The sequence below is a fragment of the Marinobacter sp. DY40_1A1 genome, from assembly GCF_016597815.1.
In the GTDB taxonomy this organism is placed as follows: domain Bacteria; phylum Pseudomonadota; class Gammaproteobacteria; order Pseudomonadales; family Oleiphilaceae; genus Marinobacter; species Marinobacter xiaoshiensis.
On the sequence record NZ_VCHA01000006.1, the window covers coordinates 1 to 57,671 of the forward strand.

Below are 57,671 nucleotides of genomic sequence, written 5' to 3' on the forward strand. Positions count from 1 at the left end.
ACTTCTTCAACACGGCGGCTTTACGTTCTTCGGAATAACGTGGCATGAATGCTCCCATGCCGCCCCAACTGATTAAATTCAGGCGAAATTGCCAACTGGACAACAAGGCTGACAGAGGGGGGTATGCTAGGGCTATGGGTTCACGGCGATTTTCAATCCTAAGATGGGGTATTGGGAGAGCTAAAAGTATTTTGTAATTGATGTTGAACTGGCTTCAGTAAATGGCGTTTACCGCGCACTTTGCGGTGAGAGCTACAACTCTCCAAGGTCCCCTTTCTGTGCCCAAAAGGCAGTTTCTGGAGTCAGGGCAGGGGTCATAATTTTAGTGGTAAGAAAAGGTGGCTTGAAATCTTAGGCACACCACGGGCACCATTTGGGCACAGCCAAATAAAAAGGCCCCACGCTTTCACGTAAGGCCTTGAAAAATATGGCGCGCCCGACAGGATTTGAACCTGTGACCCCTGCCTTCGGAGGGCGATAGTCTAACTCGTTTTAATATCTTCTGCTATCATATAAATACCATAAAAACAGCGAGTTGCATCGTTTTTCGATATGGTGTTGTCTTTGGTTATCTCCCTCTATACACTCATTTTGTGGTTACGGTTGTGGTTATAATTTCTGATCCAGAGGAAGACTCTATTGATTACGACCGATCGGCAAGTTGCTTCTCTAAAGCCTAAGGATTCTGTGTTTTGGGAGTCGGTGCGATCTCCTCATGGAGGAGGACTGGCGTTACGCGTCTCTGTGAAAGCCAGCAAAACCTGGTTCTATCGGTACCGATTTCAGGGCAAGCAAGATGCTTTCGCTTTGGGTCGCTATCCAACTATGACCCTCCAGCAAGCCAGGGATGCCCATGGAGAGGCGCGGGCACACTTATCTGATGGGTTAAATCCTAAGCGAGTATTCCGCCAAGCCAAGCTCGCTGCGGAGCAGACTTGGACAGGTCAAGAGTTGTTCGATGCCTGGATAAAGATATACAGCTCTACCCCATCTTCTCGCACTAAACGAGTTCCCTCAGAAACTGTTGTTATACAGACCATTTGGCGCTGGCAGAAGTATCTTCAGCACCGAGTTGCATCCCTTTTAGTAAACTCCATCTCAAGACAAATGATAACGTCTCTTGTTTCTGATGTTGCGGAGCGACATAGCCGGGAGCAAGCACGAAAGTGCCTTACCATATTCAATGGGATGTTCAATTTGGCCGAGGTGAGAGGGCAGGTTGATCACAACCCAGCTTTTGGCCTTGAACCATCGAAACTGGGTGCTTCTAAAGGCCAAGCTGGTGAACGTTATCTATCATTAGACGAGATCAAACTGTTGTGGTGGGCGATCGAAGAAAACGATTTGTCTGCTTCTGTTGGCGCAGCTTTGAGGGCTCTCTTGTTGACCGGAATGCGCCGAGGAGAGCTTTGTCAAACGCGCTGGAACGATGTCGACCTACAGCGACGCCTTTGGACTTTGCCGGCCAATACGACAAAAAGTCGCCGCGCTCATGTGCTACATATCTCTGATGCGCTCTTGGACATTCTCGAGTCCTTGCCGCGGGAGTCGGAGTTCGTTTTCCAGAGTGCCCGATTGGAGGATCAACCTATCCTTCCAGCTTCCCTGACGACGGCGGTTGCTCGCCTACAAGGTGTCAAAACAGCAACGCTTGATGAAAGCGCGCCATTGGCTGGCATGAAACGATTCTCTGTGCATGATCTTCGACGAACGGTTGCTACTGGCCTCGGAGAGCACTGCGGCACTCCTCCTCACATCATCAGGCGAATTCTCAATCATCTGAGTGAGGACCGGCTTGAAGACACATACCAGCGTGCTCAGCTCATAGAAGAGCAGAAAAAAGCTCTAAATTCCTGGGGCGTTTTGGTTCACGAGAAAATCCACCAGGCATAAGCTCTCGCCACATTCTGCGAGTGTGTACACAGGCAAATTCCGACGTTTTCCTCTGGTAGCATTGAGTAGATCTCGAGATATATCGAGAGACTCAAAGGGTTGGGGAGGATGACGAGGAGTGTCTTGCCGGACGCGCGTCAACCTCCCCAAGATTTAGCCGGCTTAGCCGACCTTGGCTGTGGATCTAAGAAGTGTTGCCACACTTTTTGAATCATAGCCAGTCGCCACTTTATTGTGCGGATAGAAAAAACACAATGGTGGTGGTTGCTCAGCTCGCCGGTCTTTTCAGGAGAATTGGAATGCGTGACGAGTTGTTTGAAAACCGATATCTCACCGAGCGCCAAGCTGCTTACTATCTTGGGTTTAGCCCCATCACGATACGACAAAGCCGCTGGACAGGAACGCTTGCCGGGTTACCTGCACCTACGTACGTCAGCTTCGGACGGAGTGTTCGGTATACGTTAAAAGCACTTGAGGCCTGGGTTGCGAGAGCACAAGAGGGGGGTATGTGATGCCTAACGCTAATGTACTCAAGCTTGAGCGGGAAGGCAGGGATAATTCACGCTTCTTGGTAGATCCCCAGCCAGACCTAGAATACCCGATTGAGGCGTTGGGGCCGATTTTGGGCGAGGCGGCGATAGCCATTTCCGGTGCAATCCAGGCACCAAAGGGAATCGCTGCACAGTCTGTCCTGGCTGCTGCTACCCTTGTTGCGCAGCCTCATATTGACGTAGGCCGTGGAGATACCCTTCGAAGCCCCGTTTCGCTTTATTTTTTAACGGTTGCCGACTCAGGCGACCGGAAGTCTTCTGTAGATAAAATCGCATTGGCGCCAATCACTCATTGGCAAACGCAGCGACAGGCGGAAATAGAAGCGAACGCTCCAAAGCACAGAGCTGCCATGGAGGCCTGGCAAACTACTTACGAGGCTTGTCGAAACCAGTTCAAAAAAAATCAAAATCACGGGAAGGATGCATTGAGCAGCTTGCAAAAGCAGCTTGAGGAGCTTGAGGCACTCCGTCCTTCAGAGCCCAAAATCCCCCACGTTTTGATACAGGAGCCGAATTCGGAAGGGATATACGGGCATTTGCGAGATGGGCTGCCAACCCTTGGTCTTTTTTCAGATGAGGGAGTTGGATTCTTTGGTGGTCACGGAATGAGTGACGATAGTAGAGGGCGAACCATCGCAATGATGTCGGCTCTCTGGGGCGGGGATTCAATAACGCGCTCCAGAGCGAATACTACAGACTCTGGCCAGCTAATTGGCCGGAGGCTATCTGCGCATCTGATGGTGCAGCCCGTAGTGGCTAAGCGAATCCTGTCAGATGAGCTGTTTCAGGGACAAGGGTTTCTCGCCCGGTTTCTTATCTGCCACGAAAAAACTATGGCTGGAACGCGATTTCTTGGCCCAGACTCATTGAGCGCCAATATATTTGAAGTACCAGCTTATGACACGTATTCGACCCGTCTATCACATCTACTAAAAACTCCACTTCCGGTGTGTCGGCGAACCGGCGCACTAGAGCCTAGGGTCATGCAAATTAAAAGGAACGCCCTTGCGGAATGGGTGGAAGGTTACAACCAGATTGAAGCAGAAAATTTGGAGGGCGGTGAGTTTGCACGAATGAGAGCTAGTGCAAGTAAGGCCGCTGAAATCGCTGCGCGTATTGCGGCAGTGCTGGCTTTTATCGAGCAGGCCGAAACAATTGAACGTAGTCATGTTCAGAGGGCGTTTGTGCTTATTAAGTATTACCTCTCCTCAACCGCTTTCAGAGAGGAAGAAGCCTTTTACGAGGAGAGGGATCACCTCGCTCGAGAGTTATTGGAATGGATTGTTACCCAGTCCGGAGGGGTTCTTCACTCAAATGATTTTAAGAGGATCTCCCGTCGGCTTTTCAACCGAAAGGCAGCCGATATTCGAAAAACACTCAGACACCTCGAAACATTGGGACATGTAGATGTTACGGAACACGGCCGTAAAGGTGCCCCCGTCGAATGGACAGTCATTAGGTAATCGGAAATCTTTGTCGCCAGCTAGCGATGTTGAATGGCGGAAATGGCGGATAAAGCGGAAATAAGTAAACGTAATATAAATCATAAGGATAGATTCCTGGCCGTTGGCGGAATTCGTGCGGAAACTGGCGGAGATTATTTTCCGCCAGTTTCCGCCACGCTCCGCACCCCGTCCGCCACCTGTACCCATTGAAATTACTGGAATCCGCCATTTCCGCCACTTCTGCGGGGTGGCTTTATCAAATTATGGTTTAGGGAGCAGAGGCTAAAGAGTTGTTAAGCGTACTCACTACACTTCACCGGTCGGGATCCCAAGCCAGAGGCTGAGTTATGACAGCGGTAATTCTCCGAACTAAAAAGCTAAAGAAAACAAACGTCGCCCTTAGTAGCGCTCACGTTACACGGGTTATTGAGACACCCAACGCCGATCCTCGGAAAACACACCTTAACGTGGCGTTGATTGGCGAGGGACGCTCTCCTGACGAATTGGTCAAAAGCCGTGTTGGCGAAGTGATCGAGGCGCGGAAAAATGCCGGGGTAAAAAGCATCCGAAAGGATGCTGTTTGGGCCGTTGAGTTCGTGCTGACGGTTCGAGATGAATACTGGGCCGGTAAATCGCCTGCTCATATTAATAGCTGGGCCCAGCACTCTCTGGGTTTTCTATTAAGCCGGTATGGGGCTGAAGATATTGTGAGCGCCACTCTGCACCTGGATGAAACGAGCCCTCATATTCATGCCTATCACGTCCCGGTGGTTCGTGATGCACATAGCACAGCGACGCTTTCTGCAAAGGCATTTTACGGTAGCGCCCAAAAACTATCTTTGCTGCAAGATGATTATGCGGCACACATGTCATGTTTCGATGAGGTGCTTATCCGGGGGTTAAAAAAGTCGAGGGCCCGACATAAAAAAGTCAGAGAGTGGTACTCGTTGCTGGAGGGAGAGGTCAAACGCGAGACAATAAAATTGCCCCCTCTACGAGTTAACCAACCGCCGTTTTTGTTCACGGTTGGTGATCGTAAAGAATGGGCGGAAGCCGAGTCGAAAAGAATACGATCTGAGTTGGAAGTTTCGGCGCGAAGGATCATGGAAGCTAGAGCCAAAGCCCTTTATGTCGCCCGCCAATATCAACTCAAATACAAAACCGAGTATTGTCGCACTGACGCCTACCGTCATATTGGTATGGCTCCTGAGGAGTTACTGGATTGGGTGAAAAGCTATAGCCAGCACCGGAGTCAACTTAGCCAACTCTCACGTGACAGCTCGAATTTTGAGCAGCTTTACCTTGAGGCATTGGCGGAATTGAGTGCTGCTGAGGAGCTGATTGGCAATTACAGTGTTTTGTTCAATGAGCTATGTGGCGGCCTCGGTGTTTCAGTGTCTGAGCTCGCCAGCCACGCGAGTGAGATATGCGCAGCAGTGAAAGCTAAAAGAGCATGGATTGAGCTTAGCGATGATTTATCAGAACATCAGGCAGCTTACCCTGAAAATGTTTGATGTATTTCTAATGTTGAGTCCGGCTAAACATAGGATTGTCAGCGCAGGGGGGGCAAGTCTAAAACCATGTATGCAAAGCTCCCTGGAAGATTGATTTAACGGGGCAGGCAATTCAGTGCCAGTTGGTTGCTACAGCGTCATTAGCAGAGCGAAATTGACGAAACTGCAAGGTGAGAACCATCATTGCATCAAATCTGGTTTTCTATGTGGTAGTAAAGACGCAACTTGCTCAGCCTCTTCAGCAAACACAAAGTCGCCGGGGGGGTGGTGGTAATGACATCATAAGTTGGCCGCTTCGGTCGCAAAGCGGACATTCAGGTGGGATGATCGACTCCAATATTAGGCACAATCTGACTGTACGGGATTCATTCTGACTTCTTGGCAAGACGCTCCGCGAACCATTGATAGTGTTTTGAGTTTTCAACCGGTACATTTCTTAGTGCCGTCCTCAGAACACGTAGCTCATTTTCCCGGTCTTTCCGCTTTGAATACAGAATAGAGAGCCTACGGTATGTAAAGGGGGTATCTACTCCCTGTTCCAGAAGTTTTTCATATTCCAGAAGGCCTTCCTCGATTTTCCTTTCTTTTTCAAGGGCTTGGCCACGCATATTGCCATCTGCCGCTTCCCGATAATTGGCTTGTTTGAATTCCCATTCCAACGTGCTGATGTTCTGTTCAACTTCCGAAAGCTGATCGATTTTGATCCAAGGGTTTTCTTTGACTAGGTCCTTTAGCTCATCCAACCTTTCTTTGGCCAAATCTAAGCGTGAAATCTTGGTATCAGCATTTTTTGAGTCATTGGCGATTTGGAGAGATTCGTTGATGATCTCAACTAGCCGTTGAGCAGACGATGCGGCTATCTGTTGGGTTACATCGAGTTGAGGTTCTTGGGCTGAGTGCGGCCTGCTACCTTTTTGAGAGCTGCCAGGTCTCGATTTGAAGGACCATATCAGGACGAACAACAGAGCCACGACGATGATCAGAACAACTAAACCTTCCACTCACTACTCCATATTGCTAAACGCCAGACCATTGACGCAGTGGTTAGTGTGGGATCATAATATAGTTGGTAACTTAATAATAAAGTCGGTAACTTCGTAATAAAGTTGGTAACTACCGAGCGTTGTGGCAAAGTCGGGTCATTCTTCTCAGGAATCTAGTGTCTCGTTTGGTTAATTCGCTCACTTATTATCAATTAGACTCAGCTTTGCTTTCGCCACCGATGTCATAATGGACTCGGCACTTTTATGCCACCGGAACGGCTTTGCCAGTTTTTCGTTGTGAACCTTGATGAACTTTTTAATCGCAGACTTTAATTCGCCGACACTGGTGAAAATGCCTCGATAAAGTGCCCGTCGCTCCAGTTGGCTAAACCAACCCTCCACCGCATTGAGCCAGGACGCGCTCGTGGGCGTGAAGTGCAGCTTGAATCGAGGGTGCTTGGCCAACCAAGCTTTGGCCTCTGGCGTCTTGTGAGTCGAGCTGTTATCCAGAATCAAATGTAGATCCATACCCTTCGGAGTTTCTCGATCAATCTGTCGCAAGAAATCCAAAAACTCCTTGGCCCGGTGGCGCTGAGTGACTCGACCAATCACCTGGCCCGTCAGTGTATTAAACGCAGCGTACAGACTGGTTGTGCCATGACGCTTGCAATCGTGTGTGCGACGCTCCACTTGTCCTGGACGAAGCTGCAATTTTGGCTGAGTTCGGTCAAGAGCCTGAATTTGGGTCTTTTCGTCAACAGACAGAACCAGTGCATTGTCCGGGGGATTCATATAGAGCCCGACAACATCACAAACCTTCTCGGCGAAGTGAGGGTCGTTGCTGATCTTGAACGTTTTGATCCGGTGCGGTTTCAAATCGGCTGCTTTCCAGATTTGATGCACTTGCCACCGCGTCACCCCGGCATGCTCGGCCATAAGGCTGATGCTCCAGTGTGTGGCTTCTTTCGGAACCTTATGGACCGTGTCATCTAAAATCTTCTTGACGGTTTTACCGGCCAGCTTTCGCGGCTGACCGGGTCGCGGCGCATCATAAAGCCCCTCAAGACCTCGCTCACTGTAGCGTTTGCGCCACTTGAAGACGGTTTGAGTGCTAACCTGAAGAGAGTCTGAGATCCCTTTTGGTGTCTCACCTTCGTTCAGTAACAAAAGAATCTTGGCGCGTTGCGCCAGATGCTGGCTCAGGGTATTGGTTCGGCACCAACTTTCGAGTTCCAACTGATCGTTTACAGTTAGATTAAACGGCGCTGCGGGTTTGGCCACGATGGGAGCCTTTTATTGCTGATGTATAGCTCTTATTATACCCAACATGAATAAGCGAATTAAACAGACGAAACACTAGGCGAGGGAATCTCAGTCTTCAAGCAGTCACTGATCGGATGTCGCGCACCAACCTGATCAACGTTTCGGTGTTGGGATTATCCAGCAGGTGCGTTCGGATGGAGGTTCCATTCAGCCTCCACAAACGGGTGGGTTTGGTGAACCATTCTGCAGCCATTTTTTCATGGCCAGCAGGTGTTAGGAGCACCAGAGCTTTATGCAGCCCAAGAAACAGACCGATCCGCTCGACGACTGGCGCGGGTAATTCGAAGTTCTGATTGTTAGGAGCTTGTATCTCACATGACCAGTGATGCAGGGTCGTTGTCGTGATATCCAACAGTGTTGCTAGCTCGGCGTCAGAAAGATGCCAGCTTTTAGCCTGATCGAGAATCCATCTGAGGCCAGCACTACCGTGGCTATTGGTGATGTTAGGAAGTTGATTCATTGGCATTAGCTCTCCGGAAAGCCTGAGATCAGGCCGGCGCACTGTAGACAACTTAACTTTAACACTTGAACAAGCCCTGCTACATACTCGTGCAGGCCTGATAGGGTAGTTGCGGCGATGGCGTGATGGTGATTAATTGTTGTGAAATTCGCGGGGCCAATGCGAGTAGACGAGATCTCTGAGCAGGTCACTCAGAGGGTTGTCCACGATACAAGCGAGTATGAGGGGCTGGGAGAAGCCCTCATCGGTAAGCGGTATAGCAATCAGTCCGTGAGCCATAGACGCGACGCTGGCAGGAAGGATCGCGATGCCAATATCGGATACCTCTAGAACACGGCTTATGGATATTCCTGCCTTGTTTGCTAATGTCTCCAGTTGTCGCCTCAGAAAGGTTCTTTGGGTAGCCGGCTGAAGCAAAACCGCTCCCCATCAAGCTCCCTAAAACCGATTTTTCCTGCAATCTATGACCCCGGTTCAGAATCACAAAAAGCGGCTCATTTCCTAACCTGGAAACTAATAAGCCAGACAGGGCGCCTTCATCCAGATCTGCGCGGGGAACCCCAGCATCTAGCTTGCCAGCTTTCAGCGATGCGATATGAAAGAGGGCGTTCCCTTTGTGTAACTCCAGATTGGGCATTGGGCGATTTGCGAGTAAATCAGCCAAGACTGAAGTAAGTGTTTTGGAGAAGATGGCGCTTGCCGAATAACCGACCCGCAATGTGCCTCCTCTGGCAGGCCACCGAAGTAACGCAGGGCTTCATCGTGAAGCTGGATAAAAGTCTGGGTATCCAGAGGGCGAAAGGCCAGACCCACGTACATCAACCGCGAGTACGACAGCACGAATACTACAAAATGCAGCGCGCGCTCGTCGCCACCGATCAGCACACTGCGCAACTCACCGGGGTCCACCTGGCACTGAACACCGGGCACGTCGTCCAGAATGGGCTCGTAGTAGCATATCTGAGCCGAGGCCACTTCCTCCTTGAGCATTCGCTCATAGCGGCGAATGGACCGATCTGAAGCTAGCAATTCACCCACCTTCGATTGCAGCTTGCGGGCACTCCTGACGGCGCTGGGCTTGGAAAACTTCTTGAGCAAATGCACCAAGTAATCACGGTGGTCGTCGAGGCGCTTTGTGCGCGAGGGATTCTCAATCTGTTCCGAAATCGCGTTCTCATCCATTCGCAGATACTTGCGAACGGTATTGCGGGACAGCACCAGTTCCTGACTGATGGCGCGAATCTACGATCCTTTACCGTTATCGTGCAGTGCTTTGATCTTGTGTATCACAACCCACTCCTTCACTGACATGCCCCCGGCCATCGATAAAAGCGGGGGACAGTAGCTGGTTCTGTGGTTTGACGGTCACTCGGAGGTGGGTCACTTTAATTGGCCACTAACAGTCCATAGCCACTTTATGATTCAAGTGCTGTGGTCTTAGTCAGTTGGAGCAGGCACGCTTTTTGGATTAGGCCCTCCCTGCTGTCGGTATTGAGCTTCCTGAAAATACTGTTGATATGCGTTTTTACCGTACTGATACCAATGAATAGGAACTCGGCAATCTCCTGATTCCTACGGCCTTCAACTATATGAAACAACACGTCAAGCTCTCGTTTCGAAAGTTGATCAAAAGGGGGTGGCAGTGGTTGCTCGCGAAAGGGGGAGGGTGAGGATGCTTCGCTCTTGAGTTCGAAAAGAAGCTTTCGTATTGGGCCTGCATTTTTAAGTAGTTGTGTTGTGCCCTGTTGTTGGAAGGCTTTTTCTGAAAGGCCGAGCTGGAAAAGCTCGAAGAGGTTTTGTCTTTCATGAAAAAATAAGCGATGTAAATTACTTTCTGCTGCAAGTTCTACTGCTTTGTCCAGGCTGTGAAGCGCTATTTCCTCAAGATCCTTACTCCACTGCAGTCGGCTTTGTAGCAGGTAAGCGTCGATCAGCAGCTGCTGGTGGTTTTGCTTATCTAGTGCGGAAATCAAAAGTTCACAACTACTATGGGCATCTTGCCAGTTGCGGCGATGATACTCTACCCAGCAGTAGGCAAGCCGCTCTTCCGGCATAGTGTCTATACCATAGAGTCTTAACACCCGATCCCACTCGCTCAGCCAAACATTGATGGCAGTCTCATCGTCACGCTCTACTGCCAAGCGGACTCGATAAGCGCCGCATAGCCGGTAAACTCCCCAGAGCTTATTTTTAGTAGCGACTGCCTGGGCTTCCGCCCATGCTTTATCGGCCTGCTCAGGTTTGGCTTGAGCCCAATAGAGTCGGGCCTGATGGTGAAGGACCCAAGGCAAGATAGCCGCTGGACGGAATGCCATGGCGATCAATGCGGCGCGATCGAGTAAGCGTTCGGCGCTGTCTAGTCGGTTTATTTCCAGGCGGGCCAAACCCAAACCCAAGAAATAGAAAAGATCGTAGAAATTACGTGCCACGGCCTCCAAATCGCCACTGGGCCTTAATCCGACAAAACGAGCCTCTGCCTGTCGGACCTGACCTTGAGCAATCTCGATCTGGCCGAGCAGGAAATCCAAATAGTTGGGTAATCCTCTAACGCCGAATAACCTTAGTTCATGGAGTGATTGCTCGGCGTTTCTTTTCGCTGTAGATAGCTCGCCAAGCCCGAAGTGGGAACTGGCTCGAAAGAATTTTAATATTGACAGGGCAGCGTTATTGTTTTTTCCGCTTAGCAGCTCAGCGTCACAAATGGATATACAATGGCGCAGGTTGCCCCCGAGATCCGCCTGTCTGGCTCGCAAATAGGCAACTGTTTGACTAAGGCGCTGCTGAGGATTGCTGTTAAGGGGGTGCGGTTTAAGCAAGCGCTTCAGTCGGCTGAGGTTGCTTTTTATACGATTGAGATCGTTGCTAATAATAATTGCCGAGGCTTCGATGATCGCCAGAGTGTGGTGGTCATCTGTTAGCTCCTGAGGGATAGTCTCGATCAGATTAACGACGTCGTTTACTTCGCCCTCACGAACCAAATCGAAAGTGTGCTTCTCGATAAAGCGGAGCAGAGCTTTGAAATCATGACAGCGTCCATACTGCTGAAGTCCCTCAGCATAACGGCCCTTTTGTAGAAACCACTCCACTGCCAGTCGGTGGAGTTCTTGGGTACGGGCTAAATCTGTCTGTTTTAACTGCTTGTATAGGTAGCACTGAAACATAGGGTGATAGCGGTGCCAGCCAATCTCATGGCCATGCGGCTGGACAAACAAGTTGTGTTGCAGTAGCCGTGCTATAGGGTCACGCTTCGATTGGGGATTCAAATGCTTTACAAGGCCTACATTGAATGCGTCGACAACGCTGGTGTCATATAATAGATCGCGCAATGATTCGTTCAGCTGTTCGAGGATCTCCTGTTGGAAATAGGTGCTTATATATTGCTCGGCAAGCGCAGCAACATGTGAGTGGTCGAGCTCAAGCTCATCGCTTTGTCTGAGCTTTTGGTAGGCGCTACCCCAGAGTTGAATACCGGTAATCCAACCTTCGTTGCAAGAGTTGAGATGGCGAACTGCGGCTGGTGTGGTCTCAAATCCTGATAAATTGCAGAGCTTGGCGGTGTCGTCAGCATTAAAGGCTAAATCCGTGAGTTCGAATTCAACCAGCTGATTTTCAGTGCGTAACCGGCTGAGTGCAATGTTGGGGCGGGCGCGAGAGGCAAGTGCCAAGTGCAGATTATCAGGTGCTTCATCCAGAAGGCGTTGAATTCGTTGTTTAACACGAGGAGCTTTAATCTGATCGACGTTATCCAGCACGAGTGTAATAGGGTGCATGAAGTGTTGTATCTGGTTAAGCAACTCCGCCCAGACTCGCTCGGACACCGCAGGCAGCGATTCTTGTGCCTCTTTTAGAAGTTGCTCCCCTACGACCCCGGCTTTTTTGAAGGCGGCAACCAAATAGGTCAGGAAAAGGTTGCTGTCGTTGTCCCGGCTATCCAACGTATACCAGGCGGTATGCAGGTCGGCGCGATGGGCCCATTGGGTTAGCAGCACCGTTTTTCCGTAACCACCAGGGCAGCAGATCATTATTAGTCGATGATGTTTTGCCGTGCTCAAGCGTGCGAGAAGACTGTCACGAACCACCCAGGTCGAAACCTCAGTGGGAATTTTGACTTTATTGATAATAACTGGCACAGGCATAAACATGTCACTCGAGAGTAATTTGTTATCAGGTAAACATTTTTATTCTTAATTAATAAGATGAAAACTCTGTCATCAGTTAACAAGGGTTAGATGGCTCAGTCAATATGCCTTGGTGATTGTCGCAGTTCCGGCAGTGCGCTCTGAATGCTGCGCCCCTCGTAAGGCCTGCCGGCGTCCAGTTGTGCGGTAGCAACTCATCAATGGCATTTTTTTCTGCATCGGCTGTCTCGTCAGCACGTCTTTAAGATAAGCGTACGGATAGTGATCATTGAGCTTTGCAGACTGGATTAAAACTATCACTGCAGCGGCACGTTGAGACTGTAGCAAAACCCCAAACCAGACCGGTTTCGGTAACATTGGGCAAACAGACAAGGAGCAGTCGGAATGCCCTGCTTCAAGTACTACAACTACGACCAGGATGCTATGGTCGTCAATTATCAGGAACAGCTTCAGCCCGGCACCTTTGAACACAAGTTAGATCTGTCGGTGTTTCACCCCAAGTATTGCAACGACGACACAGGCAGCACGGCCTACGATCCTGCCATTCTCCTGAAGATCTTTGTGTTTGCTTACTCCAAGGACATCACCTCCAACCGCGAGATCCAGTGGTGCTGAGAGATCAACAGCACCAGCGCTCGATCTTTCAGGCTCAGTGCCTGTTCTTTGGCGTCTAGGGACGTCATCAACTCCGTCGCTAAGGAACGGAGTTGATCGGCAGAGAGCTGGTTAAGATCGGGATGTTTTTACATACCGAGCAGCATGCCAAGCCACGACCACCAAGACGATGCGCTATTCTGATGATGTTCTGGGTAACCGGCTTATGGTTATAAAACCGAGATCACTCCGGCCTCACCGAGGCGCTGCCATGGAAGTCCTTGAACCAGTGCAGCCAACTGTTCGTCCGTTAACGTCACTTACTTACCACGCCAGGCTTCGCCCCAGTGGAATTTGCCGTGATTCAATCGTCTGGCACAGAGCCAGATGCCCAGGCCATTGTGGATCAGCACTTTCATCTGGTTGCCCCGCTTGTTGGCGAATAGGTACGCACAATGGGGTTTGGTTGAGTCAAGCACCTGAACCACACACGCCAACGCCGTATCTGGCCCGGCCCGCATATCCAGCGGTTTGGTGGCCAGCTAGATCTAGTCAATGCGGATCATGACAACAGCTTACGCAGAAAAGCCGCGCACTGTTGGCCTTGATCGGCGGGCCACTCCACCACAACCGAGCCGCCGGCTCGTGGGGTCTCGATGCGGATGGTGCGATCGGTATCGGCAGGATTGGTGGTATGCCCGCCCATTGCTGGCAAACGAACCGGTACAAAGGCTGGAGGCAGTCCTCCATCTGCTTGTTTCGTCTCCCTGATCCAACGCCGAAGTTGGTTGGCGTTGAGGTCATTATCCAGGGCAATACGTAAAACAGACGCACCCGGACTATGATACTCGGCCACCAGCCGAGCTTTAAATTCCGGAGCGTGCCGACAACGTTTTCGGTAAGGGCGGGGTACGCTTACGTGGTTCATAGATAGTGTCCACTAAAGAATAAGTGGACACTATCTTGAAGGCTTCAGCATCAGGCTCAAGAGGGGTTTGGCGGACGGTTACCGTAAGAGGGCCTAACATAGCGCTTGACGCGCGCACGCAGCTCGCGCTTTCCACCCCGGTTCATATTAATTCCACCCACCTGGTTACGCAAAACCAACCCGCAGGTTGACGCCTCGGTGTGCCTGTCATTGTTATAAGTAGATGTAGGTTAAGCGACGGTGTAGGGCGACTACGGGAAAATAAAATCGCCGAGAAAACCCACATGAGTTCGGAGCCGCAGAGGCAGGAGCTGATTTAGCATCATCGAAGCGCGTTGACCCTAAAGCTAAAGTAACAGAATCAAGAGAGAGTTTTATGGTTGAGTTTCTGAATTACCATACCGAAGGTCCAATAGCGGTGATTAGTCTAAACCACCCGCCAGTTAACTCCTTGGGGCACGGGCTGCGTGTAGCAATTCTGCAGGCTTACCAGAATGCGATTTCTGACTCGGACGTCCGGGCGATCGTCCTGAATTCGTCTGGTCGTATCTTCAGTGGCGGTGCGGATATAAGCGAGTTAGGCAGTGATCTGGCGTGGAGTGAGCCTGCTTTGCCGCATCTTTGCAGAATGCTGGAGGAGTCGCCAAAGCCGGTCATCGCGGCGATCAACGGCATGGCTCTTGGTGGTGGTTTTGAGTTGGCACTGGCCTGCGATTATCGTATCGCCGAAGCCGGCGCTCAACTGGGGCTCCCTGAAGTCCAGCTCGGTCTCATTCCTGGCGCCGGCGGTACCCAACGTTTGCCGCGCTTGGCCAATCCCAAAATGGCGGTAGAGATGATTACTTCCGGCAAACCGGTTTCCGCAGAGCTGACTGTACTCTCTGGGCTGATCGACGAAATCGCCGACGGTGATCTCGCCGATGCCGCGATTCAATTCGCCAATAAGCTACTCATTAATGGGGCACCGGTACGTTCTTGCGTTGACATCCCGGTCGATATTCGCGAGCTAGACGCGAATTACTTTGATGATTTTCGCGCCTCTCTCGGCCGCAAAACCCGCGGTTTCTATGCACCTGAAAGAGGGGTTCAGGCGGTCGAAGCAGCTTGTCGATTACCGCTGACAGAAGGTCTGGCTAAAGAGGCCGAACTGTTCGCTGAGTGCCTAGATACGCCACAAGCCCGAGCTCAGCAACACCTGTTCTTCGCCGAGCGCGAAGCCAGGAAGATCCCGGGGGTCGACCACAAGGTTCCACCGCGCAACATCAAACAGGTTGCCATCATTGGCGCGGGAACTATGGGCGGTGGTATTGCAATGAACTTTGCCAATGCTGGTATCCAGGTCAAACTGCTGGAACAGCAAGAAGATGCGCTCACTCATGGCCTGAACCAGATTCGTAACAACTATGAGAAATCAGTAGAGAAAGGTCGTATAACCGGCGCTCAAGTCGAAGAGCGCATGGCGCTGTTGCAAGGAACTCTAAGCTATGAGGATCTGGCTGACGCCGACTTGGTGATCGAAGCGGTATTCGAAAGCATGGAAGTTAAGCGCGCAGTCTTCAAAAAGCTTGATCAAGTCTGTAAGCCTGGAGTCATTTTGGCCAGCAACACCTCGACGCTCGACCTGGATGCGATCGCCGATGCGACCGACCGACCGCAGGATGTTATCGGCCTGCACTTTTTTAGCCCTGCCAACGTGATGCGCCTGCTTGAAATCGTGCGTGGCGAGAAGACATCAGATGATGTCATTGTCACCGCGCTGAACTTGGCCAGGACTATCAATAAGCAGCCTATCGTGGTCGGTGTCTGCTACGGTTTTGTCGGTAATCGTATGCTCGAGCCCTATGCCCGCGAAGCGAACCGCCTGGTGCTCGAAGGTGCTTCTCCGACGCAGGTGGATAGTGTGCTGACTCGGTTCGGGCTGGCAATGGGGCCGTTTTCAATGTTCGATCTTGCCGGTATTGATATCGGATACATGGTGCGCGAAGCACGCCGCGACATCATTGCCCATGATCCTTCCTACTGTCTCATCTCCGACAAGCTCTGTGAACTGGGTCGCTACGGACAGAAGACCAAACGTGGTTTCTATCTCTACCAAGGTCGCGATAAACAAGAGAACCCCGAGATCCTCGAGTTGGCTGTGCAGATTGCCAGCGAGCTCGGCATTGAGCGACGTGAGATCTCTGACCAAGAGATCTATGAGCGCTGCATTTACATGCTGATCAACGAGGGCGCCAACATTCTGCAGGATGGTATCGCTTATCGCTCAGGTGATTGCGACTTAGCCTGGGCGAACGGTTATGGTTTCCCGATCTGGCGCGGTGGTCCGATGCAGTACGCGGATGAAACAGGACTCAGGCAAATACTCGCTAGCATCGAGAAGTATCGCACCGCACTGGGCGCATACGGCGACATGTGGTTCCAGCCTTCGACCCTGCTAAGGAAGCTGGTTGCAGAGGACAAGACCTTCGCCCAGTTCCAGGTTCAATAACTTTTACGACGAGAATGTATCATGAAAGAAGCCGTTATTGTTTCAACCGCCCGTACACCGATCGGTAAGGCCTTCCGCGGGTCGTTGAATAACATCAAATCGCCGACATTGGCTGCCCATGCAATCCGTGCTGCTGTTGAGCGCGCCGGCATCGAACCCGGCGAGATCGAAGACGTGGTTATCGGTACCGCCCTGCAAGGAGGCACCGCTGGCTGGAACCTGGGCCGAATGAGCGCCCTGGCTGCAGGCCTGCCGACCGGCGTCAGCGGCCAAACTCTGGACCGCCAGTGTGCCTCTGGCTTGATGGCGATCGCCACCGCCGCCAAACAGGTCATTGTCGACGGCATGGACGTGGTGATCGGCGCTGGCCAGGAAAATATCAGTGCGGTGCAAAACCGGTTTTTGGACTGGGCTCTGACCGAACAGGACGAGAACGTCCTACGTCATGTTGAACACGCGTATATGCCGATGCTCTACACCGCAGAAAACGTGGCGAACAAATATGGTGTTAGCCGCCAGGCCCAGGACGAATACGCACTGCAGTCTCAGTTGCGCACCGCCGCCGCCCAGGAGGCGGGCCTTTTCGACAGTGAAATCGTGCCGGTCCTCACCACCAAGGCTGTAGCCAATCGCGAGACCAAAGAGATCAGCTACCAAGAGGTGACCCTGACCAAGGATGAGTGCAATCGGTCTCAGACTACGCAGGAGAGCCTCCAGGCACTGGGCCCGGTAGTCGAAGACGGCACCATCACCGCCGGGAACGCCAGCCAGTTGTCCGACGGCGCTTCGGCTAGCGTACTGATGGATCGCACACTAGCCGAGCGACGCAACCTCGATATCCTTGGGCTTTATCGAGGGATCGCCGTTGCTGGCCTGGCACCGGAAGAGATGGGTATCGGACCGGTCTATGCGATACCCAAACTGCTCAAACAGCATGGCTTGACCATTAACGACATCGGCCTCTGGGAGCTCAACGAAGCTTTCGCCTGCCAGGTATTGTACTGCCGGGACAAGCTGGGTATCGATAATGACAGGCTCAACGTGAACGGCGGCGGTATCTCTATCGGTCACCCCTATGGCATGAGTGGCGCCCGTCAAGTTGGTCATGCCCTGCTCGAAGGCAAGCGGCGCGGTGTGAAGTATGTGGTCGTAACTATGTGCGTAGGAGGGGGGATGGGAGCCGCCGGGCTATTCGAAGTGGCCTGACCTCATAGAACATGGGCTGACAGGTTGTGCTTTGACGCAGAGTCTAAAAGAGATGGAATTGTAAAAGCCTGTCACTAGTTTGTTGAAATTAAATAAAACGGTTGCTTTTATGGAAAGTTCAATTAATCACGGCGTTTTAGTTGTGCGTCGTGGCAAAGTGCTTGAAATTACGCTCGATCGCTCTCCTGCGAATGCGATTAATCGCGCCGCTAGCTATGCCCTCTATGATGCATTCAAGATGCTGAATGACGACCCTGATCTGTTGGTAGGCATTATCACCGGCGCCGGAAAAATGTTTTCGGCCGGCTGGGATATGAAAGAGTTTGCCGGCGAGTCTGAGGTTGCAGACCCTTCATCACTTGACCTGGGGCCAGGCGGTATTGGTGGTCTGCCTGAGTTTGAAGGGCTGACAAAGCCTGTCATTGCCGCCGTTAATGGCTATTGTGTGGGCGGCGCGTTTGAGTGTGTGATGGCGGCAGATTTGATCGTAGCCTCTGAGACAGCTGAATTTATCCTGCCGGATATACAGCTTGGCTTCCTACCCGATGCCGGTGGCTTGCAGCGCTTGCCCAGTATCTTGCCCAAACAGGTCGCCGCTGATTTGTTGTATACAGGACGTAGGATGGGAGCTGCTGAAGCGCATCGCTGGGGGATGGTCCGTGATGTGGTACCGACGGATCAGCTGATGGCTAAGGCCCGTGAGATTGCCGATACGATTGCCGATGGTGCGCCTTTGGCCGTGCAGGCACTCAAAACCGTTTTAAACGCCTTAGAGCCACTCTCGGTCGAGGAACGGTTCGTAAAAACCCACCAGGCCTGGAAGGGCGAAAGTGATTTGACGATCTATGAGCGGATGTTGCGCTCCGAAGACTACTTGGAAGGTCCTCGGGCCTTCGCTGAGAAACGTAAACCTGTTTTTAAAGGGGCCTAAGTATGAAGAAGAGAATTGACCATCCAGTTGTGTTGAACAAAGTGCATAAGCTAGATGCGTTGTTGACCCCGAAGTCTATTGCCTTTGTCGGCGCGTCGCCCACTGAAGGAACCATCGGCAACGATATGATTCGTACATTGGTAGCCGGCGGCTACGAAGGCGATATCTACTTTATCAACCCAAAATATTCGGAGATTGATAATCGGCCTTGTTATGCCTCTCTCTCAGCGTTGCCGCAGACACCAGATCTGGTCGTGCTCAGTGTTGCCGGCCATCGGATTGAAGGGCTTTTTGACGAAGCCATCAAGATAGGCGTGGGTGGCGTCGTTATCTTCGACGCATGCCATATGGTGGAAGAGGCTGACACTACATTACTGGAGCGGCTCAAAAGCAAGGCCCAGGCTGCGGGTATGCCCGTATGTGGCGGTAATGGCATGGGTTATTTCAATTTTATCCATAATACCCATGCCGGCTTTCACGCTCCGAGTGAAAGAAAGGCTGGCAACATTACATTGATCGCACACTCGGGCTCGGTATTTATCTTGCCTGTAAGCAACGATCCGCGTTTTCGCTTCAATCTGGCGGTATCGGCGGGCCAGGAGATCGGTACAACCGTTGCCGACTACTTGGATTATACCCTCGAGCAACCCTCAACCGGCGTTGTTGCGCTCTTTCTGGAAACCGTGCGTGATCCTGCAGGTTTTGAGGCTGCATTGAAAAAAGCCAATGAACGAGGTGTTCCGGTGCTGGTCACCAAGGTTGGGCGAACCGAGGCCAGTGCGCGCCTGGCGGCAACCCACTCGGGGGCGATCGCGGGTAACGACGCCGCTTATGAAGCCCTGTTTGACCGTTATGGAGTCATCCGCACAGCATCACTGGATGAAATGCTGGCAACCGCGCAGCTGTTGTCACAGCCACAAAGGGTCGGTCCGGGCGGCATTGGTTATGTGAGTGACTCCGGTGGCCTGCGAGAGCTGGCGATCGATATTGCCAGCGATATCGATGTTCCCTTCGCGCAGATCACCGATGAAACAACCGATAGATTGCGCAGCTTCCTACCCATGGAGCTGGCGCCGGTCAATCCTCTCGACTGTGCCGGGCCGATGGACGCTAACTATCTCAATGTCTTCGAACAGGGTGTTCGCACCGTGATGGAGGATCCGAATGTTGCTATTGGCATCCTGGAAGTCGGTATGCAAGACAGTTTTATCTATGAGCCAGGTTTGATCGCACTCGCTAAAGAGGTTCAAAGGTATTCCGACAAGCCCTTTGTGGTCATCAACACCCTATCCAGCGCGCAAAACTGTCGAATCGCTGAGGATCTCGCCGACAGTGGCGTCCCATTGATCAACGGTGTCGAGCATGCCTTGAAGGCCATTAGCCACGCGATGAAATATCGGGAGTTCATGGCGCGCCAGCAAATGGTCACTGCCAGTGTGCCTGATGAGGACATCGTCCTGCGTTGGCGGCAACGGCTGACGCAGGGTGAAGCCCTGGGTGAAGCGGACAGTCTGGCCTTATTGTCTGACTTCGGCGTGCCCACGGTAAAAGCCCAGGTTGCCAATGATCGTAATGAGGCGATGGCTGTTGCTCAGGCGGTCGGCTTTCCGCTGGTGTTGAAAACCGCGATGCCTGGTATCCATCACAAGTCCGATGTCGGGGGGGTTGTGTTGGGGCTGGCGGATATCGATGCGTTCACCGAAGCCTATGACGACCTGGTTGAACGACTCGGGCCGCGTGTGACGGTTGAACCGATGGCCGATGAAGGGGTGGAGTTGGCGTTTGGGCTGGTCAAGGATCCGCAATTCGGACCGCTGGTGATGGTTAGTAGCGGAGGTGTGCTTATAGAGGTGTTGAGTGATCGTGCTTTTGCCCTGCCTCCTTTTGATTTGGCGCAGGCACACCGCCTGCTGGATAAGTTGAAAGTTAAGGTGCTATTAGATGGCGTTCGAGGCCGTCCTGCAGCCAATATCGAACACTTGGCCGAATCGCTGGTTCGTTTTTCGGAAATGGCAGCGGTCCTTGGCGATGTATTGCTTGAGGTAGATGTGAACCCTGTTCTGGTCGGACCTAGTGGCTGTATAGCGGTGGATGCCTTGGTGATCGCGGATTCTATTTCCGAGGCGTTCTTGGTGTAAGCCTGGCACGCCATTGCGAGGTCGTAAACAGGACTGTCGTAAAGCTATTAAACAAGTGCAGCGAGGAAGGAAGAATGAAAATAACAAGAAGTGTTAAATCAATTATTGTTGGTATGGGTCTTTCGCTTGGTCTTACAGGTACAGCTTACGCCAACGATAAAGTAGTCATCGCCGATTCAGGTTGGGCCAGTTCTCAGGTCATGCAGCTGGTGCTCGCGGAGGTAATAAAAAACCGTTTAAATGTGGATGTTAAAACGCTGAGGCTTGATCTGAATCTCACCTATCCTGGAATGGACAAGGGTGATGGTACCGTCGATATCCTTAGCGAATTCTGGCTGCCCGCACAACAGCCAGCTTATGATAAATATATTGCCAAGGGATCACGCGAGACCATCGTGCGGGGAAAGAAGTTTACAGGTGAGCAAGGCTGGTATATTCCCGGATATATCCAGGACGAGTATGGCATCAAGTCGATCTATGACCTGGTCAACCCAGAGACCGCTAAACTATTTGATATGAACGGTAATGGTAACGGCGACTTCTGGGCCGGCGCTCCGGGCTGGGAATCAACATCTCGGGGCTTGGTCCAGGCGAAGAGTTACGGTATTTCCGAATATTTTGAGCCCATGGAAGTATCGGACGCCATCATGAAGTCGCAGCTAAAAAAAGCGTTCCGTAAAAAGCAAGGCTTTTTATTTGCCTATTGGAAGCCCGAAGGTGTGCATGCTGAGTATGATCTGCGAAGACTGGAAGAACCGCCTTTTACCGGCTATTCACACGAAAGCGCCAAAGGTAGCCCGGACTATAACCCCGATGGTTGCTTCTACTATATCACACCAACAGAAGATCCTGAGTGGTATGAGAAGAGCGAAATCAACTGTACCTGGCCGGTAATTGATGCTTCGGTCGCTTACTCAAAAAGCCTGGAAACGCGGTTGCCTGAAGTGGCCCAGTTCCTGAGCCAGGTAAGCATGGATTCCGACACAGTGTCACAGTGGAGCTACGAGGTCAGTGCGAATAAGAAGGAAGCTTTAGATGTCGCCCGGGAGTGGATCGCAGCGAACCCCGATGTCGTGAATGGCTGGTTAATAGGAGTAGAGAAATGAAAATAACAAGAAGTATTAAATCAATTATTGTTGGTATGGGCCTTTCGCTTGGTCTTACAGGTACAGCTTACGCCAACGATAAAGTAGTCATCGCCGATCCGGGGTGGGACAGCGCTCAGATCATGCAGCAGGTTCTCGCGGAGGTAATAAAAAACCGTTTAAATGTGGATGTTGAAACTCCGAGGCTTGATCAAAACCTCATCTACGCCAGTATGGATAAGGGTGATGGGAACGTCGACGTTCATAGTGAATTCTGGCTGCCCGCACAACAGCCAGCTTATGATAAATATATTGCCGAGGGATCACGCGAGACCATCGTGCGCGGAAAGAAGTTTACAGGTGAGCAAGGCTGGTATATTCCCGGATATATCCAGGACAAATATGGCGTCAGGTCGGTTCATGATCTGGCCAAACCTGAGATTGCTAAGTTGTTTGATGTCAACGGTAATGGTAAAGGCGACTTTTGGCCCGGCGCACCAGGCTGGGGAACAACGCCTCAGAACTTGGTCCAGGCAAAGAGTTACGGCTTTTCCGAATATTTTGAGCCGATGGAAGTATCGGACGCCATCATGAAAGCACAGCTGAAAACAGCGTTCCGTAGAAAACAAGGCTTGCTACTTTATTATTGGAAGCCTGAAGGTTTGCATCTTCATTATGATCTGCGACTTCTTGAAGAACCGCCTTTTACCGGTTATTCACACGAAAGCGCCAAAGGTAGCCCGGACTATAACCCCGATGGTTGCTTCTACTATGTCTCACCAACAGAAGATCCTGAGTGGTATGAAAAGAGCGATATCCAGTGTGCGTTCCCGGTAATTGATGCTTCGGTCGCTTATTCGAAAAGTCTGGAAACGCGATTGCCTCAAGTGGCCCAGTTCCTGAGCCAGGTGAGTGTTGACCCCGATATAATGTCTCAGTGGAGCTATGAGGTCAGTGCGAATAAGAAGGAAGCTTTAGATGTCGCCCGGGAGTGGATCGCAGCGAACCCCGATGTCGTGAATGGCTGGTTAGCAGGAATTAATCTATAAACGAGTTAAAAAAGCTCTGAGCATGCCTCGCATAGTTTGTTCAGAGCATGGGCTAGTCCCTCTGAATTAATCAGAGACATCTTAGCCGCTTGAAATCAAAAAGCGGATAACAAAAACAAGAGGTCTAACATGACAAACTTGAGTACTCCCTTGCCTGCCATAGAATGCCGAAATGTCTGGAAGGTCTTCGGCAAACGGAGCGATGAGGCCCTCGCGGCGATCAAAAGCCGTGGGCTGACCAAAGAGCAAGTGCTTGAGGAGTTTGCCTGTGTGGTGGGGGTGGCCGATGCTACCTTCCAGGTCCGAGAGGGTGAAGTGTTCTGCATCATGGGCCTATCCGGTAGCGGCAAGTCCACCCTGGTCCGCCATATTAACCGGTTGATAGAACCCACCGCAGGAGACATTCTGGTGGGGGAAGACAATATCAACGCCTTGAATCAGCAAGATCTGCGGCGCATCCGGGCTGAGAAAATTGGCATGGTATTCCAGCACACTGCGCTACTGCCGCACCGCAATGTGAGAGAGAATGTGGCACTCAGTCTCGAGCTGCGCAACATGGATGAGCAACAGCGCCTCAAGATCGCCGATGACAAGCTCGCGCTGGTGCAGCTCACGGGCTGGGGCGACCGTATGCCCGCCGAACTCTCCGGCGGTATGCAGCAACGAGTCGGTTTGGCCAGGGCGATGGCTGCCGACCCTAAGATCCTGCTAATGGACGAACCCTTCAGCGCTCTGGACCCCCTGATTCGGCGGCAGTTACAGGACCAGTTTGTCGAACTGGCTCAGGTGATGAAGAAAACGACTCTCTTTATCACTCATGATCTGGATGAGGCGTTCCGTATTGGTCATCGCATCGCCATCATGAAGGATGGCGCGTTCGTACAGATTGGTACTCCTGAAGAAATTATTACGGCGCCTGCCGATGATTATGTCGCGGAGTTCGTTAAAGATATCTCCCGACTGAAACTGGTCTTTGCCCATACGGTGATGCAACCGTTACAGGCCTATCTCAAAGAGCATAACCTCAAGGCAGATAACTTGGATCTCAGCCAATATCCCACCGCTGCCCGAGATGTGGACCTGAACCAGCTGATTGATCTGGCGGCGGATCATGACGAACCCATCGTGGTGCTAGACGGAGATACCGCAGTGGGTATTATCACAAAGCGTCAATTACTGCGTGGTATTCAAGGTGAGTCGAATGGGAAGTAATGTCATGAGTCAAGATATTAACGACAATGAAACGAAACAGCTGAAGGATTTCCTGGGCAGTTCCATCGATTATTATCAGCGTGAGTTCGAACGGATCGCGAAGGAACAGAAGTTCAGCTTTAATCTGGCGGCAGTGTTGTTCGGTCCTCTCTGGGCGGCCAGTCGTAACGTCTGGGCACTTTTCTGGATGCTGGTTGTTGCTGATGTAGTGGCGCTGGTGATCATTGGCCGGAGCCTGTGGGGCAGTGAAGCTTATCCTGAGGCAAGTCTGTTGTTTGGGTTAAGTTTGTTGGCCCTGTGCCGCGGTGTCGGAGGCTGTCTGGCTAATCACTTCTACCGTAACTATTTTAGTAAATGGTGTACAGGTCAGGAACAGTCTGGTGGTTTGAGCGCACATCGTATTGGTATTGGTGTGGTGCTGATGTTGGCCACTTACCCTTTAACTGTTTATCGCTTCAGCGCTGCTAGTGTAGTGGAGTATTTGGAGACCTTCCCTACCTCACGTGATGTAGCTTTGAAATCAGCTTATTGGATTGACGAAGTGTTCGATTGGCTGACTCTTTCACTGGAAACTTTTTTTGGTTCCATCACCGATGCAATCCGTGGGGTGCTTGATCTGTTGGATCTGCTGTTAATCGGAACTCCCTGGCCGGTGATGACCTTGCTGCTGCTGTTGTTGGCCTGGAAGAAGGCGGGTTGGCGGGTAGTGGTCTTTACTGCGGCAGCACTGGCTTATCTTGGCTTCTTCGGGTTTTGGGATAAAGCGATGAGCACTATGGCGTTGGTAGGGACCTCGGTTTTTGTCTGCCTTCTGTTTGGCATCCCGATAGGTATCCTCGCTGCAAAAAAACCACGTTTCAACGCGGTGTTGACCCCGGTTCTGGACATGATGCAGACGATGCCAAGTTTTGTTTACCTGATCCCGGCAATCGCCTTTTTCTCCATCGGCAAGCCGCCGGCAGTGTTGGCTACCGTTGTATTTGCCATGCCGCCAATGATTCGTCTTACCACTCTGGGTATCCAACAGGTGAGCCCCTCCGTGGTTGAGGCTATGCTGGCCTTCGGCGCTAGCCCCCGGCAGGTATTGTTTAAGGCAGAGCTGCCACTGGCTGTAGACTCCATCATGACGGGGATCAACCAGAGCATCATGATGAGTCTGTCGATGGTGGTGATCGCCGCTCTGATCGGTGCTGGTGGTTTGGGGTATGACGTGCTCTTCTCCCTGCAACAGCTCGAAGCAGGCAAGGGGCTGTTAGCGGGACTTGCCATCGTGCTCTGTGCCATGATTTTGGATCGGATTATTCAGGGCAGAAAAAAAGAATAGCCTACCTCGAAACCCTATGGGCAAAAAACATAGTGCATAGGGTTTCTCAGAGCGCTACCCGCTTAAGTGCACTGAGAAACGGTAAGTGCCACGACCTGAAAGCTGACTTGCTCCGGACTACAATCCAATAACGACGCAAGGACAGCATAGTCACTAATGGCTTTGTAGATTTTTTGTGGGATCGCTGGTTTACGCCAGCTTACCGCCAATTTGTAGGGCACACATCGCACCAATCGACCCAATAATTCTGCCTTGGAGCTTAGTTCATGCCAACACAGCGCAAGTGGAAAACTCTTACCTGTTACCAGAAAGGGCGGATACTTAACGTCCAGTTTGACACAGGGAACCGGCTCAACACTTGCAACTTTACTCTAATGGAGGAGTTGATCGAGCTGGCTCAGGCTCTTCACGACGACAGCGAACTTTCCGCCATCATCCTCCATGGCCAGGAGCAGGTCTTTTGCGGTGGTATGGATCTGATGGCCATTACGCCAGAACGGGCCCAAACTTCGGCACTGGGAGTATGGCGAAAAAAAATGCAGCTGGGACCCAGGATGTGTGAGCTTTGGGAACGACTTGAACCCATCACTATCGCCGCTATTGAGGGCTGGTGTATTGGTGCCGGTGTCGCCTTGAGCGCCGCTTGCGATCTACGTGTGCTTGGACGAAATAGTACTCTCTATGTACCTGAGATAGAACGGGGTATGAGCATGAGCTGGGGTAGCATTCCCCGTATGGTTAGTCTGATTGGCCCAGCCAAAACCAAACGTTTTTTCGCCTTGGCGGAAAAAGTTGATGCTGAGCTGGCGCTGGATTGGGGTATCGCCGATGAGGTGGTACCAGATGGACAAGCCTTGCTAAAAGCGCTGGAACTTGCTGAACGGGCTGCCGCCATGCCGCCAGTGCCACTGCGCATGTGCAAGCAGGGGATTAACGCCGCTGCTCAGGCCCTCAGTCATTCGGTGAGTTATATGGACACCGATCAACTGATACTGACTCAGCGTTCGGAAGACTTTGAAGAAGGAGTTGACTCTTTTCTTGAAAAGCGCTCACCGTCATACGAGGGGCGCTAGCCCATGGCTCGTCGAAATTGTTAGGGAGACTCTAAATAAGTCTCAAAATCAGCGATAATTCCGCCATCGTCAACCGCACAGAATTCATCACCACCATGGATCAGATCACCTTCTCCGAAGCCGAGTACCATAACAAGAAGCACCAGATTCGCCGCGCGGTCTTTCTGGAACGGATGGACAAGCTGATTCCGTGGAAGCAGTTGGAGAAGAAGGTAGCCCGATATTACCCGAAGGGCCAGTTGGGCCGACCACCGTATCCGCTGCCCACTATGTTGTGGGTTCACTGCATGCAGCTGTTCTACAACCTCAGCGACCCGGCCATGGAAAACGCATTGTACGAGATCGAATCCATGCGGTACTTCGCTGGCTTGAAACTGGATCGTTTGCCGGACGAAACCACCATTCTCAAGTTCGGTCATTTTCTGGGGCGCCACGGCCTTGGCAAGGTGTTGTTCAAGGAGGTGAACAAGCACATGGAGAAAAATGGGTTGATGCTGCGTGAAGGCAGCATTGTGGATGCGTCCATCATATTTCTGCCCCAAGCTCCACCAAGAATGAGAGCGGCGAGCGCGATCCGAAAATGCACCAGACCAGAAAAGACAAACAGTATTACTTTGGCAGGAAGATGCATATTGGCGTCGATGACACGCTCGGATTGATTCACAGCATCGACACGACGGCCGCCAATGTCCACGACCTTGTTTCCGCCGGCAACCTTCTTCATGGCGACGAGCAGCGCGTGTTCGGTGATGCCGGTTATCTTGGCATTCAAAAGCGGGATGAGCATAAAGATCGCCAAAATGTATTCTGGTTCGTTGCCAAACGCCCCGGCAGTCGGAAGAAGCTGGACGCCCGCAAACTGAAAGCCGAGAAGCTCAAAGCCAGCGCCCGGGCCAAAGTGGAACACCCGTTCCGGTACATCAAACAAGTCTTTGGCTACAGCAAAGTTCGCTATCGCGGTTTGGCCAAAAATAGTACCCGGTTGAATTTGCTTGCCGCATTCACCAACTTACTGATCGGTGAAAAATATCTACTGACGTAAGGCCAGTGCGCCCGAATTTCGCCGAAATAGCGGGAAACAGGAAAAAATGAACAAATAGAGGGGCTGGATCCTGCCTAAATTGCCTTTGAATAGCTTTTTTTCGAGCTAATAAAGTTATTCAGCAAGAAATCAGGCATTAATCAGACCTTCCTTAGCACTTGAAGTGCGGTTTTTGCCCTCTATATCGACTCATTTCCGGGCACCTTCAGCGACCATTGAAAGTAAGGGCTTATACCATATAGTGCCATATCACTCGGGGATAGGGCTTAGAGAGAAAAGTTACCAACTTTATTACGATGGAAATTGGTCGGTTTTGTGCCAGTGACTTCGAAAGTTACCAACTTTATTTATTTTTATAAGTGATCTGATGTCGTAAAGTGCAGGCTATAGATGTGTTTTGTTACCAACTTTATTACAAGACCACAGTTAGCTGATTTCATGCATCCGCACCAAACAGCATAGAGTCCAAACGGTCACTCGTTGGAACAGAACCAAGCTCAATGACCTTGCACAACACTTCTCTCAGCAAATTGAATGTATCTAACAAATGCAGCTGGCTGTGCTTCGGACGACCATGGGCCGCTTTGGACCGTTCGTCGTAGAGCTTTGCAATTTTCTTTTGACGCTCTCTTCGTCCAGTGCCAGGAGGCTCCAGAAAAGAGGCGATGAGAGCAGAAACCCTAAACCGAAGTTCAGACGAGCTTGGTGAAAACAATGCTTCTAGAGCACCCCACAACGACACAAGGGTGAGAGCTGTATTTTGAATGAACTGCCCCTGGTCAATTGAGTCGCTAGCCAGCGCAAATTCAGAGCTGCTATCCACTAGCTTTTGAGTTATTTCCCAATGGTTCCGAACCCACTCCAGGGATTCGTAGGCTGCTGTACTATCACTTACCGCCAATGGGAAAGAACGCCCTTGAACTTCAAAGGGGTGGAGCGTCTGATCTTTTGCACCTGCGTTTTCTTCCGAAAACGCCATGTTAGAAAATACCGGCAAGGTAATAGCTGGATTAACCCCAAGTCGAAGCAAGAACAATATGACGCGTGCGGTTTGAAGGGACTTTGCGGGTTCATCTTCTTTTTCGAGAGGGATTACGAGCTCTGCCGAGATGTCGTAAGAGACACCACCTGAAGCCGCGGACCATGGACCGGGGTGGTGCGTCTCTGGGGATTCTGGAGGAGCGAAAGCAACCATAAATGGGGCAAAAATACTGGCATAGGTCTTTCTAATTACTATGCCTTTGCCAAGTTCTATTTGCGGCTCAGTTAACTGAAGGCCATGAAGTCCAAAAAAAAATGACTCATTTTGCACAGAGATCCTTTCCTCCTTCAGCTAACACTGAAATAAGCAGCCCGTCAGGGGCGTCCGGTGGAGGCCGCAGGCCGGAACGTACTTAAGTGGTTTGCCCCCGTTTGACTTGATCTCCGGCCAACTGCAACGGAAGCAAACCATGTAAGAATCAGTTTTTGCAGCCGTTTTTGCCGCACGTGATCCTTTCATGCGATGAAACCCAATGGCTGGCGTTTTCACGGGTATCGAAACCGCAACCAGTTTTACCGCCCTTGTTACCGCTGTGAACTTCACCTGTTGGTGTATGCTTGACAGCCATCTTGAACCCTCCTCAAGGGTGCGAGCATTCCAGGATTACCCTGACCGATTGGTGTACGATTTTAGTACACAAAATAAGCCTACACCCTGATCAAAAACTGTTCAAGCATACAGCCTGTATAAATACACATAATGCCTTCCGTCACCGGTGGCAAAACTGAAGCGAAGAGCAGGTTTTGGAATCCGGTGCACGGCCTGGTTATATGTTCTTTCGGTCGTCACTGGACTCGACCTCATCTATTTTTTGGACCAAATCCTGTAGCTCTTTAGCAACATCACCACCACCTCGGACAGTAACTCGGTGTCCTTTATAGTCAACCGTGACCTCTTTCTGAGGGCGGGTTTTGAGGTACTCGATTATCAGGGGGGGCGAGATGTTTTAGGAGGAACCCAGCAGAAGTGATGACCGCAGGTATAGAAAACCCAGAGATCAAATCACTGGCGATCTGAGCGGAAGAGCTATCAGCACGAAATCCCGAGGTAATGAGGTTTGGCTTTTGCTCACCCTGAGATTCGCACTCGTGCATCAGTTGCTTAACAACTTTTGCCTGCCTCTCTTCATCGGTTGGCTTCCATTGATCAACATCATGCAGCGAGACCGCAAACCTGTTCTCCATGGCTATCTTTCCCTCATATAACAGAAATTAGGCCGCACGCTTTATGCTCGCAGAAATTCGACTGCGTCATTATTGCTGACTTTGAACCATCAAACACGTCGCACATGAATTTATAAAACAATAGCTTAGGCGAGCCCGGACATTTCTGCCATGCCATCATTCAGCGTCCCGTATTCGCTGTCCCAAACATACTGGATGAAATCGCTGTGATTAGCCTGGAGGCTCTGAAGAAAAGCCCCGACTCGAATGTTCGCTTTTGTTTAAAAGAAAACATTGCGAGAGGCCACAAGCGGTTGTGCGTTCGAACATAAATTGGCCATGCTGGCTAACTTATAGTTCCAACAACAGGCAAAACAAATAGCCTTTGAAAGAAACGCCAGCGAATCTCTGTTGAATGCGATCTACATCATTACCAAGCAACGCCTACCGAAAAACGCTCTTTTAGCGGGGTGATAGTTAAAGGCCAGGGTAATGCCTGAAAGAACCGGGAGCATTGTTATACTGCGGTATTGCATGGGGCGGGCGAAGCCCTTTCTGCCGGCCGTTGGCCTCTCTTCCCAGCCAGGCATAGCCTGTCCGGTCAGCTATCGGCTCGGCTTGCGCCTCCCCTCATAATAATTTGGCGCTAGTTTTTAATGTAATGCTCCGGCACCAGATAGTTCGCAGCATTAAGCAAGTTTTACAGTTGCTCGGCCGCTCAGGCTAGAAGCCTTGAAACAGCCATTCTAAAGAGCAAAACCAATATCATGTTGCAGCTTCGGCCGGCTAAGACTACAACAATGAGCAAGTCATCAATTTTTTAAAAGGCACATTATGAGCGCTACACATATCACAGAGGAGGAACTCCTCAAAGATCTTGATGCGTATGGAGCCCATGCGGACGAGTTAGCGGAGCTACTAATGCATGAGTTGACGCCGCTGGAGCGGCTCAAAGGGTTGGTTGTACGCTATGACCGACCGTTTGATTCTGTCTGGGAGGAGCACTTTAATTCTGATGAGGATGAACGCGATAAAGTTGCAGAAGATTGCCATAAAGAGGTTAGAGATCGGTAATGGCGGGGTCTTACATCACGGGCCTGACAGCTCTTTGCATCCCGCATCCTGGCCGGCACAAGCCCCTCTGGCACCACTTTGGACCGCCAGATAGATGGCAAATTGCAGGTGCGGATTACCCAGATACATCCTTCCTGTTTGGCAATCGTGAACTGGTTGATTTGACAGAGACTTTCGCGCTCTGGGGTATTGAGCCACCTTTATGTGTGAGTGCTAGCTATGAACGGGCGGTTTTTGACCTGTTATTTTTTTACGTTGAAAAAGAAGGCCGGGTGGTACCGAATGTGCAGCCATCGGATATTGATGATGTGGTGGATTTTCAAATAGTTGTGGATTGGATTAAGCAGTGGGAGCAGGCAGGCCAGCTTCAACGTGGGCAATCGATGCGGGACTGGTTGAACCCTAAAAATCCTTGGGTAGCGATGCAAAAAGATTACTTATAGTTTGGATTGGCGAGAGCTTCTTCATCGACATGGCTGTTGGCGAAAACCTCCAGCACTACAGGGGCGTTGTCTGGCTGGTACCGGACAGTACAAGTGCTGGCGTTGATCAATCGGGTTTTACCTAAACTGTACTCCCCATAACCCTCATGAATATGGCCAAAAATGTGTGCTTTCAGGGCAAGCTGTTGGATCCGGTCCAAGAGCTGATCACACCCTACGTTCTGGCACTGGAAACCTAGGCTTGCCTCATCACCAAAACCCTTGGGCGGGCCATGGGTGATAAGAACATCTGTGTTATCAGGAATGAGCTCCCATTTCTCATGCAGCGCTTCACCTCGGTCGAGCATAAACGCCCAATCCATGAAGGTGGGTGTCCAGGGCGAGCCCCAGAACCTTAGCCCCTCGATTTCAACGCCACTATCCTCGAGATAAGTGGCATTCGTCAGCAGATCCCGCGCGAGGTCTGGAGCTTCTTGAAACACCCAGTCGTGGTTGCCGGCGATGATAATCTTATGTCTGTGGGGCAGGGTGCCCAGCCAGTCGTTGAGATCTTCCAGGTTGTCCAATGTGCCAGCGCCCAGACAGTCGCCAGAATGGATTAAGACATCACCCTCTGGAATCTCTGGTATCCGACGATGCATGCTATGGGTGTCAGAAATACAGACGAGTTTCATAACCATCCTATCGCAGATTGCACTTGCCAGCTTTCTCGCGGATTGCCGAGGCCATATCTTCACCGCTGACAATTCGATCTGACGCAAAACTGCCTCTCAGGCTGAAAGCGCTGGGCAGAGTCAGCAGTTCCCTTTCAAGCGACCAGTCCATAAAGGGAAGTAACCGAACCATGTTGCGGGCATCATCTATGCCACGATGGTGGTGACCCTCTAATGTCAGTCCGTGATACTCCAGGGCATGAATCATCCCATTCTTGCGCTTCTGCCCCGTTGTTCTGCGCCAAATGCGCTTCAGATTCAGGTGCGGATAGTTCATTATCACCGGAAGCGCGCCATTCTTTTCTCCATCTGCCTGAATATGCAAGCGATCATAGTTGCCCCAGCTGCACCAGATGAAATTTTCATGGGGTTGCCCCAGCCACGCGTCGATCATCCGGCACACCTCTGGGAATAGCGGTGCGGCTTCGATCATTGATTGGCGGATACTGGTTAGCGACGTACAGAACTCGCTAATTTGAGGGTTTTTCGCAGGCTGCACCAGAAACGATTGGCTATCCAGTAACTCGCCATTTCTATTGGCCAGAGCGCAGCCAAACTCGATGATTTCCATGTTGTCGGTATTCTGGCCTTCTCCCGTTGGGGTAATCCGGTTTTCCCAGCAAGTTGCTTCCAGATCAACGACTAACAAAGGGCGCTCATCCATCTGTTGTTTGTCCTCTAATCCAGTTAATAATTTCGTTAGCTTGCACTAGGGTTATGTTCCCGGTTTGCTCCAGGGTATCAATCCAAACCTGATTCCCTTTTTGAACCACTTCTGCTGTGCCAATGTGGCCAGAGACAACGGCTGTCACACCGGTTATTGTCTGGTCAGGTCCTTGGGCTCGGTCCCATGGCCAGGTGCAATCAATCGCAAAGCCATCAGATGGTGTGGCCTGGAGAACATCCTGCCAGTTATCTACGGGGCTCTGTGCATGTACCAGCCCAAGGCTGCCATTTTCGCATTCTAGCGTGATCGTCAAGGGCATTTGTTTTATGCATTGGGTAGTCAGCTTCCGATACTCAGAAAAGTCGATTTTATCGACCCACTCTCCTCCAATAGCTCGGTGTTCTTCCCGATACCGGAAGTCGAACGAGCTGACAACAAACATCAGCTCGTGGTTTCCCATGGCACTCTGCACACAATCCGTGGATAGCACCCAGTTCAGCATCTCCCTCGATTTTGGTCCACGGTCTATTACATCACCCAACAAGAAAAGCCGATCCCGAGTTGGTCGGAAGCCCTTTGCTGCCAGTGCCAGTTGAAGCGCGTCAAACTGCCCATGTATATCACCACAGAGCCAATCAGTTCCGTATACGTTGCGCGAAATAGGCTTGTGCGTTGTAAGTTTCGAAATCAAAGTAGATGCCATACCGCTTAAGAACCAGAGGCCATTTTCATTCAACGATATTTGTCAGGGAGCCGTTTTAGCATAGCGTGGAGATCGAGAGTTAAGCCAAGGAAAAAGCCATTTGCTGGCAAAATCCTCTCCCGATTATCAAATGGTCTATAACCGATTTGTGATTGAGGCAGTTTATGGCCAACAGCGAAAGCTGATTGAGAGTACATGAGCTGTTTTAAGTCGAACCAAGTCTAAAACCATGTTGGTGCCAAAATCTCGTGTTTATTGGCCAGAGTTGTCGGATAGTACCCAATCATTACAAGAAATCCTCATCATTGTTCGCAACATGGTTTTAGACTTGAACTGTATACGCAACTTGGTGCTTTGAAATGGGCTGCAAGGTTTTGGGCACTTCTAGAAACGCTCTATTTGGGCCGGATGGTTGGCAGGTTCTGAAAGCTCCTCTTGGCCAAGTACATCAAGACTATAAGGTGGGGGGGTGAGCTAAGCCTGTGTCCGGAATCATTGGCTCATATAAGAGCAAGTCTAAAACCATGTTGATGCTAATGCTGAGTGTTTATTGCTCAGTGTTATCGGATAGTGCCCATTTGTCACATGAATAACGCTTTATTCTCGGCTTAAATGGTTTTTGGCCGGCACTTTTGACGCAACTTGCTTTGGGCGATGGGTCTATAAGGTCACAACATGGTTTTGGTAGGGTGCTCCTCACGCAACTTGAACAAAAACGCAAGAAACTGAAGAGATGAGGCTGTATAACCAGACTATCATCCTGAAAGGCATGCTGTTCACAAGGTGGGGCTCTGCGGCCGTACGTTCTTCGGGATAATGTGGCATGAATGCTCTCATGCGGCCACGACTAGTGACATTTAGGTACAATCGCCAGCTGGACAACTAATTTGACAGCGGGGTACTCCAATATCTGATATTGGTGAGACCCAGCCCTGGTCCCCGCATTCATATTTCCGAATAGGCAAGGCCTACAGCCTCAATGCATTGATCGATTGGGAGCCAAAGTGCTAATGGATCGCCGTCAACAATACGCTTTAAAGACTCAAGTAAAATCTGCCTTGGTACATATGTAATAAATTTCTGGCCAAGGTCTGCAGATAGCTGCCTAGGACTTCAGCATCCGAACAGGCAGTGCAATTTTGGGCAAGTTCATCCTGAGAGATTGTGACATCACAAATTCACGCCAATAGGGCCATAAGTGATAGCTCGCATTCTCGAGAGCAAAAGTATCCAGTGCAGCCTTGTCCTCGATAAGTGAGGTCTCGGTTATCCGATAATCAACCCTATATGAGGCTTCAATTTGAGCAATAGGTCGCTCTTCTGTCTTATCTCCTGGAAGTACAAGCCTGGCGCCAACGTCTATATAGACACGAAAGATATCGAAGGGGGACTCATTACCTTTGATTTCGATTAGGTTGGACTCGACAACGTGGTGTTTGAGCTGAAGGCGGCAGTCTTGCCCCCCTAAACCGAACCGAGGATCAAATTTTGGCTCAACCCAAGCATCTACCCTGGATTGAGATACATCCTCAAACTGTAACCCCTTCTTAGCCTTTTCTAATGGCTCATTCACGACGACCATTGTGCTGCAGATTCCCGGTACTGGTTGATATAAATCACTTCACCTGCCATGGTTTTGTGGTCATGGCTCTGAGGTTCGCAAATATTGATCCAGTTATCACGATCATGCATCAAAACTGCATCAAAACCGCGAAATGTTGCGAGTGCTGCCACTAAAAGCTGGTTTAGACTCACGCCTTCTCCTTCAGCCTTGGTTGCCAAGGCCCGATGCAATGTCTTTGGAAGGCGAAGAGTAACTCGACCACTGAAATTTTCTTCAGGTTCGCAGGGCAGAGGCATTTTTCGCCCTTTCTCATTGAGAACTGCTGCAGTCGTTTCAATAGAATCCAGAGCTAGCTCATAAGCCTCAACATGTGAATCTCCGTACTCTGCAATGTCTGGCAGCTCCTTCACCCGGGCCTCAAAGCATTCTTCACCTTCGAAAGTACCTTGGCGAACAGTAATGTTGTATGCATACGCATTCATTTTATTTCTCCTCCTCAAAATATTTTCTGAGGGCCGCCTCATGGTTATCAATGGTTCTGACAATCTTGGCTATGTAGGCTTGTTTAATTTCTGGGTTTTTCCCGTGACCGCAATTAAAACTGCCACTGTGAAATTCGGGAAGTCCATCATGGAAATATAGCTTGTGACCTCCACGCTTACCGTCGCGAACCTCGAAGCCTAGCTGCTGAAGTAGTGCAATTACTTCCACGCATCTAAGGTTTCCCTTGCGACTCAAGAGTTCCTGCTTCACATCAAGGACTGTCATCGTACCACTCTACTGACACCGTATATAGTGTCACCCTCCGAAAAAGACAAGTTCCTCTCCCTTTAATTACGAAACGTATAGCTGCCGATCCGGCTGTGTAAGCGAGAAGTTATCTTCGCTCAAGAGCGGATGGAAAGCATAGTGAGAGATGCTCTGCATGATCCGGCGCAGCTGATAACTTGTAGGCCCAAACTTTGTTGTGCCAGCATTGTACCGATGACCGCATCCAGCGCCAGCGATTCAAGCGCTCAAGTTCTAAGAGTGTGAAAAAAATCATTCTGTTAGTAATGTCGATTCTGAGAGATTAATCTGGACTAGCATTGCTTGCCACCATTAGAGAACAGGTATTGACCTTCTCGCTCGCTTTTTTTGATAACTTTTTAAGCAGTTAATAAACGGTCGTTTTCTGGACACTTGCCCGCTCTCTCAAAAAACCCGTTATTTCTCTTGTTTTGCGTCCAACAATCACGTACAACAATCTATGAACAGAAAAGGCACCTTTTATGATCGTAGGTTATGCACGAGTCAGCACCCAAGACCAAAATCCTGAGTATCAGGTGGACGCTTTAGGAAAAGCAGGGTGCGAACAGATCTTCCAGGAAAAAATTACCGGTAAGCTTCGAGAGCGACCGGAGCTGTCGCAATGTCTTCGTATGCTCCGGAAGGGAGACACCTTAATTGTTTGGAAGCTGGATAGACTCGCCCGATCACTCAAAGATCTGGTTGAGATTATTCAGGATCTCAACGAAAAAGAGATTGGGTTCAAATCGCTTACAGAGTCCATAGACACGACTAGCTCCGGTGGCCGATTGGTTTTTCATATTTTTGGCGCCCTAGCCGAGTTCGAGCACAGTCTGATTCGTGAGCGCACAATCGCCGGTCTTGCAGCCGCTCGGGCGAGAGGACGGAAGGGTGGTCGCAAACCCTCCATGTCCGACTCCGACATCAGGAAAGCGGCGGCCATGTTGTTGGACCCCAAGATCACGAAGAAAGAAGTCGCTGAACATTTTGAAGTGAGCAGAACAACATTGAACGCCTCACTTCAGCGGCTCGCCGAGCCGGCCGAAACACGCTAGGCACCTTTTACTATTTATCTTTTTACCCTTTAACGGAGTTCCACGGATGAGCCAGGACAAAACCAGCCACTCGCAAACCGCCGCTTTTATCTGGTCGGTAGCCGACCTGTTGCGCGGGGACTTCAAGCAAAGCCAGTATGGCCGGATCATTCTGCCCTTTACGCTGCTGCGCCGTTTGGAGTGCGTTTTGGAACCCAACAAGGCACGGGTACTGGCCGCGGCCAACGAGCATCAGACCAAACCGGACTCAGTGCGCGAAAAGCTGTTGCTTCGGGCCGCTGACCAGCAGTTCTTCAATGCCTCACCTCTGACCCTGGGCACTCTGTCGGACAGCCAGACGGCTGATGACCTGATGAGCTATATCCAGTCCTTCAGTAAGGAAGCACGGGAGATTTTCGAACACTTCAACTTTGAAGACTTTGTTCAGCAGCTCAACGCGAATAACTTGCTGTACCAGGTGGTGCAACGGTTCGCCAGCATCGACCTGAGCCCCAGTATCATCACCAACTTCGGCATGGGGATCATCTTTGAAGAGCTGATCCGCAAGTTTGCTGAAAGCTCTAATGAAACCGCCGGGGAGCACTTTACCCCACGGGACATCGTGCACCTGACGACTTCCCTGGTTCTGACCGGACAGGAAAAGAAGCTCGCACCCAACAGCATCGTGACCATCTACGATCCTACGGCGGGCACCGGTGGATTTTTGTCTGAGGGCGACGAGTACATCCAGCAAATCAGTAAGGGTGTAACGGTTTCCCTGCACGGGCAGGAGCTGAACCCGGAGTCCTATGCCATCTGTATGGCTGACATGCTGATCAAAGGGCAGGAGGTCAGCAACATCAAACTGGGCAACACCCTGTCGGATGACCAGCTGGCCGCCAATACGTTCGACATCATGCTGTCCAATCCCCCGTTTGGCGTGGAGTGGAAGAAGGTTCAGAAACAGGTGAACGACGAACACAAGCACCGGGGCTTTGATGGCCGCTTTGGCCCGGGCCTGCCGCGGGTGTCTGACGGTTCACTGCTATTCCTGTTGCACCTGGTCAGCAAAATGCGCGATGCCCGTGACGGTGGTTCCCGTATTGGCATTATTCTCAATGGCAGCCCCTTGTTTACCGGTGGCGCCGGCAGCGGTGAATCGGAAATCCGGCGCTACCTGCTGCAGAACGACATAGTAGAAGCCATCGTGGCCTTGCCTACCGATATGTTCTACAACACCGGTATTGCAACCTACATCTGGGTGCTATCGAACAACAAGCCTGCCGAACGCAAGGGCAAAGTGCAGCTGATCGACGCAACCGATCGCGCCACCAAGATGCGCAAATCCTTGGGCAGCAAGCGTCAGTTTGTCAGTGACTCGGATCAGGACGACATCGTGCGTCTGTACGGTGATTTCCAAGAAACCAAAAAGAGCAAAATCTTCCCGATTGAAGCCTTTGGCTACCGACGCATTACCGTTGAACGTCCGCTTAAGCTGAACTTCCAGGCCTCGGAAAATCGAATTGCACTCATTGCGGGTGAGAAGGCCATTCAGAAGATGGATCAGGAAGACCAGGACAAGATTCTGGCCGCCTGCCGCGCTATGGACGCCGATACCCTGTACCAAAACCGCAAGCAATTCCAAAAGGCATTGAAGGCCTCACTCACTGACCATCAGGTGTATTTGAGTGCGCCGCAACTGAAAGCACTGCTTAACGCCCTGAGTGAGCGCGATCCAGACGCCAATACTTGCACCGACAGCAAAGGCAATCCCGAGCCAGACACCGGCCTGCGCGACAACGAAAACGTACCGCTGGGCGAGTCCGTGTACGACTACTTTGAGCGGGAAGTCATACCCCATGTGCCGGACGCCTGGATCGACGAGTCAAAGCGCGACGAGAAGGATGGTGAGGTCGGCATTGTTGGGTTTGAGATTCCGTTTAACCGGCACTTTTATGAATTCACGCCACCGAGGCCGTTGGAAGAGATCGACGCAGATCTCAAGGAATGTACTGACCGGATCAAGCAGATGATTGAGGGGTTGTCGGCATGAGCATTCCCAAGTATCCAGAATACAAGGAATCAGGTTTTGACTGGATCGGGGCGTTACCCAAAACTTGGGTTCAAAAAAGACTTGGGCACTTTTTTACGGAACGTAGAGAAAAGGTTAGCGACAAAGAGTTCCAGCCTCTTTCTGTTACCAAAAACGGTATTGTACCGAGGCTCGAGACAGCAGCTAAAACTCAGGACGGTGACAACAGGAAAAAAGTTGTTGCGGGTGACTTTGTGATCAACAGCCGATCTGACCGGAAAGGCTCATCAGGTTTATCTCGGCTCGATGGTTCTGTTTCACTGATTTGCATTGTGCTTGAACCAAAAGAAATATCTGGTCGCTATGCTCACCACTTATTTAGGTCAGAAGTTTTTCAAGAAGAGTTCTACAGAAATGGCAAAGGGATCGTTGCGGACTTATGGAGCACAGGTTTTTCAGAGATGAAAAATATTGTTGTCCCTGTCCCTGGTGAGTTTGAACAAACCAAAATCGCCCGCTTCCTAGACCACGAAACCGCCAAAATCGACGCCTTGATCCGCGAGCAGGAGCGCCTGATAGCGCTGCTTCAGGAAAAGCGCCAAGCGGTGATTTCCCATGCGGTGACCAAGGGGCTTGATCCGAGTGTGCCCATGAAGGACTCTGGGGTAGAGTGGCTTGGGGATGTGCCAGGGCATTGGCAGATTTCAAAATTAGGCCACTATGCAGACATATTGACTGGTTTCCCTTTTCCTTCTGCATCGTTTTCGCATGATGAATCAGACGTTCGGCTTTTACGTGGTGTCAATATCGGTGTTGGCTCACTCAAATGGGTTGATGCCGTCTATTGGCAGCTCGATGAAGGCGGGGAGCTTCTAGGTTATCTCATGAAAGAGGGTCAGATCGTTTTAGGGATGGACAGGCCTTGGATTAGCGAGGGAATGCGGATAGCGCGGGTGGCTCAAGCAGATATGCCATGTTTACTTCTTCAGCGAGTCGCTGCAATTACCCCCAATTCATGGCTTGATGACGGGTATCTATATTACTTTCTTGCTTCAGAGATATTCAAGATTTATGTGGAGCCTGATCTCACTGGAGTGAGTGTTCCCCACATTAGCCCTGAGCAAATACTGGGTTTCAAAATACCCATTCCGGATCTCGACGAGCAGCTCAAGATTGGTCGCTTTATCAAGGTTCAACTTGATCAGATGGCAGCACTTTTTAAGCAGACTAACGAGAGCATTGAGATACTACAAGAACGCCGCTCCGCCCTAATCTCCGCCGCAGTCACTGGCAAAATCGATGTGCGCGATTGGCAGCCACCTGCCGATGAAAGTGCCTTTGACCGGGAAGTATTAGAAGCAGGATCGGAGGTCATAGCGTGAGGCACGGTCGCGGTATCCGGCTGTTCCTGGTGGGGGCCAGACCCTGACAATGCCTTACGCCCTCTGATGTATATCGGCGAGTCCGACGACGTAGCCAAGCGCCTGAAGCAGCACAACCAGCCGGAAGACAAGGGCGCACCCGGAAGACGAGGGCGGCAAGGATTTCTGGGAGCGGGTGTGTCTGATCACCAGCAAAGACCAGAACCTCACCAAATCCCATGTAAAGTATCTGGAAAGCCGGCTCATTGCGCTGACCAAGCAATCAGGCCGGTGTGGCTGGGCTGATAGCCTGGATTCTGATTAACCGTTACCTGTTACTCGCTAATAGACTCCGGGATTCCGGGATAAGGTGATATGTAGATTGAGATCGTCTTATCTGTAATGACATTAGCAGTACGTCCTGCTACGCTTGGAACTATCAAAAGAGGAATCTCATCATGATTTCAGCAAACACGGATCAGCCCAAGCGTGAAACTCTGAACATTCGGATCAAACCCGAAGAGCGTGGTTTGATTGATCGCGCCGCCAAGGCTCGGGGAAAAAATCGCACAGAGTTTGTTCTTGAGGCAGCTCGCATTGCCGCCGAGGAAGCCATTATGGATCAGGCTGTTATCTCGGTAACACCGGAGGCGTATCGGGCGTTTCTTGAACAACTGGATATGCCGCCGACACCGAATGAGCGGTTGCGTAAAACCTTGCAAACTCCGGCACCTTGGGACACGGAATGACACTATCGGCGCCCACACCCATTGGGCCTGAGCATGACGCGGAGAGTTTTGATTCCTCGGAGCCCAGTTTGGACTACTGGCTCAAACGCCGTGCATTGAAGAACCAGGCCAGTGGCGCATCCCGAACCTTTGTGGTCTGTGAAGGCAATCAGGTGAAAGCCTATTACGCCCTGGCGTCCGGTGCTGTGGTTGCAAGCCATACCTCGGGTCGCTTCAAGCGCAATATGCCAGACCCGATTCCGGTTGTGGTACTTGGGCGGTTGGCCATTGATCGTTCGTATCAAGGCGCAGGCTTGGGCCGTGCCTTGGTTCGCGATGCAGGATTGCGGGTTATTCAGGCGGCGGATGCCATTGGTATCAGAGGAATGGTGGTTCATGCCTTGTCTGAGTCGGCTAAAGAGTTTTATCAACGGCTGGGTTTCAACCCTTCGCCCCTTGACCCAATGATGTTGATGGTCACGCTGAGCGATTTAAGAGCCAATGTTTAAGCCACGCCAGATCAGATTTGGCGCAAGCCTTTAGGGAGCAGTTATGGTGGACACCCGCGAGCGCGTATTCCAAAACGACATTCTTGCCGCACTGGAAAGCCAGGGCTGGTTAGTGGGCAAAGCGTCCGAGTACGACAAGGCGAACGCTCTTTATCCGGAAGACTTGATCGGGTATTTCAAAGAGGCTTGGCCCGAGCGCTGGGACAAGTTCGCCAAAGCCAATCCGCAGGCCCCGGAAAACGTGCTGATCCAGAAGACCGTTCGGGAGCTTGAAAAAAAAGGCACGTTGGATGTGCTGCGCCACGGTTTCAAACTGCCTGGCGTTAAAATCGATCAGTGCAGCTTCAAGCCCGACCACGGCATGAACCCGGATACGGAACGTCGATACAAAGCCAATCGCCTGCGCGTGGTGGAAGAAGTGTCCTATTCCCCTCACGCCAAACCCGAAGGCAAGTACAACCCGAGGCTGGATCTGGTGCTGTTTGTGAATGGCATACCTACGGCCACGCTGGAGCTGAAAAGCGAGTTCAAGCAAACCGTTGAGAACGCCAAGCGCCAGTACAAACAAGACCGTCCGGTAAAAGACCCCATTACCCGCAAAGCCGAGCCGCTGCTGACCTTCAAGCGCGGTGCCCTGGTGCATTTCGCGGTCAGCCAGGACGAGGTGGCCATGACCACCAAGCTGGCCGGTAAAGACACCTTCTTCTTGCCGTTCAACCAGGGTTCCTCCGAAGGCGGCGCCGGTAACCCCCGGGCCGAACACGAAAACACCTACGCTACGGCGTACCTGTGGGAACGCCTGTTCCAGAAGGATGCCTGGCTCAAGGTGATCAGTCGGTTCCTACATCTGGAGAAGAAAACCAGCGAGGACTTCCACGGTAACCGCAAAACCAAGGAAACCCTGATCTTCCCGCGCTACCATCAGTGGGATGTGGTCAACTCGCTGGTGAATACCACCCGTGCGGAGGGGGCAGGGCAACGCTATCTGATTCAACATAGCGCCGGTTCCGGCAAATCCAACTCCATTGCCTGGACAGCTCATCAGTTGGCTCAGCTGTACGATGAGAACGGCCAGAAGCTGTTCAACTCGGTCATTGTGGTCACCGACCGTACGGTGCTGGACAGCCAGCTTCAGAACACCGTCTACCAGTTTGAACACGCCCAGGGGGTGGTCTGTCCGATTACCCGGGATGTGGGCAACCAAAGCAAATCTGAGCAGCTGGCCGAAGCACTGGCCGAGCAAACCCGCATTGTTATAGTGACCATCCAAACCTTCCCGGCGCTGTTTGATGCGCTGGATAAGTACCCCAGGCTTGCCTCTGGTCGCTATGCGGTGATTGCCGACGAAGCGCATTCCTCCCAAACCGGCTCATCGGCCTCCAAGCTCAAGGCGATTCTTGGAAGCGACCGGCCCGAAGGCGAAGACATCAGCGCCGAGGACATGCTGGATGCAGCGGTGTCCTCGCGCAAACCCAGCCAGCAGATCAGCTACTACGCTTTCACCGCTACCCCGAAGGCCAAAACCATCGAACTGTTTGGCCGGGTACCCGATGCCTCACTGCCCAGAAGCGACGACAACAAGCCCGAAGCCTTCCATGTGTATTCCATGCGCCAGGCCATCGAGGAAGGCTTTATTCTGGATGTGCTGAAACGCTACACCACCTATGCGGTGGCCTGGAAGTTGGCTCATCCAGACGAAGACGACGAAACCGTGGACTCCAAAAAAGCCCGCACCACGCTGGCCAAATGGGTACGCCTGCATCCCTACAACATCAGCCAGAAGGTGGAAATCATCGTTGAGCACTTCCGGGCCAACGTGAAGCACCTGCTCGACGGCCAGGCCAAGGCCATGGTGGTCACCAGCAGCCGGCAGGAAGCGGTGCGCTATCAGCTGGCGATGCAGAGTTATATAAGCGACCAGGGCTACACCGATGTTCATCCCCTGGTGGCCTTTTCGGGCAGCATCCTGCCCGATGACCATATCCCCGAAGAGGTAACCGAAACCAGCACCCTGCTGAACCCGGATCTCAATGGTCGTGATCACGCCAAGGCCTTCGATACCGAGCAGTACAACGTGATGATCGCCGCCAATAAGTATCAAACCGGCTTTGATCAACCCAAGCTGTGCGCTATGTACGTAGACAAGAAGCTTAAAGGCGTGGACTGCGTACAAACCTTGTCCCGGGTGAACCGGATTTTCCCGGGCAAGGAAACCTTTATTCTGGATTTCTTCAACGACGCAGACGATATTCTGGCGTCTTTCCGGGAGTATTACACCACAGCTGAATTGTCCGGCGTGTCGGACGCTCAGGTGGTCTACGACCTTCAGGAAACCCTGGATGCCGAGGGCATTTATCACTGGGGTGAAGTCGAAGCTTTTGCTCAGGCGTTTTTTGACCCCAAAGCCCAGGCCTCCACACTGAGTTATTACTGCCACCCGGCCCGCGAGCGTTTCACCAAACGCTACAAGCTACTTCGCGACGAACGCGCCAGCGCCCGAGCTGCCAGAGCCCAGGCTGAGGCAGACGGAAACACGGTGGGCCTGAAACAAGCCGAGACATTGTTAACCGAGATTGGCAAAGGGCTGGATCAACTCGACTTGTTCCGCAAGAACCTCACCGGCTTTGTGCGCTCCTACGAGTTTTTGTCACAAATTGTGTCCTTTGAGGACGCCGAACTGGAACAGCTGTGCGTGTTCGCCCGAACCCTGGCGCCACTGCTGCGGCAGGAGTCGTTGGATGATGATGACATCGACATTTCCGAGGTGGAGTTAACTCATTACCGGCTGACCAAGCGCAAAGAGCACGAACTGAAACTGGCGGATGATCAGGGCGAGTATAAGCTGGATCCGATTACCGGTGTCGGAACCGGAAAACCACACGATCCGGAGAAAAAGCGCCTTTCAGAAATTATTGAAACACTGAATGATATTTTTGGTGCTGAGGTGAGTGACGAAGATCAGCTACATTTCGCACATGGGATTGCAGATCGAGTTCGCAGGGATGAACCTGTGATGGCGCAGGTAAACAGCCATTCCACGGAACAGGTCATGCACGGGCTATTCCCCAAGCGATTGACGGATCTGGTGCTGGACTCCATGACGGATCATGAGAAATTATCGATGGAGATCCTTGAAAGCGAACCAAAACAGAAAGCTTTTGCACTACTGATATTGAGTTTGCTGACGAATCAGCAGGCTCACCGGGAAGTGAGCGACCCATCCGTAGATTTATAGTGCTATCTCGGAACTGCCCAGGGAACAATGATGAACGGAATAGTATTTGATGCCGGAATCCTCATCACAGCAGGATTGGCCGTTATTGGTTATTTGTGGAAATTAAGTCGCGAACGCAAAGAAAGCGCGCGTACCCTGTTGTTTCACTTGATGGAAATACGGCAAGAATTACTTATTGAGCGCCCTAAGCTCGCAGCTGCTGTTGATGCATTTCAAGCGGATTTCCAGGAAATCCTTGGGGACAGACCTAACTTGAGGAGCGTACTGGACAAGGGTTTCCCAAGAGAATACGTCGCAACTACTTTAACTTCATTAATGGATGGGTTGGTCAGGGCAGACCCAAAACTGCTTGAGAGCTATGAAATAGCGCTTTATGACTACTCCCGGATTAACCCTCTGCTGGCCCACCGCGTCCGCGGTATGAAATTGCTTCCTAAGTTATCGCAAAATCTAACGGGTATCATGGCTGACCTGACTGGCGCGTTGCCTGATGATGAGGGGGCGGAGTTAGTAAGCTCTCTCGGTAAAAAGGAACTCGAATCGTCCAGCGAGAAAGCGCTCCAAGAATTTGTGCTAGACCTTGAAAAAATAATTCGTCGTATTAGCTTTAGCGCGGGAATGTGGTTTTGGGCGTGTAGCTGGTTTTTAGGAGCAAGGCGCAGAAGAGACGCTATCCAAGATAAATCTGAAAGTATCGACCTACGCGGATTTATGGAATCCTTTTTCAGGGCGATTGCGCTGGCTAACAACCCTCCGGAGGAAGTCAGAGAACAAATCCAGCACGCGAAACTGGACGATATCCTGGATCTGTGGGAAGCCTCTCTGGAGTGATTAACCAACTAGGCGCTTGCCAGGGAACGTCGCAGCGTAATAGTTTTGGCGAGTGATCCTCTTTGTTTGACTGTTTAACGATATCCCGTTAGCCTGCTATTACTTTCACAAATGAGTGATTGGCCGATTGGTTATTACCGTGTCAAGCATGAACTGAACAAACCAGGTACACACCGCCCTTCCGGCGATGTCCCGCCAGGTGTCGTTCTGAACAACTTGAGCAGTGCATTTCGAGCATTTCGTCATAGCACACCTCCAGTCAGATGATACATCAAGGTATATTTGCGGCTTTCTTACAAATTCTTCTGAATGGGTAAGATAGTAGATCAGCGGGTTTTCTCGGTGGTCAGGTGACATCGCAAGGTGTCGCTCGACGGTGACGATACAGACAAGCGGCCGCAACATGCTTGTAGTCACCGGATCCAAAAAGGAAGATCACAACATGGATGAACTTGAGGGCTGGTATCGACGCCGCAGTTACGCCCACTTTGATTGCCCCATTTCTGAGTCACAAGCAAAGAAACTCGTCACTAATCCAACTCGGGTATCTCGCCACGCTTTTTGGCCGGTAATACTCAATCCGCAAAAGCTTCTCTCCATAAAAAATGAAAATGGGCGCAGGGTTTGGAAAGCCAAAATACGACCTATTGTTTTTGCTGCACATAGTGATGCCCACATATATGCGTATTACGCCAAGTGCATGGGTCGTCTTTTAGAGGATAGATATTCTAAGTGCGGTGGTGAGTATGTTTTAGCTTACCGGCGTTTCGTCCCCCCGCGCTGCAATGTTCATTTTGCTCTTGAAGCCTTCGAGGAGATCAAGGCGCAGGATTCCTGTGATGTAGTTGCCATTGACGTCGAAGGCTTCTTTGACGCCCTTGATCACGAACATTTAAAGGCCGCCTGGGCAGACTTACTCGGTGAAGACAAACTACCTGATGATCATTATGCTGTTTTCAGAGCTTGTACCAGAGGTGCCGCAGTTACGGTCCCGGTTCTAAGAGACCTCTTTGGAGGTGAGGTTAGAAGGCGTGCCGGAAAAGTCGGCCAAGCTATATGTGAACCAAAGGACTTCAGAGCCCTCGTAAAGCCCCATCTGCGTTCCCGGCATAATCTTGTTTGGGAGGTTAAAAAAAAGCCTGCCCCTGCATATCTAAAGGGAAAACCTGCAGGCATTCCGCAGGGCTTGCCAATAAGTGCTGTTCTCGCAAACCTTTATATGTATGACGCCGACCTGGCCATCCAGGAGAGTATCCGCAGTCTTGGAGGCACATACCGCCGTTATAGCGACGACATCTTGCTCGTTGTTCCGAAAGGATGTGGGGCAGCAGCAGAATCGGCAGTGCAGACGGAATTGGGCAAGGTCAAGCTTCAGGTCAACCCCGGCAAAACGGTGAGATGCAGGTTTCTTAGAACAACAGAGGGGGCTTTGCGATCCCTAGCGCTAGACCCTCATTTTAAAGAGCAAAACCTTAGTCCAATTTCCTATCTTGGGTTTACATTCGATGGCCGAGATCTAAGGGTGAGAGATTCGACCATCGCTCGATTTATGATAAAGGCCAAGCGCGCAATAGAGCGAGCCCGAATCGCAGCCTTTGAAAATAGCGACCGCCAGTTAAAGAAGCGTCAGCTATACGCCCGTCTGACTTCATTGGGGTATGGAGCAGCATATGGTAACGGCGTTTACGTTCAGGCAGACAACATTCTCCCGAAAGGTGCTCCTAGGCTAGGCTTTTTCAAATATTTAAAACTCGCTGATCGAATTACAGACAGTGAAGCGGTTCGCACTCAAATTCGGCAGCTCGAAAGTCAAGTATTCAGAGAAATAGACCAGGCTGAAAAAAGTGTTAAAAAACGACGCGGTGTGGCTTGAGAAGTCCCGTGCCCGCCAAAAAGAAGCTGTGACGAGAGACTGCCGGTTCTGAAGGTTTATCTGTGGAGGCGTCTGTATGGCCAGTCAATGCCTTTGGTGGAAATGAAAAAGTTAAGTGACCTCATACTGCAGGAACCCGCGACATAACGATACTGCATATGCGCCCGACTCAGGCTAGGCTGCGGCTGAAGTGCTTTTAGTGTAATGCAGGCAGCCTCTGTTGCAGTCGCATAAGAGAGGAAATGGATGGGCTGAAGGAGGCGGGTACTATCTACAGCGGGCTCCGCCAACTCTTGCTGCGTATAACCTGCTGTAATAGTGAACATGCTGTCCTGCAATGATTCTACAGCCCAAGAATTGAGGAAATGAGCTTGAACCTGCAACGCAAAGATATTGACTCACTATTTGAAGACAGCATCGAATGGGCCGGCACCCATCGGTTTGGCGGTCTGTATGGAAGTTCAAGCGATGGCGGGGGCATAGCCCTCAGAATCAGGGGCATCCTGTTTGAAGGGAACGACTACTCGACAATCGTAATAACCAGGGTCTGCATTCCAGAAGCCCGGCAGGGGCAGGGGCTCTATCGAAAATTTCTGTCAGAGCTGGACTCGCTAGGTACGTTCGGGCTCCGTTGCCATTCAACGACCGAAAATGAGTGGCTGGCAGATCGCCATAGAAGGCATGGTTACAAAGAAGTCGACGAAAGCGGCACTCCAAGTTTTTACCAGATTATAGGAGAACCCGTGCCGCCGTTACCTGATACCCCTAGTGAAAATCGTCATCCAGAGCTGGAAATACAGCGAGAATATAAATTGAAAGCCAGGGTTATCAGGCGTCAGCTTGGCTAGCTCCCTGTAATTCCCCCAGACAGAGAAGGGGCTATGGGCAGTCTTGGCTATATTCTGCTTACCCTAACACCTTTCTCATCAAGCTGATGGCTGTTTGGAGTTCTCTTGGCGATAAGCCCAGTCTGGCGCTCACTGCTGCTTGGTTTGCTCCGTCCAAGTAGTGGCACCAAAGCAGAGCATGAGCGGTCTCCAAAGATCTAAGGCGCTCCTTTTTTTCCTCGACATAAATCCTGTCGTGGCGCTCTGCCAAAACGTCGATTATCACTTTCGCTACCGGGCTGTTCATTTCATCGGCCTTCATAAAAAATCCTGCAGTCTTGGTCACGTTGGTTGTAAACAACAATAATTATACGAGCCAAAAGGGCGCTAAATTGGCGTTGTACACACTTGTAGAAATATGCGCGGCAGAATAGAGGGACTGTTACTGGAGCGTTCTTTTAAGGGGCAGAACGCCTTGTTTATGACAACGAATCTTGGAGAGATCGATTCACCAAGGCGAAGTTAAAGCAATGAGCGAGGCCGGAGTGGTCAGTGAGGGCAGAGTGGGTCAACGTGGACAGAGAGGACAGAGAGGACAGAGAGGACAGAGAGGACAGAGAGGACAGAGAGGACAGAGAGGACAGGGTGGCCACCCTGTGGATAACTTGCGATGACCCCTGCGTTCGGCTCCATCAAAAGGCTCCACTAACCGGTGAGGGCTGGTTCAGGTTTGATCTATGGCCGTATTAGGGCGTTTGTGGCTGCAGTTATGGTCAGCATGCACGTTGACTGCGTTTGCAGCGGTCTTCAGGAGGTGTAATTTGACTTTGTGTCGTGTGGTTACAGGTGTGGTTATTTTTTAGGGTCGGAAATTAAAAAGGCCCTACGCTCTCACGTAAGGCCTTGAAAAATATGGCGCGCCCGACAGGATTTGAACCTGTGACCCCTGCCTTCGGAGGGCAGTACTCTATCCAGCTGAGCTACGGGCGCATTCGAATGCGACGGCTGTGCGTCAATTTCGAGTGCGCAATCTTACGTGCGCAGGCCTACGCTGTCCAGCCCCCGGTGCATTGGTCGGGTTTGCCTTTGGTTACGGGAATAGTGGTGTGGGAGTGATAGTTGCCAGTGCACCTTCGTTGCTGAACGACACTTCACCATCCTGAATAGTTACCTGATAACTCATGTTACGTTCCGCCAGTTTGGCGAGAGCTTCGGTGGACTCGCTCGGCAGATCAATAATTGTAAGGTTTTTGAAACGGCTCAGTTTGCTGTGATGCTTTTCCAGCCACAGGGGCACCGCACGGCCACCGTAGGCGTAGAGAATCACCTGGCGTGCCCGGTTGCAGGCTTTGCGCAGGCGGCTTTCGTCGGGCAGGCCCAGTTCAATCCACAGTTCAATCTCGTCACTCAGGCTTTTACGCCACAGCTCCGGTTCGTCGTCTGTGCTCAGGCCTTTTGTAAATTCCAGGTCCTCACTGGCGTTGAGGGCAAAGGCCAGCAGGCGAATCATCATGCGCTCGTCATTTTCTGACGGGTGCTGCGCTATAGTGAGTTGATGGTCCGCATAATAATGCCTGTCCATATCGGCAATATTGAGCGTGGCTTTGAATATGGTTGCTTTGAGCGCCATGGCCTTCCTGCATTGGTATCGAGGTGTTGGTTTGCGCTAGTGTAATGCAATTCCTCGATTGATGAGCATGACGCCATGTCGATGTTGCGCGGTTTTCTGATTCTGGTTGTGTTTTTTCTGCTTGGCGAGGCCTTGCGGGTGCTGTTTGTGATTCCGGTCAGCGGCGGCGTGCTGGGTATGATTCTAATGACATTTACATTGATGCTGCGGGGGAGGGTGAGCGATGATCTGGCGTCGGCGAGTCAGGCGCTGATCTCAGTGCTGGTGTTGCTGATCATGCCGGGTGTGGTTGGCATCTTCTTTTTAGCTTCGCACTTCTCCGGGCAATGGTTGGCGGTTTCTGCCGCGCTGTTACTGGGAACCTTCCTAAGCGTATTAACCACGCTCTTGTTGATGAAATGTATGTTGCGGATGACTGCGCGGGGTGGCGCAGATGACTGAGCTTATCAGCCGCTTTATGGCTCTCCCGGATGTCTTGTCTGCCAGCCCGCTGTTCGCGATCGGGCTTACTCTGGGAGCATTCTTTGCCGGCAATTGGGTGTTTGCCCGCCTTGGTAAACCTCTATGGATGCCGCCAGTGTTGCTCTCAGCGGTTATTTTGTCGGCGGTGATTGCAGTTTTCACCATTGATTATGTTCGTTACCAGGAAGGAGCGCACTGGCTAACCCTGCTGCTTGGCCCCGCCACCGTGGCCTTGGGGATTCCCCTGTACCAGCAAATCCACCACATCCGGGCTTTATGGGTCCCGATAGTGGTTACGCTGCCGTTGGCGGCCACAATGGCCGCGGTATACGCAGTGGTAATCGCCTGGGCAATGGGTGCCACGCCGGAGGTTTTGGCATCACTCGCCCCCAAGTCTGTAACGGCCCCGATTGCTATCGGCATCACCGAGCAGTTGGGCGGTTCTGTGGCGCTGATGATGGGCGGTTTGCTGATTACCGGTGTGGTTGCCACTTTGTTCGTTGATCTACTGGCGAAATGGCTGCCGGTAGAAGATGAGCGCATTATCGGATTTGCGCTGGGCTTGAATGGCCACGCTATTGGCACGGCCAGGGCGTTTGAAATCAGCCATGCTGCCGGCGCATTTTCTTCTCTGGGAATGGGGCTTACAGGCGTATTTACTGCGCTGATCCTGCCTTTAGTGTTCCGTCTTTAAGGGGCCTGGTGGCAGCTGTTAGCAGTCGTCATTCAGTTCGCGCATAGCCGTAAGTCGTAATTTCGATTGCCGTAAGTAGTTTCCGGGACTAGTTTCTATAACAGGCGTCCGGTGCGCCAGAGGCTTGGTGTGCCGTAAAAACTCGTAAAACAACGACGGAAAACGCAATGAAAAAATTACTTGCAGCATTTATTGGTACCATGGCGCTGGCAACTGCGCCTGTTGCTCTGTCTGCTGAGGCAACGAAAGAACTTAAAATGGCGTACGACGCCGATCCGGTCACTCTCGATATTCACGAGCAGCTCTCCGGTGGCATCCTGCAGTTGTCCCACATGTCTTTTGATCCGCTGGTGCGCTGGACCAAAGAGCTCGATTTTGAACCCCGTCTTGCTGAGAGTTGGGAGCGCGTGGATGACAAAACCATGCGATTCAAACTGCGTGAGGGCGTGAAGTTTCATTCCGGCAACGAGCTCACCACCAAAGATGTGAAGTTTACCTACGACCGTCTGAAGGAAAGCCAGGACTTCAAGGCCATCTTCAAGCCCTTTAGCGGCATCAACATCATTGATGATTACACCTTTGAGCTGGTAACCAGCGAGCCGTTCCCGCTGCTGCTCAATACTGCCACCTACATCTTCCCGCTGGACAGTGAGTTCTATACCGGTAAGACAGAAGACGGCAAGATGAAAGGTGCTATTCTCAAGCATGGTAATTCCTTTGCGTCGGATAACCTTTCTGGCACCGGCCCTTACAGGGTGGTATCTCGCCAGCAGGGCGTGCGCATGGAGTTTGAGCGCTTTGCGAACTACTGGGATGAAGAGTCTCCAGGTAACGTAAAGAAAATCGTTCTTACGCCAATCAAGGAGAACAATACCCGGGTGTCTGCGCTGCTGTCTGGCGGTGTGGACTTCATTGCGCCTGTGCCACCTACCGATCTTGATCGCATCAAGCGTGACAAGAACTCGGATCTGGTCACCATGAGCGGCACCCGCATTATCCTGTTCCACATGAATCAGGAACGGGTTGAAGCCTTCAAGAACCCCAAGGTTCGTCAGGCAGTAGCCTATGCCATCAATCAGGAAGGCATTGCGGCGAAAATCATGAAAGGCTTTGCCACGCCAGCAGCTCAGCTTTCGCCAGCTGGCTACCAGGGCTACAACGAATCCCTGAAGCCCCGTTATGATGTGAAAAAAGCTCAGGAACTGATGAAGGAAGCGGGTTACGAGGACGGCTTTACCATCACCATGATGGCGCCAAATAACCGTTACGTGAACGATGATAAAATCGCTCAGGCAGCGGCTGCCATGTTGGCCCGTATCAACATCAAAGTTGACCTTAAAACCCTGCCCAAAGCCCAGTACTGGCCCGAGTACGACAACCGTGCTGGAGACATGATGCTGATTGGCTGGCATGCGGATACAGAAGATTCGGCCAACTTCTATGAGTTTCTGACCTTCTGTCCGGAAGCTGGCAGTGGTGCCGGGCAATACAACGCGGGTAACTACTGCAACCCGGAAATCGATGCGCTGGTTGCAAAAGCCAATGTTGAAACCGACATTGCCAAGCGCACAGCCATGCTGCAGGAAGTTGAGCAGCGTCTGTACGACGACGCAGCATTCATTCCACTGCACTGGCAGGACCTGGCCTGGGCCAGCAAGAAGAACGTGAAGATTGAACCGATTCTGAACGTGATGAACTTCCCTTATCTGGGTGATCTGGTCGTCGAGTAACGGGGCAAACTGCCCCCTCTCTCCAACCTCTCTCCCGCCTTCCTTCAGGTAAAGGGAGAGAGGCTTTTTAAATACTCATCAGTGGTAATTCCTGCATGTTAGCGTTTTTGGTACAGCGCATATCCCAGGCCGTTCTGGTCATGTTCGTGATCAGCGTGATCGCCTTTGCCATCCAGGATGGTCTTGGTGACCCGCTTCAGGAAATGGTTGGTATGTCGGTCTCCATGGAGGAACGGGAAGCCCTGCGCGAGGAGCTGGGGCTGAATGATTCCATGGTGGTTCAGTACCTGCGTTTTGCAGGTAAAGCCATACAGGGGGATCTGGGCAATTCTTATTTTTACGGCAAACCAACCCTCACAGTAATAGCCGAGCACCTGCCGGCAACTCTGGAGTTGGTGATTGGTGCCAGCCTGATCATTATGCTGTTATCGGTACCCATCGGCGTTTATGCCGCCATCCGGCCGCAGGCCTGGTTGGCCAAGTTTTTCATGGGCGTGAGCACGGTTGGAATTTCCATTCCCGTGTTTCTTACCGCCATTGTTCTTATCCAGATATATTCCATTGGCATTACCGTTGAGTGGTTCCCCGCAGACACCGGTTGGGGCCAGTGGCTGAACGGTGCCCTGAGTACCGATGGCGGTATGCCATCTTACGGCCGTGGCGATGATCTGACGCATCTTTTTGGAACCTGGAATTCAGGCTTTTTCTCAGAGCTTGGGTTGATGCACCTGGTGCTGCCCTGCGTGTCTCTGGCGTCCATCATGCTACCGCTGTTTATCCGTCTGATTCGGGCGGAGATGATGGAGGTGCTGCAAAGCGATTACATTCGCTATGCTCGGGCCAAAGGCCTGAGTTCTGCCCGCATTAACTTCCTCCATGCCCTCAAGAACACCATGCTGCCGGTTATCACCGTAGGCGGTGTGCAAGTGGGCGTGATGGTGGCTTACACAATTCTTACGGAAACAGTATTCCAGTGGCCTGGGGTCGGTTTGATGTTCCTGGAGGCCATTACCCGCAGCGATATTCCGCTGATTGTTGCCTACCTGATGGTAGTAGGGCTGATTTTCGTTATCACTAACACACTGGTGGATCTGGTTTACGGGCTGGTGAACCCCACGGTGAAACTGACAGGTAAGAAAGCATGACAACGGCGACCCTATCCCGCTGGAATCGCTTTCGCGAATCCTTCCTCTGGTACAGCTTCAAGCGCGACAAGGTGGCGATTGCCAGCTTTATCGTATTGCTTCTGATGGTGTTTGCAGCTGTGTTCGCGCCTCTGTTCGCGCCAACGAACCCTTACGACCTGGCGCAGATCGACATCATGAACTCGGAACTGCCACCAGTGGGCATGTCCGGGGCTGATCCGGCCTTCCCGCTGGGTACTGATGCCCAGGGCAGGGACATGCTCTCTACCATTCTTTACGGTACGCGGGTGTCCTTGCTGATTGGTTTTGGTGCGGTAGTGCTGCAGGCGGCGCTGGGTATTTTGTTCGGCCTGCTGGCGGGCTATATGGGCGGCAAAGTTGACTCTATCCTGATGCGGATCGCAGATGTTCAGCTTTCCTTCTCCACCTTGATGGTTGCCATCATTGTGGGCGCGGTGTTCAAGGCCAGTTTCGGCAACCTGATGTTTGGTGAAATCGCCATTTACATGCTGATCTTTATTATCGGTGTAGCCGAATGGCCGCAAATTGCACGAACCGTTCGGGCGTCTGTGCTGGCGGAGAAAAAGAAGGAATACGTGGATGCGGCCAAGGTGATGGGCTTTCGCACCAACCGCATCATGTTCCGTCATATTCTGCCGAACACGCTTTCGCCAATTTTTGTTATCGCAACGGTGCAGATTGCTAACGCGATTATTTCCGAAGCGGCCCTGTCGTTCCTGGGCCTGGGTATGCCTGAAACCCAACCGTCGTTGGGTTCTCTGATCAAATCCGGCTTTGATTACATTCAAAGCGGTTCCTGGTGGATAACTCTGATTCCCGGCCTGGTGCTGGTCGTGCTCGTGCTGGTCATCAACCTCTTGGGTGACTGGTTGCGGGATGTTATGAACCCACGGCTGTACAAGGGCTAGATATGAAAAACGACACACCACTGCTGGAAGTAAAAAACCTGGATGTTCGCTTTGCCGTTCGAGGCGGCGATCTCACTGCCCTGCGGGGAATCAGTTTCAGCCTCGATAAAGGCGAGCGGCTAGGGTTGGTAGGGGAGTCTGGTGCCGGTAAATCCGTAGCAGCCTTCTCGATTCTCAACCTGATTGCCCGCCCCGGTTATATTGCTGGCGGGCAGATTTTGCTTGAAGGCAAGGACTTGGCCGCCATGAGCGAGCGCGAACTGCGCAAGATCCGTGGCAATCGCATTGCCATGATCTTCCAGGACCCCATGATGACGCTCAACCCGGTGCTGACCATCGGCACCCAGATGGTTGAAGCCATCAAGGCGCATCGCCGTATCAGCACCAAGGCAGCGCGGGATATAGCACTGGACAAGCTGCGCAAGGTGCAGATTCCCTCGCCGGAAAAGCGTCTCGACCAGTACCCTCACGAATTATCGGGTGGCATGCGCCAGCGGGTGATCATCGCCATCGCCTTGCTGCTCGACCCGGAAATTATCGTGGCTGATGAGCCCACTACCGCTTTGGATGTGACCATTCAGGCGGAAATCATGGCGTTGCTGCTGGATTTGTGTGAACAGGAAAATGTGGCGCTGATGCTGATTACCCACGATTTGGGCGTTGTCTCTCAGGTCACCCAGCGCATGCTGGTGATGTATTCCGGCCGCATTATCGAGCAAGGCCCCACCCGGGAAATCATCAACGATGCTCAGCACCCCTATACCCAAGGGCTGATCAATGCCTTGCCACAGATGGGTGAACCTGGCGCACGCTTGTTCCAGATTCCCGGCTCCATGCCATCTCTGAAAAATGTACCCACTGGCTGTCCTTTCCATCCACGCTGTGACTTTGCTACCGATCAGTGCCGCCAAGCCATGCCGGACTATGTGCGCTCCGGGAATGTGGATGTAGCGTGTTACGAGGTCAGCAACCTGATTGAGCAGGAGAAACGCATGCAGGAGGCCGGATCATGACCTCCCCGTTGGTAGAGATTCGCGGGCTGGAAAAGCGGTTTGATTTGTCTGGTAGCCTGCTTGAGCAGATTACCTTTAAAGGCGGCCGGTTCCAGCGCAAACAGGAAGCCGTTCATGCCATTAACGGTGTTGATCTGCAGGTACAGCGGGGCGAGGCACTGTGCGTTGTGGGCGAGTCTGGTTGCGGCAAGTCTACGGTTGCCCGCACTGTGATGGGGCTGTTATCACCCAGCGCGGGTGAAGTGCATTACGATGGTAAGCGCATTGACAACCTGAAAGGTCGGGACGTACTGCCGTACCGCCGTAAAATGCAGATGATCTTCCAGAACCCCTATGCCTCCCTGAATCCGCGTATGACTATTCAGCAAACGCTGGAGGAGCCGATTCAGTTCCATCGTCCCGAACTGTCCCGCGATGAGGTGCGCAGCAAAGTGCACGAGGTTATGGAGTCTGTGGGTATCGACCCGGATTGGGGTAGCCGGTTTGGCCACGAGTTCTCCGGTGGCCAGCGCCAGCGTATAGCTATTGCCCGCGCTCTGGCGGTAGACCCCGAGTTTATTGTGGCGGATGAGCCTATTTCGGCGTTGGACGTATCCATTCAGGCTCAGGTGTTGAACCTGCTGATGGAGGCGCAGGAAACCCGCAATCTGACGTATCTGTTCATTACCCACGATCTGGCTGTGGTGGAGCACTTCGGCACCCGGGTGGCGGTGATGTACCTCGGGCGAGTATGTGAGCTTGCCGACACCAAAACCTTGTTTGCGGAACCGCGGCACCCCTACACCCAGGCGTTGCTCTCGGCCATACCAAAGCTGGAAGACGACCGGCCTAACTACATTCGCCTGCAGGGTGAAGTACCAACGCCAGTGAACTTGCCATCTGGTTGTGTGTTCCATGGCCGATGCCCATATGCCAATGACCGTTGCCGCCAGCAAATTCCCCAACTGATTGCTACAGACAGTGGTACCCAGGTGGCATGCCATGCGGTAGAGGAAGGGCGACTGTAAGCGAGCAGGTTTTAAGAGTGCGGTAGCAATAGGCTATGATGCGCCGAGCGACATAGCCTTATTAAAATTCATCTACCGCACATCTACCTGTCATTCGCTGGGGAGCTCATGGAAATACGTTGGCTGGAAGACTTTATGGCACTGGCCCGTACCCGCCATTTCTCCCGCGCGGCTGAACTGCAGCATGTAAGCCAGCCCACCTTCAGTCGCCGCATAAAGCTGCTTGAAGAATCTATGGGGGCCACGCTGATTAACCGGCAAACTCTCCCCTTGTCGCTTACCCCCGCCGGAGAACGGTTTTTCGAGTTGTGCCAGCGGGTGACCCGGGATGTTCGGGACGTGCGGGCTCAGATTGCCAGTATGGAAGCAGAGGTATCTGCCCGTATCAGTGTTGGCTCAACCCAGGGACTGTTTTCTCATTTTTACCAGGGCTGGGCCAGTGAAGCTGGCGTTGCAGAACGGCTGCAACTCAACCTGAAAGCGACCAGCTGGATAGGGGAGCAGTTTCTGGATGCCCTGGATAACGGCGAATGCGATTTGGTGCTGTGTTACTGGCATCAGGATTTGCCATGGTGTGGCCGCCTGAGTCGCGGTGACTACGAGACCATCACGATCGCGAGTGAGCGGCTGGTGCCCATGAGCGTTGTGGCGGATAACGGTGAGCCCCGATTCCCATTACCGGGAGCAGCAGGCCAATCGGTGCCGCTGATTGCCTATCACTCCCGGGGCTTTTTGCAGTCTGCTATTGAGGCGCACCTGTCCCGTAGCAAGGAGTCTGTAAATCTTTTACCGCTCAATGAAAACACTCAGTCGGCAAGTATCAAGGCACTGGTGAAACAGGGCTATGGAATGGGCTGGTTGCCTGGCCGGATGACGGAAAAGAGCGAGCAGTTCGGTAGCCTGACCCGAGCTGGCGATGAACGCTGGGATGTGCCGCTGGAAATCCGCTTGATTCGATTGCGGGAGCCCCGTTCAGAAGACCTATTAACCCTCTGGAAAACACTGGAAGACCAACATGCCTGATACCGACTTGCTCTCTCTTCAGATTGATCACGTGGGCATTTTGCAGAGCCGCTACGAACAGGTTCTGGAGGA

At 51.7% G+C, this 57,671-nt stretch carries 51 protein-coding genes, 1 tRNA gene and 4 pseudogenes (1 of these 56 running past the window's edge); 36 read left to right on the forward strand and 20 right to left on the reverse strand.

Features of this window, described 5'->3' with window-relative positions; genetic code table 11:
* The first annotated feature begins 639 nt into the window (after positions 1-639).
* The 4 genes from FFI61_RS14970 (at position 640) to mobV (ending at position 5,403) form a co-directional block, all read left to right on the forward strand.
* Entirely contained in the window at positions 640-1,893 is a 1,254-nt protein-coding gene (locus FFI61_RS14970; RefSeq protein WP_200371524.1) for a tyrosine-type recombinase/integrase, read from the forward strand.
* A gap of 299 nt (positions 1,894-2,192) precedes the next feature.
* Positions 2,193-2,405 (forward strand): helix-turn-helix transcriptional regulator, encoded by a 213-nt coding sequence (locus tag FFI61_RS14975; RefSeq protein ID WP_227714970.1) that lies wholly within the window; start codon positions 2,193-2,195, stop codon positions 2,403-2,405.
* Entirely contained in the window at positions 2,405-3,907 is a 1,503-nt protein-coding gene (locus FFI61_RS14980; RefSeq protein ID WP_200371526.1) for a YfjI family protein, read from the forward strand. The genes FFI61_RS14975 and FFI61_RS14980 overlap by 1 nt, the downstream gene beginning before the upstream one ends.
* A gap of 329 nt (positions 3,908-4,236) precedes the next feature.
* A complete protein-coding gene (mobV, locus tag FFI61_RS14985) occupies positions 4,237-5,403 on the forward strand; it encodes a MobV family relaxase (RefSeq protein WP_200371528.1) in 1,167 nt (388 codons plus the stop codon).
* A 365-nt stretch (positions 5,404-5,768) separates the two neighbouring features.
* Here the strand turns inward: mobV and FFI61_RS14990 are convergent, their stop codons facing one another.
* The 7 genes and pseudogenes from FFI61_RS14990 to FFI61_RS17860 all read right to left on the reverse strand — a co-directional run.
* Positions 5,769-6,404: a hypothetical protein gene (locus FFI61_RS14990; RefSeq protein ID WP_200371529.1), complete on the reverse strand. Its 636-nt coding sequence runs from the start codon at positions 6,402-6,404 to the stop codon at positions 5,769-5,771.
* A gap of 180 nt (positions 6,405-6,584) precedes the next feature.
* A complete protein-coding gene (locus tag FFI61_RS14995) occupies positions 6,585-7,667 on the reverse strand; it encodes an IS630 family transposase (RefSeq protein WP_200371531.1) in 1,083 nt (360 codons plus the stop codon).
* Between the two features lie 97 nt (positions 7,668-7,764).
* A complete protein-coding gene (locus FFI61_RS15000) occupies positions 7,765-8,169 on the reverse strand; it encodes a hypothetical protein (RefSeq protein WP_200371533.1) in 405 nt (134 codons plus the stop codon).
* A gap of 241 nt (positions 8,170-8,410) precedes the next feature.
* Positions 8,411-8,887, reverse strand: a complete 477-nt coding sequence (locus FFI61_RS18070) for a LysR substrate-binding domain-containing protein (RefSeq protein WP_200371535.1) — start codon at positions 8,885-8,887, stop codon at positions 8,411-8,413.
* Positions 8,888-8,892: 5 nt separating this feature from the next.
* Positions 8,893-9,411, reverse strand: a pseudogene (locus FFI61_RS15010) (IS21 family transposase); the annotation flags it as partial.
* Between the two features lie 173 nt (positions 9,412-9,584).
* On the reverse strand, positions 9,585-12,311 hold the full coding sequence (locus FFI61_RS15015; RefSeq protein ID WP_200371537.1) for a LuxR C-terminal-related transcriptional regulator: 2,727 nt from the start codon (positions 12,309-12,311) through the stop codon (positions 9,585-9,587).
* 73 nt (positions 12,312-12,384) lie between these two features.
* A pseudogene (locus tag FFI61_RS17860) lies at positions 12,385-12,641 on the reverse strand (transposase domain-containing protein); the annotation flags it as partial.
* Between the two features lie 51 nt (positions 12,642-12,692).
* Here FFI61_RS17860 and FFI61_RS15025 point away from each other — a divergent pair.
* Positions 12,693-12,920: pseudogene (locus tag FFI61_RS15025) on the forward strand (IS1182 family transposase); the annotation flags it as partial.
* A 302-nt stretch (positions 12,921-13,222) separates the two neighbouring features.
* Here FFI61_RS15025 and tnpB read toward each other — a convergent pair.
* Both tnpB and tnpA read right to left on the reverse strand, forming a co-directional pair.
* A complete protein-coding gene (gene tnpB / locus FFI61_RS15030) occupies positions 13,223-13,444 on the reverse strand; it encodes an IS66 family insertion sequence element accessory protein TnpB (RefSeq protein ID WP_227714992.1) in 222 nt (73 codons plus the stop codon).
* A 20-nt stretch (positions 13,445-13,464) separates the two neighbouring features.
* A complete protein-coding gene (tnpA, locus tag FFI61_RS15035) occupies positions 13,465-13,830 on the reverse strand; it encodes an IS66-like element accessory protein TnpA (protein ID WP_200371541.1) in 366 nt (121 codons plus the stop codon).
* A 376-nt stretch (positions 13,831-14,206) separates the two neighbouring features.
* On the opposite strand from tnpA, the gene FFI61_RS15040 reads away from it, so the two are divergent.
* The 10 genes and pseudogenes from FFI61_RS15040 (at position 14,207) to FFI61_RS15085 (ending at position 27,378) form a co-directional block, all read left to right on the forward strand.
* A complete protein-coding gene (locus FFI61_RS15040) occupies positions 14,207-16,318 on the forward strand; it encodes a 3-hydroxyacyl-CoA dehydrogenase NAD-binding domain-containing protein (RefSeq protein ID WP_200371543.1) in 2,112 nt (703 codons plus the stop codon).
* Between the two features lie 21 nt (positions 16,319-16,339).
* Positions 16,340-17,524, forward strand: a complete 1,185-nt coding sequence (locus tag FFI61_RS15045) for an acetyl-CoA C-acyltransferase (protein ID WP_200371546.1) — start codon at positions 16,340-16,342, stop codon at positions 17,522-17,524.
* A gap of 79 nt (positions 17,525-17,603) precedes the next feature.
* A complete protein-coding gene (locus tag FFI61_RS15050) occupies positions 17,604-18,455 on the forward strand; it encodes an enoyl-CoA hydratase-related protein (protein WP_227714972.1) in 852 nt (283 codons plus the stop codon).
* A gap of 2 nt (positions 18,456-18,457) precedes the next feature.
* On the forward strand, positions 18,458-20,593 hold the full coding sequence (locus FFI61_RS15055) for an acetate--CoA ligase family protein (RefSeq protein WP_200371548.1): 2,136 nt from the start codon (positions 18,458-18,460) through the stop codon (positions 20,591-20,593).
* 74 nt (positions 20,594-20,667) lie between these two features.
* On the forward strand, positions 20,668-21,699 hold the full coding sequence (locus tag FFI61_RS15060; RefSeq protein WP_200371551.1) for a glycine betaine ABC transporter substrate-binding protein: 1,032 nt from the start codon (positions 20,668-20,670) through the stop codon (positions 21,697-21,699).
* A complete protein-coding gene (locus tag FFI61_RS15065; RefSeq protein ID WP_200371554.1) occupies positions 21,696-22,727 on the forward strand; it encodes a glycine betaine ABC transporter substrate-binding protein in 1,032 nt (343 codons plus the stop codon). Before FFI61_RS15060 ends, FFI61_RS15065 begins: the two co-directional genes overlap by 4 nt.
* Before the next feature lie 129 nt (positions 22,728-22,856).
* Positions 22,857-23,939: a quaternary amine ABC transporter ATP-binding protein gene (locus tag FFI61_RS15070; protein ID WP_200371556.1), complete on the forward strand. Its 1,083-nt coding sequence runs from the start codon at positions 22,857-22,859 to the stop codon at positions 23,937-23,939.
* The gene (locus FFI61_RS15075) at positions 23,929-25,263 is read left to right on the forward strand and encodes an ABC transporter permease (protein ID WP_200371558.1); all 1,335 of its coding nucleotides are present in this window, start codon (positions 23,929-23,931) and stop codon (positions 25,261-25,263) included. The genes FFI61_RS15070 and FFI61_RS15075 overlap by 11 nt, the downstream gene beginning before the upstream one ends.
* A 266-nt stretch (positions 25,264-25,529) precedes the next feature.
* A complete protein-coding gene (locus tag FFI61_RS15080) occupies positions 25,530-26,336 on the forward strand; it encodes an enoyl-CoA hydratase/isomerase family protein (RefSeq protein ID WP_200371559.1) in 807 nt (268 codons plus the stop codon).
* 95 nt (positions 26,337-26,431) lie between these two features.
* Positions 26,432-27,378 (forward strand): annotated as a pseudogene (locus FFI61_RS15085) (IS5 family transposase).
* A gap of 436 nt (positions 27,379-27,814) precedes the next feature.
* On the opposite strand, the gene FFI61_RS18025 reads toward FFI61_RS15085, so the two are convergent.
* Together FFI61_RS18025 and FFI61_RS15095 are read right to left on the reverse strand one after the other, a co-directional pair.
* Complete coding sequence (locus FFI61_RS18025) at positions 27,815-28,690, reverse strand: HEPN domain-containing protein (RefSeq protein WP_200371560.1); 876 nt, start codon at positions 28,688-28,690, stop codon at positions 27,815-27,817.
* A 611-nt stretch (positions 28,691-29,301) separates the two neighbouring features.
* Complete coding sequence (locus tag FFI61_RS15095) at positions 29,302-29,604, reverse strand: hypothetical protein (protein ID WP_200371564.1); 303 nt, start codon at positions 29,602-29,604, stop codon at positions 29,302-29,304.
* 813 nt (positions 29,605-30,417) lie between these two features.
* Between FFI61_RS15095 and FFI61_RS15100 the strand changes: the two genes are divergently transcribed.
* Positions 30,418-30,657, forward strand: a complete 240-nt coding sequence (locus FFI61_RS15100; RefSeq protein ID WP_200371565.1) for a hypothetical protein — start codon at positions 30,418-30,420, stop codon at positions 30,655-30,657.
* A complete protein-coding gene (locus tag FFI61_RS15105) occupies positions 30,657-31,100 on the forward strand; it encodes a hypothetical protein (protein WP_200371568.1) in 444 nt (147 codons plus the stop codon). The genes FFI61_RS15100 and FFI61_RS15105 overlap by 1 nt, the downstream gene beginning before the upstream one ends.
* Here the strand turns inward: FFI61_RS15105 and FFI61_RS15110 are convergent.
* The 6 genes from FFI61_RS15110 to FFI61_RS15135 all read right to left on the reverse strand — a co-directional run bounded on the left by FFI61_RS15110 (position 31,091) and on the right by FFI61_RS15135 (position 35,458).
* Positions 31,091-31,774: a metallophosphatase domain-containing protein gene (locus tag FFI61_RS15110; RefSeq protein WP_200371569.1), complete on the reverse strand. Its 684-nt coding sequence runs from the start codon at positions 31,772-31,774 to the stop codon at positions 31,091-31,093. The two genes, FFI61_RS15105 and FFI61_RS15110, sit on opposite strands and share 10 nt — an antisense overlap.
* 7 nt (positions 31,775-31,781) lie before the next feature.
* Positions 31,782-32,477 carry a 3'-5' exonuclease gene (locus FFI61_RS15115; RefSeq protein ID WP_200371570.1) on the reverse strand — a complete coding sequence of 232 codons (696 nt, stop codon included), beginning with the start codon at positions 32,475-32,477 and terminating at the stop codon, positions 31,782-31,784.
* On the reverse strand, positions 32,470-33,183 hold the full coding sequence (locus tag FFI61_RS15120) for a metallophosphoesterase (protein WP_200371574.1): 714 nt from the start codon (positions 33,181-33,183) through the stop codon (positions 32,470-32,472). Before FFI61_RS15120 ends, FFI61_RS15115 begins: the two co-directional genes overlap by 8 nt.
* A gap of 1,105 nt (positions 33,184-34,288) precedes the next feature.
* Positions 34,289-34,765: a hypothetical protein gene (locus tag FFI61_RS15125; protein WP_200371576.1), complete on the reverse strand. Its 477-nt coding sequence runs from the start codon at positions 34,763-34,765 to the stop codon at positions 34,289-34,291.
* A complete protein-coding gene (locus tag FFI61_RS15130) occupies positions 34,753-35,229 on the reverse strand; it encodes a toxin-antitoxin system HicB family antitoxin (RefSeq protein ID WP_200371579.1) in 477 nt (158 codons plus the stop codon). The genes FFI61_RS15125 and FFI61_RS15130 overlap by 13 nt, the downstream gene beginning before the upstream one ends.
* 1 nt (position 35,230) lies before the next feature.
* Complete coding sequence (locus tag FFI61_RS15135) at positions 35,231-35,458, reverse strand: type II toxin-antitoxin system HicA family toxin (RefSeq protein ID WP_200371582.1); 228 nt, start codon at positions 35,456-35,458, stop codon at positions 35,231-35,233.
* 560 nt (positions 35,459-36,018) lie between these two features.
* Between FFI61_RS15135 and FFI61_RS15140 the strand changes: the two genes are divergently transcribed.
* From FFI61_RS15140 to FFI61_RS15180, 10 genes are all read left to right on the forward strand, one after another.
* Positions 36,019-36,591, forward strand: a complete 573-nt coding sequence (locus tag FFI61_RS15140; RefSeq protein ID WP_200371584.1) for a recombinase family protein — start codon at positions 36,019-36,021, stop codon at positions 36,589-36,591.
* Between the two features lie 46 nt (positions 36,592-36,637).
* Positions 36,638-38,623: a type I restriction-modification system subunit M gene (locus FFI61_RS15145; protein ID WP_200371586.1), complete on the forward strand. Its 1,986-nt coding sequence runs from the start codon at positions 36,638-36,640 to the stop codon at positions 38,621-38,623.
* Entirely contained in the window at positions 38,620-39,984 is a 1,365-nt protein-coding gene (locus FFI61_RS15150) for a restriction endonuclease subunit S (RefSeq protein ID WP_200371588.1), read from the forward strand. The genes FFI61_RS15145 and FFI61_RS15150 overlap by 4 nt, the downstream gene beginning before the upstream one ends.
* Positions 39,985-40,050: 66 nt before the next feature.
* The gene (locus tag FFI61_RS18075; protein WP_353962126.1) at positions 40,051-40,269 is read left to right on the forward strand and encodes a hypothetical protein; all 219 of its coding nucleotides are present in this window, start codon (positions 40,051-40,053) and stop codon (positions 40,267-40,269) included.
* A gap of 152 nt (positions 40,270-40,421) precedes the next feature.
* Entirely contained in the window at positions 40,422-40,712 is a 291-nt protein-coding gene (locus FFI61_RS15155; protein ID WP_200371590.1) for a DUF1778 domain-containing protein, read from the forward strand.
* Positions 40,709-41,200: a GNAT family N-acetyltransferase gene (locus FFI61_RS15160; protein ID WP_200371592.1), complete on the forward strand. Its 492-nt coding sequence runs from the start codon at positions 40,709-40,711 to the stop codon at positions 41,198-41,200. The genes FFI61_RS15155 and FFI61_RS15160 overlap by 4 nt, the downstream gene beginning before the upstream one ends.
* 43 nt (positions 41,201-41,243) lie before the next feature.
* The gene (locus FFI61_RS15165; protein ID WP_200371594.1) at positions 41,244-44,435 is read left to right on the forward strand and encodes a type I restriction endonuclease subunit R; all 3,192 of its coding nucleotides are present in this window, start codon (positions 41,244-41,246) and stop codon (positions 44,433-44,435) included.
* A 30-nt stretch (positions 44,436-44,465) separates the two neighbouring features.
* Entirely contained in the window at positions 44,466-45,266 is an 801-nt protein-coding gene (locus tag FFI61_RS15170) for a hypothetical protein (protein WP_200371596.1), read from the forward strand.
* Between the two features lie 442 nt (positions 45,267-45,708).
* Positions 45,709-47,139 (forward strand): reverse transcriptase domain-containing protein, encoded by a 1,431-nt coding sequence (locus tag FFI61_RS15175; RefSeq protein ID WP_200371598.1) that lies wholly within the window; start codon positions 45,709-45,711, stop codon positions 47,137-47,139.
* Positions 47,140-47,510: 371 nt separating this feature from the next.
* Positions 47,511-47,987: a hypothetical protein gene (locus FFI61_RS15180; RefSeq protein WP_200371599.1), complete on the forward strand. Its 477-nt coding sequence runs from the start codon at positions 47,511-47,513 to the stop codon at positions 47,985-47,987.
* Between the two features lie 58 nt (positions 47,988-48,045).
* Here the strand turns inward: FFI61_RS15180 and FFI61_RS15185 are convergent, their stop codons facing one another.
* From FFI61_RS15185 to FFI61_RS15200, 3 genes are all read right to left on the reverse strand, one after another.
* Entirely contained in the window at positions 48,046-48,288 is a 243-nt protein-coding gene (locus FFI61_RS15185; protein ID WP_200371601.1) for a hypothetical protein, read from the reverse strand.
* Between the two features lie 591 nt (positions 48,289-48,879).
* Positions 48,880-48,956: transfer RNA gene (locus FFI61_RS15195), tRNA-Arg, on the reverse strand.
* A gap of 100 nt (positions 48,957-49,056) precedes the next feature.
* Positions 49,057-49,596, reverse strand: a complete 540-nt coding sequence (locus tag FFI61_RS15200; RefSeq protein WP_200371612.1) for a YaeQ family protein — start codon at positions 49,594-49,596, stop codon at positions 49,057-49,059.
* A gap of 75 nt (positions 49,597-49,671) precedes the next feature.
* Between FFI61_RS15200 and FFI61_RS15205 the strand changes: the two genes are divergently transcribed.
* From FFI61_RS15205 to pepQ, 9 genes are all read left to right on the forward strand, one after another.
* Positions 49,672-50,037, forward strand: a complete 366-nt coding sequence (locus FFI61_RS15205) for a CidA/LrgA family protein (RefSeq protein WP_200371617.1) — start codon at positions 49,672-49,674, stop codon at positions 50,035-50,037.
* Positions 50,030-50,752: an LrgB family protein gene (locus FFI61_RS15210; RefSeq protein ID WP_200371619.1), complete on the forward strand. Its 723-nt coding sequence runs from the start codon at positions 50,030-50,032 to the stop codon at positions 50,750-50,752. Before FFI61_RS15205 ends, FFI61_RS15210 begins: the two co-directional genes overlap by 8 nt.
* A gap of 167 nt (positions 50,753-50,919) precedes the next feature.
* A complete protein-coding gene (locus FFI61_RS15215) occupies positions 50,920-52,482 on the forward strand; it encodes an ABC transporter substrate-binding protein (RefSeq protein WP_200371621.1) in 1,563 nt (520 codons plus the stop codon).
* A gap of 95 nt (positions 52,483-52,577) precedes the next feature.
* Positions 52,578-53,627, forward strand: a complete 1,050-nt coding sequence (locus tag FFI61_RS15220; protein ID WP_200371623.1) for an ABC transporter permease — start codon at positions 52,578-52,580, stop codon at positions 53,625-53,627.
* Positions 53,624-54,556: an ABC transporter permease gene (locus FFI61_RS15225; RefSeq protein ID WP_200203174.1), complete on the forward strand. Its 933-nt coding sequence runs from the start codon at positions 53,624-53,626 to the stop codon at positions 54,554-54,556. The genes FFI61_RS15220 and FFI61_RS15225 overlap by 4 nt, the downstream gene beginning before the upstream one ends.
* 2 nt (positions 54,557-54,558) lie before the next feature.
* Positions 54,559-55,569: an ABC transporter ATP-binding protein gene (locus FFI61_RS15230; RefSeq protein WP_200371625.1), complete on the forward strand. Its 1,011-nt coding sequence runs from the start codon at positions 54,559-54,561 to the stop codon at positions 55,567-55,569.
* Complete coding sequence (locus FFI61_RS15235; protein WP_200371629.1) at positions 55,566-56,576, forward strand: ABC transporter ATP-binding protein; 1,011 nt, start codon at positions 55,566-55,568, stop codon at positions 56,574-56,576. The genes FFI61_RS15230 and FFI61_RS15235 overlap by 4 nt, the downstream gene beginning before the upstream one ends.
* Before the next feature lie 108 nt (positions 56,577-56,684).
* Positions 56,685-57,599, forward strand: coding sequence for a LysR family transcriptional regulator (locus FFI61_RS15240; RefSeq protein ID WP_200203192.1), 915 nt, complete (start codon positions 56,685-56,687; stop codon positions 57,597-57,599).
* A protein-coding gene (gene pepQ / locus FFI61_RS15245) for a Xaa-Pro dipeptidase (protein ID WP_200371631.1) crosses the window boundary here: on the forward strand, positions 57,592-57,671 show its 5' end (the start). 1,213 nt of this gene lie beyond the right edge of the window; the window shows 80 of its 1,293 coding nt (coding positions 1-80); its start codon is at positions 57,592-57,594; the stop codon falls past the right edge of the window. Before FFI61_RS15240 ends, pepQ begins: the two co-directional genes overlap by 8 nt.

What these genes read in the sequence shown, in the direction of transcription:
- FFI61_RS14975 (WP_227714970.1), top strand. Translation starts at nt 2,193, where the DNA reads ATGCGTGACGAGTTGTTTGAAAACCGATATCTCACCGAGCGCCAAGCT.
- FFI61_RS14980 (WP_200371526.1), top strand. Translation starts at nt 2,405, where the DNA reads ATGCCTAACGCTAATGTACTCAAGCTTGAGCGGGAAGGCAGGGATAAT.
- mobV (WP_200371528.1), top strand. Translation starts at nt 4,237, where the DNA reads ATGACAGCGGTAATTCTCCGAACTAAAAAGCTAAAGAAAACAAACGTC.
- FFI61_RS15000 (WP_200371533.1), bottom strand. Translation starts at nt 8,169, where the DNA reads ATGAATCAACTTCCTAACATCACCAATAGCCACGGTAGTGCTGGCCTC.
- FFI61_RS15015 (WP_200371537.1), bottom strand. Translation starts at nt 12,311, where the DNA reads ATGTTTATGCCTGTGCCAGTTATTATCAATAAAGTCAAAATTCCCACT.
- tnpA (WP_200371541.1), bottom strand. Translation starts at nt 13,830, where the DNA reads ATGAACCACGTAAGCGTACCCCGCCCTTACCGAAAACGTTGTCGGCAC.
- FFI61_RS15040 (WP_200371543.1), top strand. Translation starts at nt 14,207, where the DNA reads ATGGTTGAGTTTCTGAATTACCATACCGAAGGTCCAATAGCGGTGATT.
- FFI61_RS15045 (WP_200371546.1), top strand. Translation starts at nt 16,340, where the DNA reads ATGAAAGAAGCCGTTATTGTTTCAACCGCCCGTACACCGATCGGTAAG.
- FFI61_RS15055 (WP_200371548.1), top strand. Translation starts at nt 18,458, where the DNA reads ATGAAGAAGAGAATTGACCATCCAGTTGTGTTGAACAAAGTGCATAAG.
- FFI61_RS15060 (WP_200371551.1), top strand. Translation starts at nt 20,668, where the DNA reads ATGAAAATAACAAGAAGTGTTAAATCAATTATTGTTGGTATGGGTCTT.
- FFI61_RS15065 (WP_200371554.1), top strand. Translation starts at nt 21,696, where the DNA reads ATGAAAATAACAAGAAGTATTAAATCAATTATTGTTGGTATGGGCCTT.
- FFI61_RS15070 (WP_200371556.1), top strand. Translation starts at nt 22,857, where the DNA reads ATGACAAACTTGAGTACTCCCTTGCCTGCCATAGAATGCCGAAATGTC.
- FFI61_RS15075 (WP_200371558.1), top strand. Translation starts at nt 23,929, where the DNA reads ATGGGAAGTAATGTCATGAGTCAAGATATTAACGACAATGAAACGAAA.
- FFI61_RS15080 (WP_200371559.1), top strand. Translation starts at nt 25,530, where the DNA reads ATGCCAACACAGCGCAAGTGGAAAACTCTTACCTGTTACCAGAAAGGG.
- FFI61_RS15095 (WP_200371564.1), bottom strand. Translation starts at nt 29,604, where the DNA reads ATGGAGAACAGGTTTGCGGTCTCGCTGCATGATGTTGATCAATGGAAG.
- FFI61_RS15100 (WP_200371565.1), top strand. Translation starts at nt 30,418, where the DNA reads ATGAGCGCTACACATATCACAGAGGAGGAACTCCTCAAAGATCTTGAT.
- FFI61_RS15105 (WP_200371568.1), top strand. Translation starts at nt 30,657, where the DNA reads ATGGCGGGGTCTTACATCACGGGCCTGACAGCTCTTTGCATCCCGCAT.
- FFI61_RS15110 (WP_200371569.1), bottom strand. Translation starts at nt 31,774, where the DNA reads ATGAAACTCGTCTGTATTTCTGACACCCATAGCATGCATCGTCGGATA.
- FFI61_RS15115 (WP_200371570.1), bottom strand. Translation starts at nt 32,477, where the DNA reads ATGGATGAGCGCCCTTTGTTAGTCGTTGATCTGGAAGCAACTTGCTGG.
- FFI61_RS15120 (WP_200371574.1), bottom strand. Translation starts at nt 33,183, where the DNA reads ATGGCATCTACTTTGATTTCGAAACTTACAACGCACAAGCCTATTTCG.
- FFI61_RS15125 (WP_200371576.1), bottom strand. Translation starts at nt 34,765, where the DNA reads ATGGTCGTCGTGAATGAGCCATTAGAAAAGGCTAAGAAGGGGTTACAG.
- FFI61_RS15130 (WP_200371579.1), bottom strand. Translation starts at nt 35,229, where the DNA reads ATGAATGCGTATGCATACAACATTACTGTTCGCCAAGGTACTTTCGAA.
- FFI61_RS15140 (WP_200371584.1), top strand. Translation starts at nt 36,019, where the DNA reads ATGATCGTAGGTTATGCACGAGTCAGCACCCAAGACCAAAATCCTGAG.
- FFI61_RS15145 (WP_200371586.1), top strand. Translation starts at nt 36,638, where the DNA reads ATGAGCCAGGACAAAACCAGCCACTCGCAAACCGCCGCTTTTATCTGG.
- FFI61_RS15150 (WP_200371588.1), top strand. Translation starts at nt 38,620, where the DNA reads ATGAGCATTCCCAAGTATCCAGAATACAAGGAATCAGGTTTTGACTGG.
- FFI61_RS18075 (WP_353962126.1), top strand. Translation starts at nt 40,051, where the DNA reads ATGTATATCGGCGAGTCCGACGACGTAGCCAAGCGCCTGAAGCAGCAC.
- FFI61_RS15155 (WP_200371590.1), top strand. Translation starts at nt 40,422, where the DNA reads ATGATTTCAGCAAACACGGATCAGCCCAAGCGTGAAACTCTGAACATT.
- FFI61_RS15160 (WP_200371592.1), top strand. Translation starts at nt 40,709, where the DNA reads ATGACACTATCGGCGCCCACACCCATTGGGCCTGAGCATGACGCGGAG.
- FFI61_RS15165 (WP_200371594.1), top strand. Translation starts at nt 41,244, where the DNA reads ATGGTGGACACCCGCGAGCGCGTATTCCAAAACGACATTCTTGCCGCA.
- FFI61_RS15170 (WP_200371596.1), top strand. Translation starts at nt 44,466, where the DNA reads ATGAACGGAATAGTATTTGATGCCGGAATCCTCATCACAGCAGGATTG.
- FFI61_RS15175 (WP_200371598.1), top strand. Translation starts at nt 45,709, where the DNA reads ATGGATGAACTTGAGGGCTGGTATCGACGCCGCAGTTACGCCCACTTT.
- FFI61_RS15185 (WP_200371601.1), bottom strand. Translation starts at nt 48,288, where the DNA reads ATGAAGGCCGATGAAATGAACAGCCCGGTAGCGAAAGTGATAATCGAC.
- FFI61_RS15200 (WP_200371612.1), bottom strand. Translation starts at nt 49,596, where the DNA reads ATGGCGCTCAAAGCAACCATATTCAAAGCCACGCTCAATATTGCCGAT.
- FFI61_RS15205 (WP_200371617.1), top strand. Translation starts at nt 49,672, where the DNA reads ATGTCGATGTTGCGCGGTTTTCTGATTCTGGTTGTGTTTTTTCTGCTT.
- FFI61_RS15210 (WP_200371619.1), top strand. Translation starts at nt 50,030, where the DNA reads ATGACTGAGCTTATCAGCCGCTTTATGGCTCTCCCGGATGTCTTGTCT.
- FFI61_RS15215 (WP_200371621.1), top strand. Translation starts at nt 50,920, where the DNA reads ATGAAAAAATTACTTGCAGCATTTATTGGTACCATGGCGCTGGCAACT.
- FFI61_RS15220 (WP_200371623.1), top strand. Translation starts at nt 52,578, where the DNA reads ATGTTAGCGTTTTTGGTACAGCGCATATCCCAGGCCGTTCTGGTCATG.
- FFI61_RS15225 (WP_200203174.1), top strand. Translation starts at nt 53,624, where the DNA reads ATGACAACGGCGACCCTATCCCGCTGGAATCGCTTTCGCGAATCCTTC.
- FFI61_RS15230 (WP_200371625.1), top strand. Translation starts at nt 54,559, where the DNA reads ATGAAAAACGACACACCACTGCTGGAAGTAAAAAACCTGGATGTTCGC.
- FFI61_RS15235 (WP_200371629.1), top strand. Translation starts at nt 55,566, where the DNA reads ATGACCTCCCCGTTGGTAGAGATTCGCGGGCTGGAAAAGCGGTTTGAT.
- FFI61_RS15240 (WP_200203192.1), top strand. Translation starts at nt 56,685, where the DNA reads ATGGAAATACGTTGGCTGGAAGACTTTATGGCACTGGCCCGTACCCGC.